The following is a 56735-nucleotide window of genomic DNA, read 5'->3' on the forward strand; positions in this document are numbered from 1 at the left end:
ATTGGCAACGGTAGCGCACACTGTATGCAGTACTCATTCAGCCACGGCAGTTCTTCCTCGCACGCCACGCAGATGGGGTGGCGCTGCTGGGCAGAAGCGCCGCACAGCAAACAGTGGTGATCAATATTCGTACACTTGTAAACCAGTGCTTTTAACCAAGGTTGACAGTTCATAGGCCTTCCATGACTATGCGAGCTATCCGTGATGCGCTGGCGGGCATTCCTGTCCCGGCGCCAGCTACAGCCTAAACAAGGAAACGCCGATGAGCGCCAGCACAACTGCAACAACACGTCACGACTGGTCCCTGGCCGAGGTGAAGGCCCTGTTCCAGCAACCGTTCAACGACCTGCTGTTCCAGGCGCAAACCGTGCACCGGGCGCATTTCGACCCCAACCGCGTGCAGGTTTCGACGCTGCTGTCGATCAAGACCGGCGCCTGCCCGGAAGATTGCAAATACTGTCCACAGTCGGGCCACTACAACACCGGGCTGGAAAAACAGAAGCTGATGGAGGTGCAGAAGGTGCTCGAAGAAGCGGCACGGGCCAAGGCCATCGGCTCTACCCGCTTCTGCATGGGCGCCGCCTGGAAGCACCCCTCGGCCAAGGACATGCCCTACGTGCTGGAAATGGTCAAAGGGGTCAAGGCCATGGGGCTGGAAACCTGCATGACCCTCGGCAAGCTCGATCAGGACCAGACCCAGGCGCTGGCCCAGGCAGGCCTGGATTACTACAACCACAACCTCGATACCTCGCCGGAGTTCTACGGCAGCATCATCACCACCCGCACTTACAGCGAGCGTCTGCAGACCTTGGCCTACGTACGCGATGCCGGGATGAAGATCTGCTCCGGTGGCATCCTCGGCATGGGCGAGTCGCTCGACGATCGTGCAGGCCTGCTGATCCAGTTGGCCAACCTGCCCGAGCATCCCGAGTCGGTGCCGATCAACATGCTGGTCAAAGTGGCCGGTACCCCGTTGGCCGAGGAAGAAGATGTCGATCCGTTCGACTTCATTCGTATGCTGGCGGTGGCGCGGTTGCTGATGCCCAAGTCGCATGTGCGCCTGTCCGCCGGCCGCGAACAGATGAACGAGCAGATGCAGGCCCTGGCCTTCATGGCCGGCGCCAATTCGATCTTCTACGGCGAGAAGCTGCTGACCACCGCCAACCCGCAGGCCGACAAGGACATGCAGCTGTTCGCCCGCCTGGGTATCAAGCCTGAAGCGCGTGAAGAGCATGCCGACGAAGTGCACCAGGCCGCCATCGAGCAGGCGCTGGTCGAGCAACGCAGCAGCGAGCTGTTCTATAACGCCGCGTCTGCCTGAGATGGCCTTCGATCTTGCCGCGCGTCTTGCCGAACGGCGCGCTGCAGACCTGTATCGGCAGCGGCCGCTGTTACAAAGCCCGCAAGGGCCGAACGTCGTGGTCGACGGCCAGCCGTTGCTGGCTTTCTGCAGCAATGACTACCTGGGCCTGGCCAACCACCCTGAGGTGATTGCCGCTTGGCAGGCGGGCGCCGAGCGTTGGGGCGTCGGTGGCGGGGCCTCGCACCTGGTTGTCGGCCACAGCACGCCGCACCATCAGGTCGAAGAGGCGCTGGCCGAATTGACCGGTCGCCCGCGTGCCTTGCTGTTTTCCACAGGCTACATGGCCAACCTCGGGGCCATCACCGCGCTGGTGGGGCAGGGCGATACAGTGCTGCAGGACCGCCTGAATCATGCCTCGCTGCTCGATGGCGGCTTGCTCAGTGGTGCCCGCTTCAACCGTTACCTGCACAACGATGCCGTCAGCCTGGCCAACCGCCTGGGCAAGGCCTGCGGCAATACCCTGGTGGTCACCGACGGTGTGTTCAGCATGGATGGTGACCTGGCCGACCTGCCTGCGCTGGCTGAGGTGGCGCGTGCGCGCGGGGCCTGGTTGATGGTCGACGACGCTCATGGCCTGGGTACCTTGGGTGCCCAGGGCGGCGGTATCGTCGAACACTTCGGCCTGGGCATCGACGACGTGCCGGTGCTGATCGGTACGCTGGGCAAGGCGTGTGGTACCGCGGGCGCTTTCGTTGCGGGCAGCGATGATTTGATCGAGGCACTGGTGCAGTTCGCACGGCCTTACATCTACACCACCAGCCAGCCGCCGGCACTCGCGTGCGCCACGCTCAAGAGCCTGGAGCTGGTGCGCCGCGAGACCTGGCGCCGTGAGCACCTGGCCGGGTTGATCCGTCAGTTCCGCGAGGGCGCGGCGCAGATCGGGCTGCAGCTGATGGACAGCCCGACCCCGATCCAGCCGCTGCTGATCGGCGACAGCGCACAGGCACTGCGCCTGTCACAGATGCTGCGCGAGCGTGGCCTGCTGGTCACCGCCATCCGCCCGCCTACTGTTCCTGCTGGCAGTGCACGGCTGCGGGTAACCTTGAGCGCTGCGCACAGTGAGGCGCAGGTACAGCTATTGTTGAATGCATTGGCCGATTGTTATCCACAGCTGGAGGCCGCCGATGCGTAACCGACTGATCCTTCTACCCGGCTGGGGCCTGGGGACTGCGGCTCTTGAGCCGCTGGCCGCCAGCCTGCGTGCGCAGGACGCGCGCCTGCAGGTTGAGCTGGCGCCCCTGCCGGAGCTGGCCGACCCCGATGTACAGGCGTGGGTCGATTACCTTGACCGCAAACTGCCCAGTGATGCCTGGCTGGGCGGCTGGTCGCTGGGCGGCATGCTTGCCAGTGAGCTGGCGCGCAAGCGTGGCGATCACTGTTGCGGGCTGCTGACCCTGGCCAGTAACCCCTGCTTCGTGGAACAGGCGGATTGGCCGCATGGTATGGCCCATGACACCTTCGAGACCTTCCGCGACGGTTGCCGCAGCCACACCGGCGTAACCCTCAAACGTTTCAAGAGCCTGTGCAGTGAAGGTGCCATGCAGCCGCGCACATTGCTGCGTCAGCTGGGCGTGGGCGTGCCAGAGACGGACCCGCTGTACCTGAGCACCGGGCTTGAAGTGCTGGCAAAGCTGGATACCCGCGAAGCGCTGCAGGCATACGCCGGCCCGCAACTGCACCTGTTCGCCGGCAGTGACGCGTTGGTCCCCCCCGAGGCGGCCAAAGCGCTGAGCGAGTTGTTGCCCGACGTTGAAGTCGGCCTGGTTGAAGAGAGTTCCCACGCTTTCCTGTTGGAGTATCCGCAGGAATTGGCGGCGGGTATCAAGAGTTTCCTGCATGAGAGTGGCGATGACTGACCTTTCCCGTCCAACCCTGCCCGGCGCGCTGCCGGACAAGCGCCAGGTAGCGGCCTCGTTCTCCCGTGCGGCAGCCAGCTACGACAGCGTGGCGGCCTTGCAGCGCGCGGTGGGCGTGGCCCTGCTGGAGCAGCTGCCGAGCACAGTGACGCCATCGCGCTGGCTCGACCTGGGCAGCGGCACGGGGCATTTCAGCCGGGTGCTGGCCGAGCGGTTCACGCTGGCGACGGGCGTGGCCGTGGATATCGCCGAAGGCATGCTGCGCCATGCCCGAGGCGAGCAGGGCGGGGCTCGCTACCATGTGGCAGGCGACGCCGAGCGCTTGCCGCTGCGTGATCACAGCGTCGATCTGGTTTTCTCCAGCCTGGCAGTGCAGTGGTGCGCGCAGTTCTCCAGTGTGCTGGAAGAAGCCCGGCGGGTATTGCGCCCGGGCGGTGTGCTGGCCTTCAGCAGCCTTTGTGTCGGCACCCTCGATGAATTGCGCGCCAGTTGGCAGGCTGTGGATGGCATGGTGCATGTCAACCGCTTCCGCCGGTTCGAGGACTATCAGCGACTGTGTGCGGCAAGTGGCCTTGAGCCGCTTGGCCTGCATCAGCAGGCGCATGTGCTGCACTACCCGCATGTGCGCGGGCTGACCCATGAGCTCAAGGCACTTGGCGCCCACAACATCAATCCCGGGCGGCCGTCGGGCTTGACTGGCCGTGCCCGCATGCAGGGGCTGCTGCAGGCCTACGAAGCATTCCGCCAGCCGCAAGGGCTGCCCGCCACCTATCAAGTGGTCTATGGTGTGTTGCGCAAGCCAACGGCGTGAGAGGAGCGAAATGAGCCAGGCCTATTTCATCGCGGGTACCGATACCGACGTCGGCAAGACCACCATCGCCGCCGGGCTGTTGCATGCCGCTCGGCTGCAGGGCTTGAGCACGCTGGGTGCAAAGCCGGTAGCGTCCGGCTGCACAGCTACCGCGAAGGGGCTGCGCAACGCTGACGCTCAGGCATTGATCGACGAGAGCACGCTGAAACTGCCTTATGAGGCGATCAACCCTTTTGCCTTTGAACCTGCCATCGCGCCGCACGTGGCGGCGCGTGAAGCGGGTGTGACGCTGGAGGTGCCGGCCCTGCTCAAGGCCATGCGCCACGTGCTGGATCAGGGCGCAGATTTCACCCTGGTCGAAGGTGCGGGTGGCTGGCGCGTGCCGTTGTCTGGTCATGCCAACCTGTCCGACCTGGCGATTGCCCTCAAGTTGCCGGTGATTCTGGTGGTCGGGGTGCGTCTTGGCTGCATCAACCACGCCTTGCTCAGCGCCGAGGCGATCGCCAGGGACGGGCTGCAACTGGCCGGCTGGGTCGCCAATATCATCGAGCCACGCACATCGCGCCTTGAGGAGAACCTCGCCAGCCTGGCCGAGCGCTTGCCGGCGCCTTGCCTGGGGCGGGTGCCCAAGCTCAAGCAAGCGGCTGCCGATGCGGTCGCGGAGCATCTGCAACTGGACTTGCTGGACTGAAGCACCATGCCTCACGTCTATCAGATAGCACGGGGCCATTAGCGATTTAAACGGGCCTTTATGGCCAAGGCCTGCTTTAATCAGGCCTGTTCACATCCAGCGTCATTGGAGTTTTGACATGGAAATCACCGGTAGCTCCGCCTATTACGCGGGCCTCAGCGCCATCCAGAGCGGGCAGAGCCGCGTCGATCAGGCGGCCAGCCAGATCGCCAGCAACTCTGTCGAACGCGCCGCCACCAGCCAGTCCAGCGATTTTCAGGCCGAGCGCCTGCGTGCGGTCGACCGCAGCCAGCAGATGGACCTTGCCACCAGCACAGTGCAGCTGGCCCTGGGCAAGACCGAGGTGGAGCTGGGCGTGAAAGTCGCCAAGGCTTCCGACGAAATGCTCGGTCGGTTCATCGATACCTACGCCTGAGGGCGACACATTCACAAACCTGCACAGTGCTTTGTGAAAGCGGGCCTGCCCGCGGATGCGTTTTATCAGGCTGCATTTTTTGCCTGAGCCGACGCCTTCGCGGCCAGGCCCGCTGCCTTTGTCATGGGTGTTTTTCAAGGTGATGGCATAAAAGCCATCTTTCGCGGCGTAAATGGCACCATAGTCCCTCCTTGACATCGGTCAGTCCTAAACGTAAGTTTCAAACAACTGTTTGACCGAAAGCCGGCAAGAGCTGGTCGGTATCAGCGGTCTCCCCACCGGACTCATCACAGAGGTTCATCGCAATGCCTGATTACAAAGCCCCCTTGCGTGATATTCGCTTCGTGCGCGACGAGCTGCTTGGCTATGAGGCGCACTATCAGAGCCTGCCGGGTTGCCAGGACGCAACGCCCGACATGGTCGACGCGATCCTCGAAGAAGGCGCGAAATTCTGTGAGCAGGTACTGGCCCCGCTGAACCGCGTCGGTGACCTGGAAGGCTGCACCTGGAGCGAGTCCGGCGTGAAGACCCCGACCGGTTTCAAGCAAGCCTACGAGCAGTTCGTCGAAGGCGGCTGGCCGAGCCTGGCCCATGACGTCGCTCATGGCGGTCAGGGCCTGCCTGAGTCGCTGGGCCTGGCGTTGAGCGAGATGGTGGGCGAGTCGAACTGGTCGTGGGGCATGTACCCCGGCCTGTCCCATGGTGCGATGAACACCATTTCTGCCCACGGTACTGAAGAGCAGCAGGAAACCTACCTGACCAAACTGGTATCGGGCGAATGGACGGGCACCATGTGCTTGACCGAACCGCACTGCGGCACCGACCTGGGCATGCTGCGCACCAAGGCCGAGCCGCAAGCTGATGGCTCGTACCGCATTTCCGGCACCAAGATCTTCATTTCTGCCGGCGAACACGACATGGCCGACAACATCGTCCACATCGTGCTGGCCCGCCTGCCGGATGCCCCGGCCGGCACCAAAGGTATCTCGCTGTTCATCGTGCCGAAGTTCCTGCCCGACGCGCAGGGCGGGGTAGGTGAGCGCAACGGCGTGAGCTGCGGCTCGATCGAGCACAAGATGGGCATCCACGGCAACGCTACCTGCGTGATGAACTTCGACAGCGCCACCGGCTACTTGATCGGCCCAGCCAACAAGGGCCTGAACTGCATGTTCACGTTCATGAACACTGCCCGCCTGGGCACCGCGCTGCAAGGCCTGGCCCATGCCGAGGTGGCCTTCCAGGGTGGCCTGAAGTACGCCCGTGACCGCCTGCAGATGCGTTCGCTGACCGGCCCCAAAGCGCCTGACAAGGCTGCTGACCCGATCATCGTGCACCCGGACGTTCGCCGCATGCTGCTGACCATGAAGGCCTTCGCCGAAGGCAACCGCGCCATGGTCTACTTCACCGCCAAGCAGGTGGACATCGTCAAATACAGCCAGGACGAGGAAGAGCGCAAGAAGGCCGACGCCCTGCTGGCGTTCCTGACCCCGATCGCCAAGGCGTTCATGACCGAAGTCGGCTTCGAGGCGGCCAACCACGGCGTGCAGATCTACGGCGGCCACGGCTTCATCGCCGAGTGGGGCATGGAGCAGAATGTGCGCGACAGCCGTATTTCCATGCTGTACGAAGGCACCACCGGCATCCAGGCCCTCGACCTGCTGGGCCGCAAAGTGCTGATGACCCAGGGCGAAGCACTCAAAGGCTTCACCAAGATCGTGCACAAGTTCTGCCAGGCGCAGGAAGGCAATGAGGCGGTCAAGGAGTTCGTCGAGCCGCTGGCTGCGATCAACAAGGAATGGGGTGAGCTGACCATGAAAGTGGGCATGGCTGCCATGAAGGACCGCGAAGAAGTAGGCGCTGCCTCGGTTGATTACCTGATGTACTCCGGTTATGCGTGCCTGGCGTACTTCTGGGCCGACATGGCACGCCTGGCTGCCGAGAAGCTGGCTGCCGGCACTTCGGAAGAGGCCTTCTACACCGCCAAGCTGCAGACGGCGCGCTTCTACTTCCAGCGTATCCTGCCGCGTACTCGCACCCATGTGGCGACCATGCTGTCCGGTGCCAACAACCTGATGGCGATGGACGAAGAGCACTTCGGCCTGTCCTACTAAGCCGCAAGGCTTCACAAAAACCCGCTTGCCTTGACCGGCAGGCGGGTTTTTTTATTTCCGGGGGCCGCTGCGCGCCCCAAGATCCGGTTACAAGAAAAGCTCAAGCCCTCCGCCCCTGCTGCCGTTAACCCCCGTGCATTCATCTATTCATGTGCGCTGCCGATGAAGTAAGGGCACAATGCCATTATTGATCTGCCGGGTCGGAGATTACCCTTGTTTCGTTTAAACGCTGTACGCGCAAGCCACTTCCTGCCTTCACTGATCCTCTTGCTGGCAGGGCTTGCGGCGGCTTACGTAAGAGACCTCAGCGTCTTCTTCACATCACTGTTCAACGTCCTGCCTACCTTGGTGCTGCTGCTGGGCGGCGCTTACTGTGCGGTTTACCGTCGCCAGCGCGAGCTGTTCTTGATGGTCACGGTCTACATCGCCTATTTCCTGCTCGATACCCAGACCGACTACTACCGTGACAACGGCCGTGTGCGCGAGGACGCAGCGGTGATCTTCCATCTGGTCTGCCTGCTTCTGCCTGCATTGTTCGGGCTGTTTGGCGCCTGGCAGGAGCGCACCCACCTGGCCCAGGACCTGCTTGCCCGGTTCGCGGTGCTGTTCGCTGTAGGTAGCGTGGCCGTGGCGCTGGAGCAAAGCTTTCCCCAGGCTTTGCTGGCCTGGTTGGCGGAAATACGCTGGCCGTCACTGCATGGGCAGTGGATGAGCCTGATTCAGATGGTCTACCCGTTGTTCATGGGTGTTTTCATCCTGCTGGTGGTGCAATACCTGCGTGAGCCAAGGCCCCTGCATGCAGCTCAGATCATCGGGCTGATCGGTATCTTCTGGATGCTGCCCAAGACGTTCATCCTGCCGTTCACCCTGAACATCATGTGCAGCCAGGTGATGTTGATGATCGCTGCGGCGGTTTCTCACGAGGCCTACCAGATGGCCTTCCGTGACGAGCTGACCGGCCTGCCCGGGCGGCGTGCATTGAACGAACGCATGCAGCGCCTGGGGCGCAATTACGTGATTGCCATGACCGACGTCGATCACTTCAAGAAATTCAACGACACCCACGGCCACGATGTCGGTGACCAGGTATTGCGCCTGGTCGCGAGCCGGCTGTCGAAGGTCACCGGTGGCGGGCGCGCCTACCGCTACGGCGGCGAGGAGTTTGCCCTGGTGTTCGCCGGCAAGACCGCCGAGGAGTGCGTGCCGCATGTGGAAGCTGTGCGGGAAATGATCGCCAACTACACGATGCAGCTTCGTGACCAGAACAACCGGCCGCAGGATGATTCCGCCGGGCGACAACGCCGCAGCGGCAGTGGTGCAGGCACGGTATCGGTGACCATCAGTATCGGCGTCGCTGAACGCCTGATGGAGCATCGCAACCCCGAAGAGGTACTGAAGTCCGCCGACCAGGCGCTTTACAGCGCCAAAGGTGCCGGCCGCAACTGTGTCATGGTTTATGGCCAGCAATCACGACGCGGGGCCGTTCGTACTGCGTGACTGTAATTGACTATATGGTCGCGTGATGACCCTATGTCTCGCAAAAGTTGTTCGGTTACACTGGATTCAATCCCGTGCTGCGGTCCTTCGAGACCGCCCCGACCCTACCCGCGAGAGGTTGTCATGGCTGAATATAAAGCGCCGCTGCGCGACATGCGCTTCGTTCTGAATGAAGTCTTCAATGTGGCAGAGCTGTGGGCGCAACTGCCTGAGCTGGCCGAAACGGTCGATGCGCAAACCGCACTCGCCGTTCTGGAAGAAGCAGGCAAGGTCACCAGCAAGTCCATCGCGCCGCTCAGCCGCGCGGCTGACGAAGAAGGCTGTCACTGGGAAAACGGTGCGGTAAGTACCCCAGCTGGCTTCATCGAGGCCTACAACACTTACGCCGAGGGCGGCTGGGTAGGTGTGGGCGGCGATCCCCAGTACGGTGGCATGGGCATGCCCAAGGCGATTTCCGCCCAGGTTGAGGAAATGGTCAACGCTTCGAGCCTGGCGTTTGGCCTGTACCCCATGCTGACCGCTGGTGCCTGCCTGTCGATCAACGCCCACGCCAGCGAAGCGCTCAAGGAAAAGTACTTGCCGAACATGTATTCCGGCGTGTGGGCAGGCTCCATGTGCCTCACCGAGCCCCATGCCGGTACCGACCTCGGCATCATCCGTACCAAGGCCGAGCCCCAGGCCGATGGCAGCTACAAGGTCAGCGGCACGAAGATCTTCATCACCGGCGGCGAACACGACCTGACCGAAAACATCATCCACCTCGTGCTGGCCAAGCTGCCGGACGCACCGGCGGGGCCTAAAGGTATCTCGCTGTTCCTGGTGCCCAAGTTCCTGGTCAACGATGACGGCAGCCTCGGGGCGCGCAACCCGGCTACCTGTGGCTCGATCGAGCACAAGATGGGTATCCAGGCCTCGGCCACGTGCGTGATGAACTTCGATGAAGCCGTAGGTTACCTCGTCGGTGAGCCGAACAAAGGCCTGGCGGCGATGTTCACCATGATGAACTACGAGCGCCTGGGCGTGGGCATTCAGGGCTTGGCCACGGCGGAACGTTCCTACCAGAATGCCGTCGAGTATGCCCGCGACCGTTTGCAGAGCCGCGCCCCTACCGGCCCGCAGGCCAAGGACAAGGCGGCCGACCCGATTATCGTCCACCCGGACGTGCGCCGCATGCTGCTGACCATGAAAGCGCTGATCGAAGGTGGCCGCGCCTTCTCGACGTACGTGGCAATGCAGTTGGACAGCGCCAAGTACAGCGAAGAGCCGGGTACGCGCAAACGCAGTGAAGAGCTGGTGGCACTGTTGACCCCGGTCGCCAAGGCGTTCCTCACCGATCTGGGCCTGGAGTGCGCGGTGCATGGCCAGCAGGTGTTCGGTGGGCATGGCTACATTCGTGAGTGGGGCCAGGAGCAACTGGTTCGCGATGTACGCATTACCCAGATCTACGAAGGCACCAACGGCATTCAGGCCCTGGACCTGATGGGGCGCAAGGTGGTGGCCAGTGGTGGTGCTTACTACAAGCTGTTCTCTGAGGAAATTCGCCAGTTCATCGCCAGTGCGGGGGCTGACCAGGATGAGTTCGCCAAGCCGCTGGGTGCCTACCTCGATCAACTCGACGGGCTGACCGAGTGGGTACTGGAGCGGGCCAAAGGCAACCCGAATGAAATCGGTGCCGCATCGGTCGAGTACCTGCATGCCTTTGGCTATGTCGCCTATGCCTACATGTGGGCGTTGATGGCGCGTGCGGCCAAGGCGGGCGAGGGCGATGAGGCGTTCTACTCGGCCAAGCTGGGCACAGCGCGGTTCTACTTCGCCAGGCTTCTGCCGCGGGTGGATTCGTTGGTGGCTTCGGTAAAGGCGGGGAGCGAGTCGTTGTACTTGCTGGATGCCGAACAGTTCTGAGCAGTGGCATGTAGGCACCGCGTTTATTGATGGACGTTGCTTGTAAGCATTTTCCTACATAACGCGGTGACTTTTCGCCACTGGTGTCAGATTGGATCCACGGCTAATCTTTCCCCATGGACGTTGCGCAGGAAGCGCAAAGGACAGAACAGGGACAAACGAAGGATTTCCTGCCAGGACGGTAGGGCGATAAGGATGTCACAGGGAAAAAGTCTGGGAAAACCCCGCTTCGGCGGGGTTTTCTTTGCGCGCGTGTATTTCAGCCAAGCACATCCAGCGCTGAAGCCCCCAATTGCCGTGCGTCGGCCTCCTCCTCCAGCAGCGTACGCAGCAACTCAACCGATGCTTGCTGGCGCTGCGCATCACGAAATACCAGGCCAACCTTCAACGGCACCCGCGGTTCGCTCAAGGGTTTCCACAGCAGCCCTTGGTCATCTTCGGCAGCATCCTTGGCGCGGCCAGGCAGGATAGTGGCCAGTGCGGTATGGGCCAGGCTGTCGAGAATGCCGCCCATGTTGTTCATCTCTGCCTGAACCTGCGGCCTGCGCCCTAGGCTGGCCAGTTGTTGCTTCCAGATCTGGCGGACCTGGAACTCCTCGCCAAGCATCAGCATCGGCAGTTCAGCCGCTTGCCGGATAGAGACCTTCTTGAAGTCCTTCAACGGATGGGTATCAGGGATGACCAATTGCAGTTCATCTTCGTACAGCAGCAAGCCGTGCAGGCCAGGCTGGCGTGGCGGCAGGTAGCTGATACCGATATCAAGGTTGCCGTTGAGCAGGCGTCGTTCGATTTCCAGCCCGGACAGTTCGTAGATCTGTACCACCAGATGCGGCTGGGCCTTGCGCAAGCGCTCTAGCAACTGCGGCACCAGGCTCGGGCGCACTGTTTGTAGCACGCCGATGGCCAGCGTGCGCAAGGATTGGCCCTTGAAGTTACGCATCGCTTCGTGGGCGCGCTGCAGCCCGTCGAGCAGGGGCAGGGCGTGGTTGTAAAGGGTGTGAGCCGCCAGGGTCGGCAGCAGGCGCTTGTTGCTGCGCTCGAAAAGGCTCAGGTCAAGGCTGTGCTCAAGCTGGCGGATCTGCTGGGAGAGGGCCGGCTGAGACAGTGACAGCCGTTCAGCGGCGCGGCCGACATGGCCTTCTTCATACACCGCGACGAAATAACGCAGTTGGCGAAAATCCATAAGTATTACTTATCGAAAAAGCTGAAAAAACGAAATGGCCGCTAGCGCCGCCTGAGCCTAGTCTATCGCTGTATTTCAGCGGCTTACAGCGATCAATTCGCGCATTGTTACCCCGTTCGAAAAACACTTTTGATAGGAAAGGCAAAATTATCAAGCGCCGGCGCCGAGACCGGACGCTGCCCCCTGCGGTGACTGGCTGGAGCCCCCCCATGAACCTGTTCAACCTACGCCGATCGGCCCCCGCCACGGCTGTCGAGCCAAAGCGCGCGCCGGTCATCGTGCCAGACGCATCGGCGTTGTCTCGTGAGCGCCTGATGCCCGGCACCGAGCGGGCGCCTCAAGTGTTCGTGCGCGGCCAAGGCTCCTGGTTGTGGGACCACGAAGGGCATGCCTACCTGGATTTTACCCAGGGCGGCGGGGTGAACAGCCTGGGCCACAGCCCTGGCGTGGTGGCCAAGGCGCTGGGCAACCAGGCCCAGGCGTTGATCAACCCGGGGGCGGGTTTCCACAGCCGTGGCTTGCTGGCGCTGGTCAACCGCTTGTGCCAGCGCACCGGTAGCGATCAGGGCTATCTGCTCAACAGCGGCGCCGAGGCCTGCGAGGGGGCGATCAAGTTGGCGCGCAAGTGGGGCCAACTGCACCGCAATGGCGCTTATCACATCATCACTGCCAGTCAGGGCTGCCATGGCCGTAGCCTGGGGGCCCTGTCGGCGTCCGATCCGCTGCCGTGCAACCGCTGCGAGCCCGGCCTGCCGGGCTTCAGCAAAGTGCCATTCAATGACCTTGCTGCCCTGCACGCCGCAGTGGATTCGCGCACCGTGGCAATCATGCTCGAGCCTGTCCAGGGCGAGGCGGGTGTCATCCCTGCCACGCAGGAGTACCTCAAGGGCGTGGAAACACTGTGCCGTGAGCTGGGCATCCTGCTGATCCTCGATGAGGTGCAGACCGGTATGGGTCGTTGTGGTGCGCTGCTGGCCGAGGAGCTTTATGGGGTGCGCGCGGACATCATCACCCTAGGCAAGGGGCTGGGCGGCGGTGTGCCATTGGCTGCCTTGCTTGCCCGGGGCACAGCATGCTGCGCTGCGCCTGGCGAACTGGAAGGCAGCCACCACGGCAATGCCCTGATGTGCGCCGCCGGCCTGGCTGTTTTGGACGCTGTGCTGGAGCCTGGCTTTCTCGCCCAGGTGCAGGATAACGGCCGCCACCTGCGCGAAGGCCTGAGCCGCCTGGCCGGGCGCTATGGCTTGGGTGAAGTACGCGGGCAAGGCCTGCTGTGGGCCCTGCAACTGAAAGAACACCTGGCCCGCGAACTGGTGGCAGCGGCCCTGCACGAAGGCCTGCTGCTGAATGCGCCGCAAGCGGATGTGGTGCGTTTTTCGCCAGCGCTTACCGTGAGCAAAGGCAACATCGATGAAATGCTGTTGCGCCTGGCCCGGGCGTTCGCCCGCCTGCACGCGCAGCAGCAGGCCCGTCGCGAGGTACCGGCGTAGCTGTATAGCAAGACCGAGAATTTTACGAACCGTCTGGCGTTCCTGCGCATCGCCCCTGGCCTGTTTCATTCGGCCCGGGGCGTTTTTTTTTGCCGGTGGAACCTCTGTGGCGGGCGGCTAGTCTTTGATGTAACCCTTCAGGAGAAACTCGCATGGACCTTATTCGCATCATCATTGCTATTCTTTTGCCACCTCTGGGCGTGTTTCTGCAGGTGGGTTTTGGCGGGGCGTTCTGGTTGAATATTCTGCTGACCCTGCTGGGATACATTCCAGGGATCGTGCACGCGGTGTACATCATCGCCAAGCGCTGAGGCCCCGGGGGTTGAAGACATGCCTGTCTCCCAACCCCCGCAACTGTCATCAGTTTCTAAGCTCGCTATGCAATGCGTTTTACCATGAGCTTGTCGACGTAGTGTTTCAGCGCGTTCAGTGGGAATCCGGTGTTGTAAGCGCCCCATTTCAAGTAATGCCTGGCAGGGGAGAATGTCTGGCATACGAGGGTGTAAGGATCCTCTTCACCGGGTTGCCTGGGTTTCCCTTCCCGGTCGGCCGTGAATTTCTGGGGGGCATTATCCAGAAATAGCTGAACCGTACCGATATCTTGGTCACTGGAGAGCAGAACCCGAATCCGGATGTCGTACCACGTGTCCGCTTCAATGTGCGTCCACCACACCACCTTGTGTTTTTCACCATCAAGCCGGGTGTTGTAGTGCGTCATTTCAAAACGGCCGGCCTGCACCTTCATGAAAAAAGGGTATACGTTGCTGCCCTCGGACTTCCACTGAAAGATCACATAGTCGCCATAGGGGGCGTTGTCGACTTCCGGAAACTTGCTGCTCCAACAGAAGTCGTAAATCTGGTTATCCTTCCAGCCTTCATAAACTTCGTAGGGTGCCACATTGACTTTGATGGAGTTGGACTCGCACCGATAGTTTGTCGAGTGGGCCGGTTTGTCAAACAGCCAGACTTTACCTCGCTCCGTGTCGTGTACCACCTTGAGGCTGGCACCTGTGTCGGAACCACCTGTCTCTACCATTCTGAAGAGGTCATTGGGCGCTTTCTGCTCATCTTCCTGGGTGCGATCGAGGGGGGTGGTTGACCCGACCCACATCAGAAAGTTATCAGGGGCGCTGTGTGTGCAGCTTTCCTCTTTAACCTCCGGCTGGTGCTTTTCAAGGGTTGCACCCTGGTTTTTGTCCGGCGATGACCATTGCCGTAATAGCGCCCATGCCCGCATGGCAAAGTGCGGTCGGTCATATTTTTGATCTTTGATAGGTGCTTCGTGTTCGTCGTTTTCCATCATGGCGGCCCGGTGTCCATTTACAGTAACCGCCGCCCTGAAAGCGCATTCATACAGGTCAAGGACGGCGCGATTACTGCGAAGTTAGGACCAGAACCAAAACACGTCTACTGACAAAATTGCCAGGTAATTGAGGTGTTGCCGAGTGCAATGTGCTCTCAACTTTTATCCTGTTGATGGTTGATCACGTTGCTAAAGAACAGCCACTCCTGTTCCAGCGCATGCGCCAGGTTATCCGCCTGCCGGAAGCCGTGCCGTTCGAGGGCATAGAAATGCCCCTCTGCCTGAATACCCTTGGCCTTGAGCGCTGCGAGCATTTCTCGGGTCTGCTCCGGCACCACCACAGCATCCAGTTCACCCTGAAAGAAAATCACCGGCACGTTGATCTGCTCGGCATGCAGCAGTGGGGTGCGTTGGCGATAGCGCTCGGCATCCTGCTGCGGGTCGCCGATCAGCCAGTCCAGGTAATCCCCTTCGAACTTGTGCGTGGCACGGCCCAGGGCTAGCGGGTCGCTGACCCCATAGAGGCTGGCGCCGGCGCGGAACACGTCATGGAACGCCAAGGCGCACAGCGTGGTGTAGCCCCCCGCGCTGCCGCCGCGGATGAACGCCTTGTGCTTGTCGACCAAGCCCTGAGCGGCCAGGTATTCGACCGCCGCGCAAGCATCGGCCACATCGCTCTCACCCCAACGCAGGTGCAGTGCCTGGCGGTATTCCCGGCCATAGCCGGTGCTGCCCCGGTAGTTCAGGTCGGCCACGGCAAAGCCGCGTTGGGTCCAGTACTGGATGCGTGGGTCCAGCACGGGATAGCAGGCTGAGGTCGGCCCGCCATGGATGAACACCACCAGCGGTGCGGCGCCCTGCGACTGCGATGGCGGGTAGAAGAAACCATGGGCCTGTTCGCCGTCACTGCCATAGTGGAAAGGCTGCGGCAGGCTGACCTGTTCTGCCGGCAGGATTTCGGCACCACCGGCCAGTACGCGCACCTCGTGGTGGCGGCGGTCAATGGCAATCACAGCCGGCGAGCTGATGGGCGAGGCGGCAATGGCATACAGGTGCTCGCTGTCCATGGCCAGGCTGCGAAAGCGTGTGTAGGCACTGGCGTAACGCGCCATGTGGCCATCCTCAGCCCGCAGCCCCAATTGCCCGAAGCCGTCTTTGAACCAGCTGGCCAGATAGCTTTGCGGCCCCAGCGCCAGCCAGGTACAGGTGCCAAGCTGCCAAGGCGCGGCAGCGTGGTCCGCAAGCGCGGCAGGCAACGCCTGCCAGTGGCCCTCGACCTCACCCCAGGGCTGCCAGAAGCCGTTGCGGTCGGACAGGCAGTACAAACGGCCTTCGGCATCGAAGCGCGGCTGTTGCAGCGATTCGTCAGCAGCGGCTACACACTGCACCGGGCCCCAGTGGCCGCTGGCATCCCGGGTGCGACACATCAGCCGGGTGACGGTCCAAGGCTGTGCCGGGCGGTCCCATTCGACCCATGCCAGGCGTTGGCCATCGGCACTCACCGTGGGTGAGGCATAGAAATCGGCGCCTTCGGCCAGCACCTCGCGGCTGCATTCATCCAGCGCCACCAGGCGATGCTCTACCTGATCGGCATGCCGCTCCTCGACGGCCAGCACCTGGCCAGCGTGCCACTGCACATCGCCGTAGCGGCAGCTGGCATCCTGAGTCAGCGCGCGCGGTGGCAGGTCGTCCAGCGGCTGGGTGTAGACCTGTTGGTCCTTTTCGTTGACGAACACCAGCCCGTCGCCACCCAGGCAGAAGCTGCCACCGCCATACTCGTATACCCGGCTGCGCACGCTGAAGCCATCCGGGGTCAGGCAGCGTGCCTGGTGGTAAAGCCAGTGCCAGATGCGGCAAGCACCATCGGCCGGGCGGAATTCGATCCAGAACAACCCGTCGGCAGTGACTTTGAGTTCCGTGAAGTCGGTGCCGGCGGCAACCGCCTGGGCCGCACTGAATTCAGCCGCGGGCGATGACACGGGAGTTTCGATCATTGCGGAAGGTCATCTGTTCAATGGCAAGGTCGGCTGTTTCTGCCTCCTCGCGGGCTTTGAGGATGATGCCGTGGTCGGCCGACTTGGCGCACACCGGGTCGGCGTTGCTGGCGTCGCCGGTGAGCATGAAGGCCTGGCAGCGGCAGCCGCCGAAGTCCTTTTCTTTCTCGTCGCACGAACGGCAGGGTTCGGGCATCCAGTCATAACCACGGAAACGGTTGAAGCCGAACGAGTCGTACCAGATGTGCCTGAGGTCGTGATCACGAACATTTGGGAACTGCACCGGTAGCTGACGGGCGCCATGACAGGGCAGGGCAGTGCCGTCCGGCGTGATGGTCAGAAACAGGCTGCCCCAGCCATTCATGCAGGCCTTGGGGCGTTCCTCGTAGTAGTCCGGCGTGACGAAGATCAGCTTGCACGGGTTGCCCTCGGCCTTGAGCTTCGCACGGTACTCGTTGGTGATCCGTTCAGCGCGTTCAAGTTGCTCACGGGTCGGCAACAGGCCCAAGCGGTTGAGGTGCGCCCAGCCATAGAACTGGCAGGTGGCAAGCTCGACGAAATCGGCCTCCAGCGCCACGCACAGCTCGATGATGCGGTCGATCTTGTCGATGTTGTGCCGGTGGGTGACGAAGTTGAGCACCATCGGATAGCCATGGGCTTTCACCGCACGGGCCATCTCCAGCTTTTGGGCGAAGGCCTTTTTCGACCCTGCCAGCAGATTGTTCACCTGTTCGTCGCTGGCCTGGAAACTGATCTGGATGTGGTCCAGACCGGCTTCCTTGAAGTTGGCGATACGGGCCTCGGTCAGGCCGATGCCGGAGGTGATCAGGTTGGTGTAGTAACCCAACTGGCGCGCTTCGCCGATCAGTTCGGCGAGGTCCTGGCGCACCAGCGGTTCGCCACCGGAAAAACCGATCTGCGCAGCGCCCATTTCACGGGCTTCGGCCATTACCTTGAACCACTGTGCGGTCGTCAGCTCCTTACCCTGTTCGGCGAAGTCGAGCGGGTTCGAGCAGTACGGGCACTGCAGCGGGCAGCGATAGGTCAGTTCGGCCAGCAGCCACAGCGGCAGGCCGACCGGTACCTCAGGCGAGGGTGATCCAGTGTTCGCCACGGGCCACCTCCATGAATTGCTCGATGTCATCAGCGACTTCGGGCACACCAGGAAATTGCTGTTCGAGCTCGGTGATGATCGCGTTCACGTCACGTTTGCCGTCGATCAGGCCACCAATGAGGGAGGCGCTGTCATTGAGCTTGATCATGCCCTCAGGGTAGAGCAGCACATGGCCTTTCTGCGCCGGTTCGTACTGGAAACGATAACCGGGGCGCCAGTTCGGCACTTGTTTGCGGTCGAAACTCATAGGGCAATCCCCTTGTGCCATACCCGTTGCTGGGTGACGGTGTGATACGGCGGGCGGTGCAGCTCATAGGCCATGCTCATGGCATCGAGCATGCTCCAGAGAATATCCAGCTTGAACTGCAGGATTTCCAGCATACGCTCCTGGGCCGCCCGGGTGGTGTAGTGCTGCAAGGTGATCGTCAGGCCGTGTTCGACATCGCGCCGGGCCTGGCCCAGGCGGGTGCGGAAGTACTCGTAGCCGGCAGGATCGATCCACGGGTAGTGTTGCGGCCAGCTGTCCAGGCGCGACTGATGGATCTGCGGGGCGAACAGTTCGGTCAGCGAGCTGCTGGCCGCTTCCTGCCAGCTGGCACGGCGGGCGAAGTTCACGTACGCGTCGACGGCGAAGCGCACACCTGGCAGCACCAGCGCTTGGGAGCGCAGCTGGTCCGGGTCGAGCCCCACAGCCTGACCCAGGCGCAGCCAGGCTTCGATACCACCGTCTTCGCCCGGGGCGCCGTCGTGGTCGAGCAAGCGCTGGATCCACTCACGGCGCACTTCACGGTCCGGGCAGTTGGCCAGGATCGCGGCATCCTTCATCGGGATGTTCACCTGGTAGTAGAAGCGGTTGGCCACCCAGCCCTGAATCTGTTCGCGGGTAGCGCGCCCTTCGTACATCGCCACGTGGTAGGGGTGATGAATATGGTAGTAGGCGCCCTTGGCGCGCAGAGCCTGCTCGAATTCGGCAGGCGACAGTGGCAGTGCTTCGCTCATCGGGCCTCCTTACAACTCGATGCTCATGCCGTCGAAGGCGACTTCTACCCCTCGGCGCTGGACCTCGGCGCGTTCGGGGGAGTCTTCGTCCAGAATCGGGTTGGTGTTGTTGATGTGGATAAGTACCTTGCGCTGGCTTGGGAAGCCGTCCAGCACCTCGAGCATGCCGCCGGGACCATTCTGCGCCAGGTGGCCCATTTCGCGGCCAGTACGGGTACCGACCCCGCGGCGCTGCATTTCATCATCCTCCCACAGCGTGCCGTCGACCAGCAGGCAGTCAGCGTCACGCATCATCGCCAGCAGTTTGTCGTCGACCTGGCCCAGGCCGGGCGCGTAGAACAGCTTGCCGCCGGTGCGGGTGTCTTCCACCAGCAGCCCCAGGTTGTCGCCCGGGTGGGGGTCGAAGCGGTGCGGGGAGTAAGGCGGTGCGGCGCTGCGCAGCGGGAAAGGGGTGAACTTGAGACGAGGGCAGGCCGGGATGACGAAGCTGCCCTCGAGCTCGATACGGTTCCACTGCAGGCCACCGTTCCAGTGGCTGAGCATGTTGAACAGCGGGAAGCCGGTGGTGAGGTCCTGATGGACCATGTCGGTGCACCAGACCTGATGCGGGCAGCCTTCGCGCAGACTGAGCAGGCCGGTGGTGTGGTCGATCTGGCTGTCGAGCAGGACGATGGCGTTGATGCCGGTGTCGCGCAGGGCACGGGCCGGCTGCATTGGCGCGAACGCCTGCAGCTGAGCACGGATGTCGGGTGAGGCGTTGCACAGGATCCAGTGAACACCGTCGTCGGACAGGGCTATCGACGACTGGGTACGTGCCGAGGCGCGCAGGCTGCCATCGCGATAGCCCTTGCAGTTGACGCAGTTGCAGTTCCACTGCGGAAAACCGCCGCCGGCGGCGGAACCGAGAATCTGGATGTACATGGTTGCTCTCTATCCGAACTGTGCGAAGAACCGTAGCCTGAAAAACGACAACGCCCCGGCTGGCCGAGGCGTTGAGACGCAGGCAATGCTTAGCGGCTGGCGAAGTACATGGTCACTTCGAAGCCGATACGCAGGTCAGTGTATGCAGGTTTGGTCCACATGGTTTTTGCTCCTTCCGGGTCAGGGTAGAGGGTTCAGCTATTTGTTTGGCGTCGCCTCGCGCCGAAGGTTCCGGCGGCTGAGATAGCGTTATCTTACAAGAAAATCATGTACCGAAAGGTTAATTCTTCGAAAAGCGCCCTTGCGGTATACGTAACAATGGATTCCGGGTCAGAGCCAGGCCCCCTCTGGTGCAGGCCCATTGGCCAGGCAGATCAAGGGTGAATCGGCTGCGAGCAGGCCACCCAGCAAATCGTCCAGATGTGCTTGTTGCGTCTTCAGGATAGCCGCGCTTAATGCGGGGAGATCGCCGGGTAGTGTAGCCAAGTGTGTCTGCCATGCCCAATCGGCGAGGTCCGCGTTGGCCATGGCTGGCTCGTCGAACTGTTCCGCCAACCTCTGGCGTGCAGCAGCGTCCAGGCGTACCCCCTGGCGCAGAAGGGTGAGCAGGTGACCGAGGATCTCAGCGTGGGTGGCGTGGGGTGATTGCACGCCGAACAGCAGCCCGCCGATGCCCTCCACCTGACGAAAGGTACTGAATACGGCGTAACCCAGCTGCAATTCCACACGTAACTTTTGGTACACAGGCCCTTGCAGCAACTGGGCGAGAAGCCGGCCGCAGGCCTGCTGGTGCGCAGGCACGGGGCAGAACAACAGCAGTGCGGGCTCGCTGCCCGGCACCTTGGCGTGGTGCCAGCGCCGGCCGTGCCAGGCGGGCGGCGGTACGGGCATGCCGAACTGACCGGGGCAGCCTTGCAAGGCTGCGCTCAGGGCTTGCAGGGCAGTTGTATCGAACCCCACCGCCAGGCCATGCCACCGGCTGTGCTGCCATGCATCATCGAGTGCCTGTTGATTGATCGCCCTGGTTGGCTCGGGCGTTGGTACTGCGCCTGTGAGTGCCTCTGGCAGTTGGTTGAGCAGGGCCCTGATCGGGATCAGCAAGGGGGGCTGTTGTGTAGGCGGATCCCAGTCAGCAGCGGGCGAACGCAAACACGCGATGGCGAGTTCGACGGCTTTTATGACCGCTGCGGGCAGGCCAGTGCAACGCAGCTGCCAATATTCGCCTGCGGCACTGAACTGCAGTTGCACAGCGGCACGCTCGCAGCGTGCCTGTAGCGGCTGCAGGGCGCGTTCCAGCACAGCATAGAGGCGCTGGCGCAGGGCTGAAGGCACTTGCCAGCGCAGATGAACTGCCCCGTATTGGCGCGCCGCTGGCAGTTGCTGATTGACCGTCAGCGCTGCAGGCAATTGCGGCATTTGCGTGGGGGGCAAGCCGGGAAGCAGCAAGGGTTCGGCGGCTGGCAACTGCCATTGGCCATGCTTGCGCGATGGCAGGCCTTCGAGCAGTGCCTGAAATGCGCAGAGTGCCTGTGCATCAAGTGCCGCCAATGGCTGGCCTGCGCTGTCGCGGCGGGCCAGATCGAGGGGGCTGGCGTTGCGTTCGCGGCTCTGTTGCAAAAGGCCGAATTCGGCGTTCAGGTGCGCCGGATCGCACTGCCGGATGAAGCCGAACCATCCGTGCAGCAGGGCGTGAGCTTCTTCTGCACAGGCGTCTTTGCTGAGTTCGAGCTCGATGTGCCAGAGCATCTGCCCGGCGAAGGCATAGAGCATTTCAGCCTTGAGCGCTTGCAGCCAGCCGCGCTGGTGTAGTGCAGCCAGCCAGGTGCCCGGCCTGCTGTCGCTCAAGCCGGCAATCAGCAGCTCCAATGCCCGTTCGGCACCAGGGGGCAGGTTTTCATGGGTGAAGACCAGGCCAGTGCTGGTGCTCGACAGGGCCGGTGGCGGTGTTTGTGGCCTGCGTTCGCCACACGCAAACGCACCGGCGTAGTGCCTGCCAAGCTGTTCGAGCTCATCCAGCGGTTGCGGCCCACACAGGCTCAAGGTGATCTGGCCGCCTTGGTAATAGCGTTGATGGAAATCTGTGAGCGCTCGCTGAAAGGCGGGGTCCTGCAACGCCAAGGTATACCGGTTGCCTGCATGAAAACCGCCTAGCGGATGGCCAGCCGACACTGACTGCAGCAGGGCCAAGCGCTGCTGTGCCTGCGGGTTGCGCGACCACGCGATGAATTCGGCATGGATCACTTCACGCTCGCGGCGCTGGCGCTCGCGACCCAGGTCTGGTTCGGCGAGCATCTGGCAAAGGCGGTGCAGCCCGCCGGCCAAGGCTGCGGGCGGCACTTCAAAGAAGAAATCCGTGGTGCGTTCGCGGGTGCTGGCATTGACCTGCCCGCCGAGGGTCTGGACGTAGCGCATCAGGCCGTCATCCAGCGCAAAGCGGGGGGTGCCAAGGAAGAACAGATGTTCGAGAAAGTGTGCGAGCCCTGGCCATTTTGCCGGGGCATCGTGGCTGCCCGCGTGGACCTTCAGCGCCGCAGCCGAGCGCTTGAGCCGCGGGGCATGGCGCAGGGTGAGCTGCAGGCCGTTGGCTAAGGTGAGGTGGCGAGTGGCATCAGGCATGGGGGCTCCGGGTCAGGCACACATGCTAACAAATTTGTTGGCCCTCTCAGCCTCGCCGCAGATGCAACTCCTGGCGCAGATCGGCGAGGTAAGGAAACGCTTTGCGTCCCTGCACCACCTGCTCTTGCGCCAAGTCCGCCAGCAACTGGCACTCCTCCCGACCGGCCATGGCCAGCACGCTGCCATCCGGCCCGATGATGCTGCTCTGGCCGCAGTACTGGATTTCGCCCTCGGCCCCGCAATAGTTGGCATACACCAGGTAGCACTGGTTTTCCTGGGCCCGGGAGCGCACGGTTACCTGACAGACAAAATCATACGGTGCCATGTTCGCGGTCGGCACCAGGATCAGCTCAGCGCCGTCCAGCGCCAGGCGCCGGGCATTTTCCGGGAACTCGATGTCGTAGCAGATCAGCAGCCCGACCTTCCAGCCTTCCAGCTCGACCACCGGAAAGTGGTCGGCGCCCGCACTGAACATGCCGCGGTCCAGCTCACCGAACAGGTGCGTCTTGCGGTAGTTGCACAGGCTACGGCCATGAGCGTCGATCAGTTGCACGCTGTTGTAGATCGCGCCATCGTCAGTGCGCTCCGGGTAGCCATAGACGATGGCGATGCGATGCGCCTGGGCGATCTCCACCACCTCCATGGCCGCTGGGCCATCATTGGCCTGTGCCAGGCGCTCTACCTGTGCCAACCCGATGTTGTAGCCGCTCAGGAACATCTCCGGACACACCAGCAACTGTGCGCCACGCTCGGCCGCCAAGTGCGCCTGGTGGCGCAGCCGTTGCAGGTTGCCGGGCACATCCAGCGGGTTGGGTGCACCCTGGAACAGAGCGATGCGCATGCTGCCTCCTTGTCTCAGTCTGCCAGGGCGATTGGCCCGATTTCGTCGAACACATCGCCCGGGCCTGGATTGTCCGGATGGGTCTGGCCACCGAAGTGGTTCATGATACCCCACACCGCATTGAGCGACGTCTGCACCGCCCCTTCGACCCAGGCCGGGGTCCACGATACGTCGTCGCCGGCGATGAACATCCCGCGTTGCTCGATGGGCATGTCCTGCTGCATGAAGTGCGCGTACATCCGTTGGTTGTAGCGGTAGTGGCCGGGCAGTGCGCCCTTGAAGGCACCGAGGAAGTGCGGGTCGGCCTCCCAGGAAATGGTGATCGGGTCGCCGATGATATGCCCGGCGATATCGGTCTTGGGGTAGATCTTCTTCAGTGCATCCAAGGCCAGCTGCACGCGTTTTTCCACGGGGTGCGGGAGCATCTTCAGGGCGTCGCTCATCCAGGCGTAGGACAGGCAGATCACGCCCGGCTTGTCGTCGCCGTTATCGAACAGGTAGGTGCCGCGGGTGAGCCGATCAGTGAGGGTCATGCTCATCAGGTCGCGGCCGGTTTGCGGGTCTTTGTCCTTCCAGAACGGCCGATCGACCATGACGAAGGTCTTCGACGACTGCATGTAACGGGTGCGGTCCAGGGCCATCCACATCTTTTGCGAGAACAGCGATTCTTCACAATCGATCTGGGTGGTCAGCAACCAGCTCTGGCAGGTGGCGAGCACGGCGCCGTAATGGCGAGTGTCGCCCCAGTTGTCGGTGACGGCGAGGCGCCCGTCGGCTGCGCGGGCAATGCGTTTCACCCCAGTGCGCGGTGCGCCGCCATGCAGCGCGCTCAGGCTGGTGCCCTCGGGCCAGTGGGCGCAGCGCTGCGGTACATGGCGCCAGATGCCCTGTGGTACCTGCTCCACACCACCGACGATCAGGTGCTGGTGGTCGTCGCAGTTGGTCATCACTACCCGGAAGATTTCCAGCATCGAGTTGGGGAAGTCCGAGTCCCATCCACCTGTGCCGAAGCCGACCTGGCCGAACACCTCGCGGTGCTGGAAGCTCAGTTGGGCGAACGAGCGCGAGGTTGCGACGAAGTCGTAGAAGGTGCGGTCGTCCCACAGCGGTACCAGCTTGTTCCACAACGCTTTGAGGCGCGGAACATCGCGATCGCGGATCGCCTGCTGGATATCGGCGAACTGCGCGCCGCTTTCCAGCGCGTCGGCCCAGGCATCGGCCACTTCATGGAACAGTTTGGGCAGATCGCTGACTGTTTCGGCGTAGTAGGTCTGGCCTTCCAGGTCGATCACCGTGCTGCCGGATGCCGGTGTCAGTGGGTTGGGGAAGGGCTTGGTTTCCAGGCCCAGCTTGTCGACATAGTGGTAGAAGGCGGTGGAGGACACCGGAAAGCGCATGCCCCCGAGCTCGGCGATGATTCCGTCGGTGCCGTTGAAGGCCTGCGAGCGCAGTCGGCCACCCATCTTCGAGGCCTCATACACCACAGGCTTGAGCCCCAGCTTCATCAGCTCGTAGGCCGCCACCAGGCCTGCGATACCGGCACCGACGATAGCGACTTCCTCCCCGTGGCGATCAGCCGGAATGCTGCCCAGCCCAGCCGGGTGTTCCAGCCAGTCGTCGAAGCCGAACGGGAAGTCCGGGCCGAAGATGGTGATGGGTTTCTTGCCGTCGGCCGGGTGGCGGTTTTTCTTGTTCATTGCAGTGACCTTGCCAGAGCGGCTGCGCAGGGGCGGAGCCTGAGTATAGGAGATGCCTGGTGGTCATTTTAGGGCGACGGGTGTTCGTAATTAAGATGCAAAGCGTCGTCGTATTGGCGTTTTATTTGTCATAACGACATTTGTATCAATACTTTTGACGATTGATGCTTAGCGCCTGCACTGCTACCAACTAGACGGGCTGGCCGCGGTCCACTTTGCTGCTGAGGATGATCGAGGTGGTGGTCTTCTCCACGCCTTCTACGCTGCCAATCTGGTCCAGCAACTGGTCCAGTTGTTCTGGCGAGTCGCTGCGCAGCCAGGCTACGTAATCGAACTCGCCGCTGACCGCGCACAATTGCTGCACTTGCCCCATGGCAGCCAGGCGGCGCACGACCTCCTTGCCGGAACGCGGTTGCACCTTGATTCCGACATAGGCTTGCAAGCCACCATCGGCCAGGCGCTGGCCCAGGCGTACGCCATATCCGGTGATGACTTTGCCCTTCTCCAGGCGCGCCAGGCGCGAATTGACGGTAGTGCGAGCGATACCCAGGTGGCGGGCAAGGGTGGCAACGCTTTCGCGGGCATTGATCTGCAGCAGGGCGATCAGTTGGCGATCGATGTCATCGAGGGCGATTTGGCGGGGATTCGACATGGCGAGTCTCTACAGTGGGCTTGCAAGCCTAGCCAGGCTGCAGTGACCAGGGCAAGACAAAGTGCTGATGCGTGGCTGGCTTGATTGCGGCATCATGGGTGGCTGATTCAAGTGGGCCCACGTCGTGAATTTCGAAACCTTGCTGGAATGCTGGCGACATGAGGTCTCCAACAAGAAAAAGCCCGGACGCCGTATCAGTCTGTTGTGCAACGTGCTGCGTCGAGCGCGCAAGGACAACAAGCTGCGCTTTCTTTTCGCCTATCGCCTGGCGCAGTACCTCGATGGTCGCGGCGGCCTGAGCAGGCGATATGCCCGCGGCATGCAGCAGCGGCTCAACCTCAAGTACGCCGTGGATATCGACATCGGTGCGCAAATAGGCCCTGGCCTTCGTATCGCCCATCTGCCAGGTGTGGTGATCACTGGCCAAGTAAGCATCGGGCGTAATTTTTTGATACGGCAGAATTGCTCGGTCGGCATCAAGACCCTTGGCCTGGACCATTACTCGCTGTGCATAGGCGAAAACGTCAGCCTCGGTGCCAATAGCTGCATCATTGCTGACCAGATCAGCATCGGCGACAACGTAATCATCGGGGCCATGTCTCTGGTGACTCAAGACATTCCTTCCGATAGCACCTTCTACAACCCGCGCCAGCGGCACATGCCGCGACGGCGGGATGCCTGAGCGCGTGATGCCATCTTCGCGCAGCACGTCGCACAGGCTCCAGCGTTTCTGGATGATGTCGGTGTAGGTCCTGGTTTACTCGGTGTCGATGCCAGAGAAGCGACTGCCGGGCTGGTTGATCTGATAGCGGGTACTGCGGCCTCCGCCGGGTAGGCGCCGTAGGCAGCCTTTCTCTAATAGGCCGCTCAAATGCCGAGTGGCGGTGGCCTTGGAGACCTGCGCCACGGACTGGTACTGTGCAGCGCTTATACCGGCCTCGAAGCCCTTCTCCCCGCCTTCGAGCAGTCGATTGAGTACTTTGATTTGTTCGGGCAGGAGCGAGTTTGTGCGATGTGCCTGCCAAAAGCGTGCCTTGGCCAGTACCCGGTCTATGCGGGTAAGGGCTTGCTCCAGGCTCTTGAGTAATGTGCCTAGAAACCACTGCAACCATGCTGTGATTTCTAGGCTGCCTTTCTGGCTCGCTTCGAGGATGCGGTAATAGCCGGCGCGGTCGTCGAGGATACTCGCCGACATGGCGTAAAAGCGGATAGCCTGCTGCTCGCCCTGGGCCAGTGCCATATCTGTAATGGCGCGGGTAAGGCGGCCGTTGCCGTCATCGAATGGGTGTAGGGTGACGAACCAGAAATGGGCAATGCCGGCGCGTAATAACGGGTCGAGACCGGCATCGTTGTGGCTGCTCTCGAACCAGGCAAGGAAATCTGCGAGCTGTTCTTCTAACCCCGCGCGCGGAGGGGCTTCAAAATGCACGGTAGGGCGGTCGAGCCGGCCAGAAACAACCTGCATAGGCTCTTCGCCGCGTAGCGTGCCAACCCGTAACCGGGGAGCCAGCAGGTTATCTTCACTAGGGAACAGCCAGCAATGCCAGCGATACAACCTCTGTTGGTCAAGCGGCTGCTGGTGTGCGCTGGTAGCATCGAGCAGCAACTCCGCCAGGCCTTCGGAGCGCATGCTGACTCGGCCTTCATCGCTGATGCCCAACCGCCTTGCCAGGGAGGAGCGTACCGAGCCGACATTCAGCTGCTCACCCTCGATAGCTGATGAGGTGACAATGTTCTGTAGCAGAGCATCCAGGCTGCTCTGCGCCTCGGTATCACTACCAACAGCGCCGAGCATGCCGAGCAAGCGCCCCTGGGCCTGAGTGCAGGCGCGCAGCAGTGGGGCAAGTGGCTCGGTTTGCCAGGTGAAGATTGGCCAGTCGGGCTGCTGCCAGATCCAGAAGGGGTCATTCATGGGCTTGCTCAGTCTGTGAGCCGATTAGCGAGCTTATTCGGCTCATGGTTTGAGCTGATAATGCCGGCTATTCGGCTCAATGTCTAATGCTCAAGCCAGGTTGTTCGGCTTGATCAGCGCACCTGATCAGGGTTGTCGCTCCAGCTCTTGCAGGCGTATCAGTACTTCCTCCTGAGATTGAGGGTAGAAAATCCAGTTCCGGTATTTAGGGTTGTATTCGCCGCCCAGCTCATTTCCCCAGGATGTAACCAGCTGCGTGATCTGTGGATTAATGACCAAGATCGTACGGCAACTGAGCCTGTAGGCAGTAGGCGGGCGGATAACCACATCCCCATGATCGTATAGCGGTGCTCGATACATTTGGCTTGGGTTTAGCTGCAGGGGGCGGGGCTTGAACAGGCACTTACGCTACGTCAATTATTGAGCAGCGGACCGGTTGTCTTTTTAGCCTGGGGTAGTCGGCGTGCTTCTTCTGCAGACAAGCGCCGGTCGCGGCCTTTGCCTGGGCCCGGTTTGCGGATGTTCAATATCGGGTGGAAGCTGAGGCCCAGACCCCATTCGTGAATCGCCACAGTGAACATGTGGCTGAGCAGGGCCAGTTCCAAGTGAACGGTGTTGCTGCTGGTGAAAAAAAGCCGCGCAAGTGCGCGGCTTTGGAGATGGTGGGCCCACACGGACTCGAACCGTGGACCAAAGGATTATGAGTCCTCTGCTCTAACCAACTGAGCTATAGGCCCTCAGTAAGTGCCCGGATTATAACGAGGGTTTCGAAAGCGTGCCATCCGAAAGATCGGTTAGTGCTATGCGAAGAAACGTCGCTGCGAAATCATCGGGTGGCAGCGGCAGGCTGACGATATAGCCTTGGATCTGTTCACAGCCCTCTGTGGCCAGGAATCGTTGCTGCGCCTGGTTCTCCACCCCTTCGGCAATGATGGTCAGTTGCATGCTGCGCCCCAGTGCGATGATGGCGCGCGCGATGGCTGCATCGTGCGGGTCGTCCGGCAAACCGCGGATGAACGACTTGTCGATCTTGAGGATGTCGAGTGGCAGGCGCTTGAGGTAGCTCAGGGATGAATAACCGGTGCCGAAATCATCGATTGCCAGTTGCACGCCCAGCTGCTTTAGCTGGTGGAGCACGGCCAGGGCTTCTTCGGCCTGGCTCATGATGAAGTTCTCGGTAATTTCCAGCTGCAGGTCGCCCGCCTTCAGTTGGTAGGTCTTGAGCAACTGCTCGATGCGCTTGGCCAGGCCATGGTGGCGCAACTGAGCACCTGCGAGGTTGATCGACAGCGGGCCAAAGGCTTGGTAGTGCTTCTTCCACTGGTGCATCTGCCGGCAGGCCTGCTCCAGCACCCAGTCGCCGAGCTGCAGGATGGTGCCGTTCTCTTCGGCGAGGTGGATGAAGTGCTCTGGCGGCACTTCGCCGAAGGTGGGGTGGCTCCAGCGGATCAACGCTTCGGCGCCCACCAAGGTCTGGGTCTTGAGGCTGAACTTGGGCTGGTAGCACAGGCTCATTTCGTTGCGCTCTATGGCCCGGCGCAGCTCGTGCTCCAGGGCAATACGTTCGCTGGCCTGGGCTGTGAGGTCGCGGGTGTAGGCTTCGACACGGTTGCGGCCTTTGGCTTTGGAGCGGTACATGGCGGCGTCGGCGTTGCGGATCAGCGTGGCGACGTCGGTGCCGTCCTGAGGGTAGAGGCTGATGCCGATACTGGCACTGGTGAAAAACTCGTGTTCGCCGGCCTGGAAGGGCGCGCTGAAGCAGGACAGCAGTTTGTTGGCGATGGCGCTGGCATCACTGGGTTTGTGCAGGCCCGGCAGCAGGATGATGAATTCGTCGCCACCCAGGCGCGCCACGGTATCGACGTCGCGCACTTGCTCTTTGAGACGCTGGGCGATGCCCTTGAGCAGCAGGTCGCCGACCGGATGGCCAAGGCTGTCGTTGATGTGCTTGAAGCGATCAAGATCAAGGAACAGCACCGCGCCCTGGCGGTTGGATGCTTGCGCGCAGGTAAGCACGGCCTGCAGGCGGTTCTCGAACAGCGCGCGGTTGGGCAGGCCGGTAAGTGGGTCGTGGTGGGCCTGGTAATCGAGTTTGGCCTGAGCATGCTTGAGGCTGGAGATATCGGCGAACACGGCGACGAAGTGTGTGATATCGCTGTCGCTGTTGCGCACGGCGCTGATGGTCAGCCAGCCCGGGTAAAGCTCGCCATTTTTGCGTTTGTTGTAGATCTCGCCCTGCCAATGGCCTTCTGCTGTGAGCTGATGCCACATGGCCGCGTAAAAGGCGCTGTCGTGCTGGCCGGAGGCGAGCAGGCGCGGGGTCTGGCCCAGGGCTTCAGTCTCGTTGTAGCCGGTGATTTCGCTGAACGCACGGTTTACCGCGCTGATGCGCTGGTCGATATCGGTGATCAGAACGCCTTCGGCGGTATTTTCGAAGACGGTGGCGGCAAGTTGCAGTTTTTCCTGCATCAAATGGCGCTCGGTGATATCGCGGGCAATGGTCAGCATGCAATCGACGCCGGCAATCGGCAGTGGCCGTGCGGACAGTTCGCACAGGCGGATCTGCCCGTCGCTGCGGCGGATATGGCAGCTGAAATCGCGCACGAAACCATCACGGGTGAGTTGAGTGATCAGGCGTTTGCGTTCGTTGAGGTCGACCCAGATGCCCAGGTCGAAGGACGTCTGGTCAAGGGCAGGGTCAAGGTCGTAGCCGGTCAGCCGGCAGAAACCCTCATTTACCTCCATCAGCAGGCCATCGCTCTGGCGCGACAGCAGCAGGCCATCCGGGGAGGCGTGGAAGGCCTTGGCAAATTTCTCTTCGGAGGTTTGCAGTTGCTGCTGGGTTTCCTTCAGCTGGCTGATGTCGCGTACCGCAACGACGAAGGCCAGGGTGCCATCGAGCTCGAAGGTTTCGGCAGAGGTCAGGCCCGTGAACAATTGGCCATTGCTGCGCCGGAAGCTCATTTCCAGGTTGCGGATGCCACCTTGGTGCAGGCGTTCAAGCAGCAGTGGCCCGGCACCTTGCGTACCCCACAAGTTCAGTTCTGTGGCGGTGCGGCCAACCACTTGGCCTGGGGTCAGGCCGATCTGCTCTTCGAAAGCTTCGTTGACCTCCAGCAGGCACCCATCACTGTGGCGTGCAATCAACAGGATGTCGGGGCATTGCTGGAATACCGAAGCGAACTTCTGCTCCGAGAGGCGCAGGGCGTCTTCGGTGCGCTTGGTTTCGCTGATGTCGATCATCAGCCCGCGCATCACAGGCCGGTGGCCATGCTCGATCATGCTGACGATATTGCGCACCCAGAGGGAATGACCATCGGCACGCATCACCCTGTAATCGAGGCTGTGGTCGCGCCCGGCTGCGGTTTCACTTTCGCAGTAGGCCTGGGCCCAGAGTGCATCCTCCGGGTGCAGGATGCTGCGCCAGAAGCCCGGTTTGAGCCATTCGTGCAAGGGGTAGCCAAGCAGGTCTTCGGCATGGGGTGAGACGTAGCTATAGGTGAAGTCATTGGCGTCAGCTTCCCAGGCTATAGCTGAGAGGCTTTCGATCAGCCCACGGTAGTGGTACTCGCTGCTGCGCAGTTCCTGTTCCAGGGCGATGCGCCTGGATATTTCCGAGCTGAGGCGGCGGTTGATGCGGATCACCACGGCCAGAATGGCGATCAGCAAAAGTACGGCGGGCAGGCCGTACATGAGCATGTCGTGCCAGAACGTGCGTTGATCGACCACATTGCCGACCCAGCGTTGCTGAATCTGCCTGATCTCGTCACTCGACATGTCGGCCATGACCTTGTCGAGGATGCCGATCAAGACCTTCTTGTCACGCGGTGCGGCCATGGCCAACTGATAGCGGTAGGGCGTTTCGCCGCTGACATAAAGGCCGTCCAGTTTAAGCTGGCGCAGGCTCCAGATGCTCGAGGCGAGGTCGCCGACCACGGCATCCACCTCATCGGTGGCCAGGGCCTGCAAGGTCGAGCTTACATTGGGCATGGCGACCAGGTTGAGATCGGGATGGTGGGTACGCAGCAGCTCATGTGGAGCGTAATTTTCCACCACGGCGATTTTCAGGCCGTAAAGGTCTTTCAGTGTGCGGGGTTGCTGGCCGCCTTCATGGGCCAGGATGACGATGGGGAAATCCAGATAAGGGCGGGTGAAGGCCAGATAGCCCTGGCGTTCGGGAGTTGACATGACGCCGGGTAAAAGGTCGATGCGGCTTTCGCGCGCCTGTTGAAGCACCTCGGTCCAGGTGCTGGGTTCGACCGGTTTGAATGCCACGCCCAGGCGTTCCTGAAGCATGGCGATGTAATCGGCGGCCAATCCCTGGTACCGGCCTTCCTGGTCACGAAATTCGAACGGTGGCCAGGAGGCGTCGACGCCTAGCTTCAACTGCGGGTGGGCAGTGAGCCAGGTTTTTTCCTCGTCTGTCAGGGTCAGGGCGCCGGCCGTTGTGTTCCACAGGATCAGGAGCAGCAACAGAATGGCCGGCATTGGCGGCATGGCAGCCTCGTATTCAGGTGGTCTGAATTCGAGTGTAGACGGGCATTCACCGTGAAGGGTAGCTACTTGCCACGACCTTTTGTCACATAAGAAAAACCCCGGCCTGGGCCGGGGTTCGTCATCACTCGTCGAGGAAGGATCGCAGGTGCTCGCTGCGCGTAGGGTGGCGCAATTTGCGCAACGCTTTCGCTTCGATCTGACGGATCCGTTCACGGGTCACGTCGAACTGCTTACCCACTTCTTCGAGGGTGTGGTCGGTGTTCATGTCGATACCGAAACGCATGCGCAGCACCTTGGCTTCGCGTGCGGTCAGGCCCGAAAGCACGTCACGGGTCGCTTCCTTGAGGCTTTCGACCGTGGCCACGTCGATCGGGGACTGCATGGTCGAGTCCTCGATGAAGTCGCCCAGGTGCGAATCTTCATCGTCACCGATCGGGGTTTCCATGGAGATCGGCTCTTTGGCGATCTTCAGGACCTTGCGGATCTTGTCCTCAGGCATCTCCATGCGCTCACCGAGCTCTTCCGGGGTCGGTTCGCGACCCATTTCCTGCAGCATCTGCCGGGAAATACGGTTGAGCTTGTTGATCGTCTCGATCATGTGCACCGGGATACGGATGGTGCGTGCCTGGTCGGCGATCGAGCGGGTAATGGCCTGACGAATCCACCAGGTGGCGTAGGTCGAGAACTTGTAACCGCGACGGTATTCGAACTTGTCCACCGCTTTCATCAGGCCGATGTTGCCTTCCTGAATCAGGTCGAGGAACTGCAGGCCGCGGTTGGTGTACTTCTTGGCGATGGAGATCACCAGACGCAGGTTCGCCTCGACCATTTCTTTCTTGGCGCGGCGGGCCTTGGCCTCACCGATGGACATGCGGCGGTTGATGTCCTTGATCTCGGCAACGGTCAGGCCGGTCTCGGTCTCAAGGTCGATCAACTTTTGCTGGCAGGCAACGATGGCGGCGTCCTTTTCACCCAGGGCAGCAGCCCATTTGGTGTTGCGCTTGGCCAGGTCACCGCTCCAGGTCTGGTCGGTCTCGTTGCTCGGGAACAGGCGCAGGAAGTCGGCACGCGGCATGCGCGCATCACGTACGCACAGTTGCATGATGGCACGCTCTTGCTGACGCAGACGGGCCAGGGCATCACGAACGCGCTCGACCAGTACGTCGAACTGCTTGGGCACCAGCTTGATCGGCATGAACAGATCGGCCAGGGCCTGCATTGCGCCAATGCTCTCGGCGTGGCTGCGGCCATGCTTTTTCAGCACCTTGAGGGTGATGGCGAGCTGATCCGATACCGCGCCGAAACGCTGGGCGGCAACGACGGGGTCCGGACCGCTTTCGGTCTCTTCCTCATCGTCACTGCTGTCGTCGCTTTCTTCCTCGTCGTCGGCCTCTTCCTTCGCGGCTGCGGCCTTGGCGCCAGGGATCGGCACTTCTTCGGTCGGCGCGGCGATATTGTCGTCAGGGTCGATGTAACCGCTGAGAACGTCGGACAGACGGCCACCTTCGGTGGTCACGCGATCGTATTCACTGAGGATGTAGTCAACAGTGCCCGGGAAGTGGGCGATAGCGCCCATCACTTCACGGATGCCTTCCTCGATACGCTTGGCGATTTCGATTTCGCCTTCGCGGGTCAGGAGCTCGACGGTACCCATTTCGCGCATATACATGCGCACTGGGTCGGTCGTGCGGCCGATATCGGTTTCAACGGCCGCCAACGCAGCAGCGGCTTCTTCGGCCGCGGCTTCGTCGGTGTCGGCTTCCGCCAACAGAAGGGCATCCGCATCCGGAGCACTCTCGAATACGTTGATCCCCATGTCGTTGATCATGCGGATGATGTCTTCCACCTGTTCAGGATCTGAAATATCCTCAGGCAGGTGGTCGTTGACCTCCGCGTAAGTCAGGTAGCCCTGCTCACGACCGCGGGTGATCAACTCTTTGATACGAGACTGCTGTTGCGCTTTTCCGGACATAACACCCTATCCACTGAAGGTCTTGGCGGGCAAAAAACAAGCCGAGGATTATACCCGAGCATGGGCCTCACGCGCCAGATGAGGTCGGCGTTTGTGCGGGAACATTCCGGCTCAGCAGGGCGAGAAGCTGAGATTTTTCCTCGCTGCTCAACTCGCTTTGACGTGCTTTCCTGAGCAGATGTTCCAGGCTGCGCTCGCGTTGGCGGGCGGACAAGCTAGTTATAGTGTCGAAAAACTGTTGTTCAAGGTTGTCGGCTACGATCAGCCATTCCTTTTCCGCCAAGGCTCGCAGCAAGCGGCCCTGTTCGGTGCCGTGCCAGCGTGCGATCAGCTGCATTGAGCTTAGCCCAGGATTTTTTTGCGCGGCCTCGATCAGTGCCACCAGCAGCTGGCTGTAGAGGTGCTCTTCGTCGGCAAAGTGGCTGGCGTCCTCGACTTTGCCGGCCAGCAGCGGGTGGTGCAGCAGTGTGCGCAAGGCCGCAAGGGTCGGGGGCTCCACCGGTGCTGGCGTGCGTGGCGGGGCGTCATCACGCTGCTGCCACGGCTTGCCTCCTTTGCGGTTCTTGTCCCAGGGTTTGTCACTCCACGGCTTCTTGCCGCCCCCCTTGTTTGGCTTCCACTGCTGCTCCTGCTGCGCCGGGGCGTAGTCGTGCTGCGGCATGTCGCCATAGTCGGGGGTGTAGCTGGCCATGGCATCGTAGTCGTAGCCCGGGTCGTAGTCCGGCACGCTGTTGCTGGCAGGCGCCTGCTGGGCCAACTGCTCGACCTGTTGAGGGTCGAGGCCGGTGATTTCCTTCAGGCGGTTGCGCATCAACTGACGCAGGTTGGCGCCGGGGATTTTTTCGATCAACGGTGCAGCGAGGGTGGCCATGTGCGCCTTGCCCTCAAGCGAGCGCGGATCGGCCTCGACGCTCAGTTGCTCGAAGAAATAGTCGGCCAGCGGTTGGGCGTGCTGGTTGATGCGTGCCATGAAGGCATCGGTGCCTTCTGCGCGCACCAGGCTGTCCGGGTCTTCGCCTTCGGGCAGGAACAGGAAGCGCGCGCGGCGCCCGTCCTGCAGTGCCGAGAGGGTCGACTCCAGGGCACGCCAGGCGGCCTTGCGCCCGGCCTGGTCGCCGTCGAAGCAGAACAGCACGCTGGGCACCACGCGAAACAGGCGCTTGAGGTGTTCTTCACTGGTGGCGGTGCCGAGTGTGGCTACGGCGTTGCGCAGGCCTTGCTGGGCAAGGGCGATGACATCCATGTAGCCCTCGACGACGATGATCTCGTCCAGGTTGCGGTTGTGCTTGCGCGCCTCATACAGCCCGTAAAGTTCCTGGCCCTTATGGAATACCGGGGTCTCCGGGGAGTTGAGATACTTGGGCTTGTCGTCGCCCAGAACCCGGCCGCCAAAGGCGATGATGCGCCCGCGGCTGTCGCGTATCGGGAACATCACCCGGTCGCGGAAGCGGTCGTAGCGTTTGCCGCTTTCGGCGTTTTCGATCAGCAGGCCGGCGTCGATCATCACCTTCTGTTGCAGGGTGTCCGCGCCCAGGTGCTTGAGCAGGTTGTCCCAGCCAGGTGGCGCGAACCCCAGACCGAAGTCGCGGGCGATTTCGCCCGACAGGCCGCGACCCTTGAGGTAATCCACTGCTGCCTTGCGGGTGGGGTGGCTGCGCAGGGCCTGGCGGTAGAATTCCGAGGCGGCATCCAGCAGCGGGTAGAGCGGGGAGTCTGTTGGCTGTCGCGGCTTCTGGCCGCGCCGGCCTTCCTCGCGGGGTACCTCCATGCCTGCGGCACGGGCCAGCTCCTCGACCGCCTGGGGGAAGTCCAGGTTGTCGTGGTCCATGACGAACCCCAGGGCGTTGCCACCTGCGCCGCAACCGAAGCAGTAATAGAACTGCTTGTCCGGGCTCACCGTGAAGGAGGGGGTTTTCTCTTTGTGGAACGGGCAGCAGGCGGAGTAGTTCTTGCCGGTCTTTTTCAGCTGGACACGCGAACTTACCACGTCGACGATGTCGAGGCGGTTGATCAGGTCGTCTATGAAGCTTTGGGGAATCAGCCCGGCCATGGCAGTCTCGTCATCTGGCAACTGGCAAGTCTAATCGCTAGCGCGCCGTTAGGGGCAAGAGCTGCTAGGGGATGTGCGAGGGAATGTGTGCTCGTCGGTAGCCTCCAGGTTAACCAGGGGCTCGTCAGTGAGGACGTGCACGACTGGTCGGAACCAGCTCTGACGTTGTGATGCACTTTGCCCATTGCAAGTTGCGATGGACGCCTTGAGCTAGCTGCTCAAGGTTGAAACAAACCGCTGCCATCGGCCCGGCGGTGAGCCGGGCAGGGCAGAAGCTTTGCGTAGAACGGCTGTACTGTATTAGTACAGACGAACGGCGCGGCGCTGTTCGCGCTGAACTTTCTTGGCGTGACGCTTAACAGCAGCAGCTGCTTTACGCTTACGCTCGGCGGTCGGCTTCTCGTAAAACTCGCGGCTACGAACTTCAGCCAGTACACCGGCTTTTTCGCAGGAGCGCTTGAAACGACGCAGAGCTACGTCGAAGGGTTCGTTCTCTTTAACTTTGACGGCTGGCATCCAGGGCTACCTTAATTCATTACCGGGGTAGACGTGCTCCTGGCAAAACAAAGGTGTGCTGGAGAACGTCGGTTTTCAAGGGTTGCGGATGTTAACCCTTAGCAAGCCGGAATGCAAAGCCTCTGATCGAAAACCGCTGGTCGGCACCCGGCACGGGGACTATCATGCGCGGCTTCGAAATCAGCCCCCACAAGGGACGAGCCCATGCTAGTACTGGGATTGGAAACATCCTGCGACGAAACCGGCGTCGCATTATACGACAGCGAGCGCGGTTTGTTGGCCGATGCGCTGTTCAGCCAGATCGACCTGCACCGCGTGTTTGGTGGGGTGGTACCCGAGCTTGCCTCGCGGGACCACGTCAAGCGCATGCTGCCCCTGATCCGCCAGGTGCTGGACGAGGCGGGCTGCGTGGCTACCGAGATCGACGCCATCGCCTACACCGCAGGCCCTGGCCTGGTCGGAGCGCTGCTGGTGGGGGCCTCCTGTGCCCAGGCGCTGGCGTTCGCATGGGATATCCCGGCGATCGGCGTGCACCATATGGAAGGCCATCTGTTGGCGCCCATGCTTGAGGAGAACCCTCCGCAGTTTCCGTTCGTCGCTTTGTTGGTGTCCGGGGGGCATACCCAGCTGGTTCGGGTCGATGGCATCGGCCAATACGAGTTGCTGGGCGAGAGCCTGGATGACGCTGCTGGCGAAGCGTTCGACAAGACTGCCAAGCTGATCGGCCTCAATTACCCAGGCGGCCCGGAAATCGCTCGCCTGGCCGAGCGCGGCGTGGCGGGGCGTTTTGTGTTCCCGCGGCCGATGACTGACCGTCCGGGCCTGGCCTTCAGTTTCAGTGGCCTCAAGACGTTCGCCCTGAACACCTGGCAGCAGTGCCGCGATGCTGGCGACGACAACGAGCAAACCCGTTGCGACGTGTCCCTGGCGTTCCAGCAGGCGGTGGTGGAGACTCTGACCATCAAGTGCAAGCGCGCACTGAAGCAGACCGGCCTCAAGCGCCTGGTGATCGCCGGTGGCGTGAGCGCCAACAAGGCATTGCGTGCGTCCCTGGAGGACATGCTCGGCAGTATCAAAGGCAACGTGTACTACGCCCGTCCCCAGTTCTGTACCGACAACGGCGCAATGATCGCCTACGCCGGTTGCCAGCGGTTGCTGGCCGGGCAGCAGCAGGACCTGGCGATCAGCGTGCAGGCGCGCTGGCCGATGGAGCAGTTGCCACCGTTGTAAACCGCTTGCGCGTGCGTCAGAAGTGGCGTTCGCGCCCGGCTAACAGGTCGCGCAGGTTATTGCGGTGGCGCCAGACGATCATCACGGTCAGTACGCTGATCGGCAGCAGGGCCGCTGGCTCGCGCCAGGCCAGCAGTGGCAGGGTCAGTGGTGTGGCGATCAGCGCGGCCAGCGAGCTGGTGCGGGTGAGGTAGAACGTCAGCAGCCAGGCGGCGATGGCCAGTAGTGCGGCGGGGAAATACAGGCCCATGAGCATGCCGGCCGCCGTGGCCACACCCTTGCCACCCTGGAAGCGGAAGTACACTGGGAACAGGTGGCCGAGCACCGCGCAGACGCCTACCCAGGCCTGCTCTTGCAGGTCGAGCCCGGCCAGGCGTGCCAGCATGACGGGCAGCAAGCCCTTGCACAGGTCGCCAAGCAGGGTCAGGATCGCCATTTTGCGGCCCGCCAGGCGTAGCATGTTGGTGGCGCCGGCATTGCCAGAGCCGCAGGAGCGCGGGTCCGGGCTGCCCGAGAGGCGGCTTAGGACGATGGCGAAGGACAGCGAGCCGAGCAGGTAGGCGAGCAGCGCCAGTAACCAAAACATGCTAACTATTCCGGGCGAGGACGCCCTGATTCTAACGGCGCCAGTCGCCCTTGTCGTGCTGTGGAGAGAAGTGCTTGGACAGAGTGTTCATCGAAGGCCTGGAAGTCGATACCGTCATCGGTGCCTATGACTGGGAACGGGATATTCGCCAGTGCCTGCGCCTGGACCTGAGTTTCGCCTGGGACAATCGCCCGGCAGCGGCTGGCGATGATCTGAACCTGGCGCTGGACTATGCCAGTGTTTCGGCGCGTATCCAGGCGTTTGCCGAGCAGGCGCGTTTCGAGCTGGTTGAGACGTTCGCCGAGCGGCTGGTCGCGGTCCTGATGGCAGAGTTCCACATCCCTTGGGTGCGGCTCAAGCTGACCAAGCCGGGCGCGGTGCCTGCGGCCCGTGGCGGTGTTGGTGTGGAGATCGAGCGCGGATGTCTCTGAGCACGGTTTACCTGGGCCTGGGCAGCAACATAGACCGCCATGCGCACCTGTGCGCCGGGCTCGATGCATTGGCGGCGATCCTCTGCGACCTGCGTTGTTCTCCGGCGTTTGAAAGCCAGCCTGTGGGGATCAAGAGCGGTCCATTCATCAACTTCGTGGTGACGGGCAAGACAGACCTAGGGTTGATGGAGCTGGACCGCCGGCTCAAGTTCATCGAGGCTGACAATGGCCGCTACGCGCCCGACCGCAAGGGCCTGCCGCTGGATATCGACGTGCTGATGTATGACGATTTACATGGCACCTTCGATGGGCTGGTATTGCCCAGGGCCGAGATTCTGAAGAACGCTTTCGTGCTATGGCCATTGGCGCTGCTGGCGCCCGAGCTGATACACCCGGGGGAGGGTAAAAGCATGGCCCGCTTGTGGCAGGACGCGAATATCGACCAGGTGCTGGCGCCGGTTGCCTTTGAATGGCGCGGGTTGCAGCTGACCAGCGCCTGAGCCCGGGTGCTTCGCGGCTCGTACTGACCCTACGCGGGTAAGTACGAGCCAGTGAGCGATCAGTTTACAGCTGTGGTCTTGTAGGCTTTCAGTGCCTCCAGGCGCTTGTGCCTCAGCGCCTCTCCCAATGCCTGCCCGGTCAGCCCTGCTTCTACCAGCGGCTTCGCTTCTACCGCCCTGGCTGCCGCTGCCGCGGCGCGCAGGTAATCCGCCTGTGGATAAGCCTCTGCCTTTGCGTGTGCAACCATCTGGCACACGGCAATGAAATCCTCGAAGCGCTGTGGCCGCCGATACACGTCGAACCTCTGAAGTAGCGCCAACATCGCTTCAGGGTCGAGCTCCAAGGCCTTGTGGCCGAGACCGGCGCATTCGCTCACCAGCATGGCCATCTCCTGGCATTCACGCGGCGCCTTGAAGCGTTGGTTCAGTGCCTTGATTGCAGTTGGGCTCAGGTCATGCAGCAGGCAGGCCCAGCGAATATGCAGTGGCTGATGGTGTTTGGCTGCTTGCGTCAAGGCAGCCAGCGAAGCCGCATCTGCCTCAAGCTCAGGCATCAGTTGTTCAAGGGCTGTGCAGTCGCGCAGCACGTTGATGAACACCTGTGGCTCGTCTTCCATCAGTGCGCGCTCGATCTCTTTCCAGCTGCGTTCAGCCGTCAGCGCCTGCAGTTCGCCAGAACTCGCGATCTGCTTCATCAGCTGCAGTGTTTCATCGGCGACCCTGAACCCCAACGGGGCATAGCGTGCGGCGAAGCGGGCAACACGCAGCACTCGCAAGGGGTCTTCGGCGAATGCCGGAGAGACGTGGCGTAAAATGCGCTGCTCAAGGTCGGCTTGGCCGTTAAAGGGGTCCAGCACCTGTCCCTGATCATCCTCGGCCATGGCGTTGATGGTGAGGTCACGCCGGATCAGGTCTTCCTCAAGGGTCACCTCGGGGCTGGCATGGAAGGTGAAACCGCCATAGCCGCGCCCGCTCTTGCGCTCGGTGCGCGCCAAGGCATATTCCTCGCCCGTCTTGGGGTGCAGGAAAACCGGGAAGTCAGCGCCTACTGGGCGAAAGCCCTTGGCGTGCATTTCTTCGACGCTGGTACCCACGACCAGCCAATCGATGTCACTGACGGGGAGCCCGAGCAGGCGGTCGCGCACGGCGCCGCCGACTTTGTAGATTTGCATGTGCAGCCTCCATTACTGCCCACAGGATAACCTGTCGGCAGCAAGGGTGGGGTGCAGGCTAGAGGTGGTGGATGACAGCCAGGTCCATTCGGCCATAGTCGCCGGCTTCGCCGTGCTCGCCACGCGGTGGCATGTGGTGGGTCTTGACCACCTGATCGCCTTGCACGGTTTCCAGGTGGATATCGAAGCCCCAGAGACGGTGCAGGTGCTTGAGCACCTCATCGGTGGAATCACCCAGCGGTTTGCGGTTGTGTTGCTGGTGGCGCAAGGTCAGGGACCGGTCGCCACGACGGTCGATGCTCCAGATCTGTACGTTGGGTTCGCGGTTGCCCAGGTTGTACTGGGCTGCGAGTTGCTCGCGTATGGCCCGGTAGCCGGCTTCGTCATGGATCGCCGGCACCAGCAGGTCGTCGCGCTGGTCGTCATCCAGGATGCTGAACAGCTTGAGGTCGCGGATCACCTTGGGAGACAGGTATTGCAGGATGAAACTCTCGTCCTTGAAGCTGCTCATGGCGAACTTGATGGTCGACAACCAGTCACTGCCGGCAATGTCGGGGAACCAGCGGCGATCTTCCTCGGTAGGGTTTTCGCACATGCGGCGGATGTCGGTGTACATGGCGAAGCCCAGGGCATAAGGGTTTATGCCGCTGTAGTAGGGGCTGTCGAAGCCGGGCTGGAACACCACGCTGGTGTGCGACTGAAGAAATTCCATGATGAAACCGTCGGTCACCAGGCCTTCGTCGTACAGGTCGTTCATCAGGGTGTAGTGCCAGAAGGTCGCCCAGCCTTCGTTCATGACCTGGGTCTGGCGTTGCGGGTAGAAGTACTGCGCGATCTTGCGCACGATACGCACCACTTCGCGCTGCCAGGGCTCGAGCAAGGGTGCGTGTTTTTCGATGAAATAAAGGATGTTTTCCTGGGGTTCGGCGGGGAAGCGTGCATCATCACGCTCGCCGCCTTTTTCCGCACCTTTGGGAATGGTGCGCCACAGGTCGTTGATCTGGCGTTGCAGATGCTCCTCGCGCTCCTTCTGGCGGCGCCGCTCCTCTTCGGCGGAGATCGGGTAGGGGCGTTTGTAGCGGTCCACGCCGTAGTTCATCAAGGCGTGGCAGGAGTCGATCAGGTCCTCGACAGCATCGATGCCGTGGCGCTCTTCGCATTGGGCGATGTACTGCTTGGCGAACACCAGGTAGTCGATGATCGAACTGGCATCGGTCCATGTGCGGAACAGGTAGTTGCCTTTGAAGAAGCTGTTATGGCCATAGCAGGCGTGGGCGATCACCAGTGCCTGCATGCACATGGTGTTTTCTTCCATCAGGTAGGCGATGCACGGGTCGGAGTTGATCACGATTTCGTATGCCAGGCCCATCTGGCCACGGCTGTAGGACTTCTCGGTGCTGAGAAACTGTTTACCGTAGGACCAGTGGTGATAGCCCAGCGGCATGCCGACGGATGCATACGCGTCCATCATCTGCTCGGCCGTGATCACTTCGATCTGATTGGGGTAGGTGTCCAGGGCATAACGTTCGGCCAGACGGCTGATTTCCCGATCGTAGGTCTGGATCAGCTCGAACGTCCACTCGGACCCGGTGGAAATGGGTTGGCGTCTCTGTGCTCTGGCGGTCATGTGGCTAACCTGCGCTGGAAGAGTTCACGGAAGACCGGGTAAATGTCACCGGCCGAAACCAACTGCTGCTGGGCGAACGTATCGGGGAACGCTTCGCCGATACGCTCGTATTCATACCACAGCGCCTGATGCTCGCGGGGGGTGATCTCCACGTAAGTGTAGTACTGCACATGCGGCATGATCTGTTTGGAGAGGATCTCACGGCAGATGGGCGAGTCGTCGTTCCAGTTGTCGCCGTCGGACGCCTGGGCGGCATAGATGTTCCAGTCGCTGGCCGGGTAACGTTCGGCCATGATCTCCTGCATCATCTTCAGTGCACTGGAAACGATGGTGCCGCCGGTCTCGCGGGAATAGAAGAACTCTTCTTCGTCCACTTCGCGGGCACTGGTGTGGTGGCGGATGAACACCACCTCGATGCGGTCATAGTTGCGCTTGAGGAACAGGTACAACAGGATGAAGAACCGCTTGGCGATGTCCTTGGTGGCCTGGGTCATCGAGCCGGACACGTCCATCAGGCAGAACATCACGGCCTTGGAGCTGGGGTTGGGCTGCTTGACCAGCAGGTTGTACTTGAGGTCGAAGGTGTCGAGGAACGGCAGGCGGTTGATGCGGGCTTTGAGCCGCTCGATCTCTTGCTCGACCTCCTGGATATCGGTGAAGTTGTCCGGCTCCTCGACCTTCAAACGGGCCAGTTCCTTCTGCGCCTCGCGAAGCAGTGCACGGCTGCTGCCGGTCAAGGCGATACGCCGTGCATGGGCCGAGCGCAGGGTGCGCACGATGTTGATGCGCGACGGGTTGCCCTCGTTGGCGATACCGGCGCGCACAGTCTTGAAGGTGTCGGCACCTGTCAGGTGACGTTTGACCAGGTTGGGCAGTTCGAGGTCTTCGAACATAAATTCGAGGAACTCTTCCTGGGTGATCTGGAATACGAAGTCATCCATGCCCTCGCCGGAGTTGCCTGCCTTGCCGCGGCCACCACCACCGCCCCCGCCCTGAGGCCGGGCGATATGTTCGCCAGCGGTGAATTCCTTGTTGCCCGGATGCACGATGGTCTGCTTGCCGCCGCGGCCATGGTGCAGCACCGGTTCGTCGATGTCGCGTCCCGGGATGCTGATCTGCTCGCCGTGTTCCATGTCCATGATGGAGCGACGGCTTACGGCCTCTTCGACGGCTTTCTTGATGTGTTCACGGTAACGCCGCAAGAAACGCTGGCGATTGACCGTGCTTTTGTTCTTGCCGTTCAGGCGTCGGTCGATAACGTAGCTCATGGTCCCTCCGGTGACTGGATGCAGCTGCAACTGCAAGCCACAAGCTTCAAGCCACAAGCTTCAAGAAAGAGCAGCCAGCGTGGCTGCAAGCTGTGGCGTCGGGGTTCAACCGAGCACCGGACAGCTTGCAGCGTGCCGCTGGCGGCTTGGAGCTTGCTGCAGGGGCAGCTTGCCGCTTTATTGCGATTTCCTGACCCGCAGGTACCATTCCGACAGCAGGCGCACCTGTTTGTCGGTGTAGCCACGCTCCACCATCCGCGTGACGAAGTCGTTGTGTTTCTGTTGATCTTCTTTGCTGGCCTTGGCGTTGAAACTGATGACCGGCAGCAGGTCTTCGGTGTTGGAGAACATTTTCTTCTCGATCACCACCCGCAGCTTCTCGTAGCTGAGCCAGCTAGGATTCTTGCCGTTGTTATTGGCACGGGCACGCAGTACGAAGTTGACGATTTCGTTGCGGAAATCCTTCGGATTGCTGATGCCGGCCGGTTTTTCGATCTTTTCCAGCTCTTCGTTCAGGGCAATGCGGTTGAGGATCTCGCCAGTTTCCGGGTCGCGGTATTCCTGATCCTGGATCCAGAAATCGGCGTACAGCACGTAGCGGTCGAAGATGTTCTGACCGTATTCGCTGTAGGACTCCAGGTAGGCGGTCTGGATTTCTTTGCCGATGAACTCGATGTAGCGGGGCGCCAGGTATTCCTTCAGGTAGCGCAGGTAGCGTTCGCGCACTTCAGCTGGGAACTGCTCCTGTTCGATCTGCTGTTCCAGCACATAGAGCAGGTGCACCGGGTTGGCCGCCACTTCGTGCGGGTCGAAGTTGAACACCTTGGAGAGGATCTTGAAGGCGAAACGGGTGGACAGGCCGTTCATGCCTTCATCGACACCCGCAGAATCGCGGTACTCCTGGATCGACTTGGCCTTGGGGTCGGTATCCTTGAGGTTTTCGCCATCGTAGACCCGCATCTTGGAGTAGATGTTGGAGTTCTCCGGCTCTTTGAGGCGTGAGAGTACGGTGAACTGAGCGAGCATCTTGAGCGTATCGGGTGCGCAATGGGCCTTGGCCAGCGAACTGTTGACCAGCAGCTTGTCGTAGATCTTGATTTCGTCGCTCACGCGCAGGCAGTACGGCACCTTGACGATGTAGATCCGGTCGATGAACGCTTCATTGTTCTTGTTGTTGCGGAAGGTATGCCACTCCGATTCGTTGGAGTGGGCCAGCAGGATCCCTGAATAAGGGATCGCGCCCAGGCCTTCGGTACTGTTGTAGTTGCCTTCCTGGGTGGCGGTCAGCAGCGGGTGCAGGACTTTGATGGGCGCCTTGAACATCTCGACGAATTCCATCAGGCCCTGGTTGGCCCGGCACAACGCACCCGAGTAGCTGTAGGCGTCGGCATCGTTCTGCGGGAATTCCTCGAGCTTGCGGATATCCACCTTGCCGACCAGCGCCGAGATGTCCTGGTTGTTTTCGTCGCCGGGTTCGGTCTTGGCGATCGCGATCTGGTTGAGTATCGAGGGGTAGAGCTTGACCACCCGGAACTTGCTGATATCGCCACCGAACTCCTGCAGGCGCTTGGTGGCCCATGGCGACATGATGGTGTTCAGGTAGCGCCGCGAGATGCCGTATTCTTCTTCGAGAATGGCGCCATCTTCAGTGGCGTTGAACAAGCCCAGCGGCGACTCGAAAACGGGCGAGTCCTTGATCGCGTAGAAAGGGACTTTTTCCATCAGCTGCTTGAGTTTTTCGGCCAGCGACGATTTACCGCCACCTACCGGGCCCAGCAGATAGAGGATCTGTTTCTTCTCTTCCAGGCCTTGAGCGGCGTGGCGGAAGTAGGAAACGATCTGGTCGATGCACTCTTCCATGCCGTGGAAGTCGGCAAAGGCCGGATACCGGCGAATCACCTTGTTGGAGAAGATTCGCGACAGTCTGGAGTTGCTTGAGGTGTCGATCAGTTCCGGCTCGCCGATGGCCAGCAACAGCCGTTCAGCCGCCGATGCGTAGGCACTGCGATCCTCTTTGCACAGCTCGAGGTACTCCTGCAGCGAGAGTTCTTCCTGGCGCGTAGACTCGAAACGTTGTTGGAAGTGGCTAAAAATACTCATGACGTCACCTCGCTCGATACGTGGAGACGACGCCGGATCAGTCAGCCGATGCTGGCATGCAACCGGGCTTGCCGATTGCTGTATACCCCCCAGAACACCCTGTAACGCTACCGATGACCCGCACGCCGGTGTACCGGCTCTCCCCTTTTTTGGATGGCCTGCGCTTAAGAATAGTTGGTTATCCGCAAGGTCAAGGGCAAGCGGCGCAGAAGTTGTCGGCGACCGTTCGTCAGGTGAGGCGCAAGCCCGCGTGGGGCGCGGGCTGGAGTGAAATTAAAAAATTATTCAGGGGTGCCTTGTGCGGTGTGGTCGGGGTAGGTGGCGCGCCACAGCTCGAAGCCGCCATCGATGCTGTAGACGTCGGAAAAACCTTGCCCGACCAGGTACGCGGCCGCGCTCTGGCTGGAGTTGCCGTGGTAGCAGACCACCAGGGTCGGGGCATCCAGGTCGGCATTGCGGATGAAGTCGGCAACCGAATGGTTGTCCAGGTGCCGGGCCCCGGCGATGTGGCCGGCGGCATAGGCCTGCGGGTCGCGAATGTCGACGACGACCGCACCTTGTGCGCGCAAGGCCAGGGCCTGCTCGGGAGGGATGCGTTTGAATTCGCTCATGGGTAAGGCTTTCCTTCAGGGCTGGTCGTTAAGTTTAGTCGGTTGTGCCGGCTGGCGCAGGTTGCCGTCGTCGGCGCAGTCGCAGCGCAGGTATTCACCGCTGTCGACATTGTAGAGGGTCATGGTGCCACCCCATACGCAGCCGGTATCGAGGGCAATGATGCCGGGCTCGTCGACACGCCCTTCGAGCGCGGCCCAGTGGCCAAAGATGATCTTCACATGCCGTGAGCGGCGGTCCTTGTGCGCGAACCAAGGCTTGTAACCCTTCGGTGCTGCGCCTAGCCCTTCCTTGCTCTTGAGGTCGAGTTTGCCTGTGGCCGTACAGAAGCGCATGCGCGTCAGGTAGTTGGTGATCACCCGAAGGCGCTCTACGCCGCTGAGGTTCTTGCTCCACTTGTTCGGTTCGTTGCCGTACATGCCATCGAGGTACAGCTTCATGCGCTCGTCGTCGCGCAGCACCTCTTCGACTTCGCCCGCCAGTTCCAGGGCTTTGCCCAGTGTCCATTGGGGGGGGATGCCGGCGTGCACCAAGGCAATGCCGCGCGGCTCGTCGTAGTGGAGCAGCTTCTGTTGGCGCAGCCAGTCGAGCAGTTGGTCGGCGTCGGGTGCTTCGATGATTTCGCGCAGGGTATCGCTTTTCTTCAGGCGTTCGACATTTTGCCATGCTGCCAGCAGGTGCAGGTCATGGTTGCCCAGCACGCAGGTCAGCGATTGGCGGATCGAGTAGAGGTAGCGCAGGGTCTGTAGCGATTCAGGCCCGCGGTTGACCAGGTCACCGACCAGCCACAGGCGATCGATGGCCGGGTCGAACTTGACGCGCTCCAGCAGGCACTTGAGGGGTTGAAGGCAGCCTTGCAGGTCACCGACGGCATAGGTAGCCATCAGTGCAGGGCCCCAGGTACCGCGAGGCGGAAGGGGGCGATATCGGCCTCGAAGCGTTTACCGTCCTCGGCGAACATCTGGTAGCTGCCCTGCATGGTGCCCACGCGGGTGCTGATCACTGCGCCGCTGCTGTAGGTGTGGCTCTGGCCGGGTTCGATGGTCGGTTGTTGGCCGATCACACCTGCGCCGCGGACTTCCTCCACTTCGCCATCACCGTTGGTGATGAGCCAGTGTCGAGACATGAGCTTGGCTTTGATCGAGCCATTGTTCTGCACGGTAATGGTGTAGGCGAACGCAAAGCGATCGCTTTCGGGGGCGGATTGGTCTTTCAGGTAGCGGGTCACGACGCTGACGTCGATCTGGTAACGGGGATCGGACATGCATGGGCCTTGAGCAAACAAGCGAATACGGCGATACATGCAGTCTAGGCCATTGGCAGGGGGGAGGGCCAGTGGTGTCGGGGAGGGAGAGGGCTTCAAAATCTTGCGGTGGGGCAGCGTCTTCGCAAGTTGACCGCGAAGACGCCGTGCTGCGTTGTCAGGCTTGCTGGTCTGCCAACTGGTCTGCCAGGCGCACGAATGCAGCCAGGTCCAACTGTTCAGGGCGCAGGCTGCCATCCACGCCAGCGGCCTCGATGGCCTGGCTGTCGAGCAGGCCTTTGAGGGTATTGCGCAGCGTCTTGCGGCGCTGGTTGAACGCTTCGCGCACGACGCGTTCCAGCAGCAGGTGGTCCTTGGCCGGGTGCGGGAGCACCTCGTGCGGTACCAGGCGGACGATGGCCGAGTCCACTTTAGGCGGCGGGTTGAACGCACCTGGGCCTACGTTGAACAGGTGCTCGACCCGGCAGTGGTACTGCACCATGATCGATAGCCGACCCCAGTCCCCGCCACCCGGGCCTGCGGCCATGCGCTCTACCACTTCCTTCTGCAGCATGAAGTGCATGTCGCGAATCAGCCCGGCATGGCTGAGCAGGTGGAAAATCAACGGGGTGGAGATGTTGTAGGGCAGGTTACCTACGACTTTGAGGCTGCGCTGCGGTACGCCCAGCTGGTTGAAATCGAACTTCAGGGCATCGCCCTGGTGCAGGCGGAAGTTGTCGCGCCCGGCAAACTTGTGCTGCAGAATCGGCACCAGGTCTTTGTCCAGCTCCACGACGTCCAGCTGTGCGCCGCTGCCCAGCAGGCCCTCGGTCAGGGCGCCCTGGCCCGGGCCGATCTCCAGCAGGTGTTCGCCGGCTTTGGCATTGATGGCGCGCAGGATGCGGTCGATGATGCCGGCGTCATGCAGGAAGTTCTGACCGAAGCGCTTGCGCGCCCGGTGTTGGTAATGCTCGTTCATGGTCGGTTCTCGGCCATCTGGTAGGCGGTTTCCAGGGCGACGCGCAGGCTGCCGGTGTCGACGTTGCCGGTACCGGCAAGGTCCAGGGCGGTGCCGTGATCGACCGACGTGCGGATGATCGGCAGGCCCAGGGTCACGTTGACTGCAGCGCCGAAACCTTTGTACTTGAGTACAGGCAGACCTTGGTCGTGGTACATCGCCAGCACCGCGTCGCAGTGCTCCAGATATTTGGGGGTAAACAGGGTATCGGCCGGCAGCGGGCCGCGCAGGTCCATGCCTTCGGCGCGCAGGCGGGCCAGTGCCGGTTCGATGATGTCGATTTCTTCGCGGCCCAGGTGGCCGCCTTCGCCGGCATGCGGGTTGAGCCCGCAGACCAGGATGCGTGGGTTGGCAATGCCGAACTTGTCGCGCATGTCGGCGTGCAGGATGCGGGTAACCCGCTCCAGGCGCTCAGGGGTGATGGCGTCCGCGATGTCGCGCAGTGGCAGGTGCGTGGTGACCAGCGCCACGCGCAGGCCACGGGTCGCCAGCATCATCACGACCTGGGCGGTGTGGGTCAGCTCTGCCAGGAATTCGGTATGGCCGGAAAAGGCGATGCCGCTTTCGTTGATCACGCCCTTGTGTACAGGGGCCGTGATCATTCCGGCGAAATGCCCTTCAAGGCAGCCTTGCCCGGCTCGTGTCAGAGTCTGCAGGACAAACGCCGCGTTGGCCTTGTCCAGCATGCCCGGTACCACGGGGGCGGCCAGGGGGGTGTCCCAGACGTAGAGGCTGCCCGCCGGGGCCGGCTGGTCAGGCCACTGGCCCGGCCCTACCGTCAGCAGGTTGACGGCCAGCCCCAGCCGCGTGGCCCGCTCGGCGAGCAGGTCACGGCTGGTGATGGCGATCAGGGGGTGAGGCTGGGGCTCGGCGGCGAGCAGCAGGCACAGGTCTGGGCCTATGCCGGCCGGTTCGCCGGGAGTGACGGCGAAGCGCAGGGGCTTCACTGTGCGGCCTGGTCAGCGCCAGGCAGCTTGATTTCAACGTAGGCTTCGTCGCGGATCTGGCGCAGCCAGGTCTGCAGCTCTTCATCGTACTTGCGGTTACGCAGTACGTTCATTGCCTGCTGCTCGCGTGCCTGTTCGGTGCTGTCGGTGGCACGACGGCCCAGCACTTCCAGGACATGCCAGCCGTACTGAGTCTTGAACGGTTTGGTCACGACACCCTGCTGGGCGTTGGCCATCTGCTCGCGGAACTCCGGTACCAGGCTGTTCGGGTCGACCCAGTTGAGGTCGCCGCCGTTGAGCGCTGAACCCGGGTCTTCCGAGAAGCTTTTCGCCAGCTCTGCGAAGTCTTCGCCGTTCTTGATGCGCTCGTACAGGCGCTCAGCCAGCTGCTCGGTGGCGGCTTCGCTGCGGATTTCGCTCGGTTTGATCAGGATGTGGCGTACATGCACTTCGTCACGCAGTACGTTTTCGCTGCCGCCGCGCTTCTCTTCGAGCTTGATGATGAGAAAGCCGCTAGGGATGCGCAGTGGCTGGGTGATGTCGCCAGTGGCCATGCCGCTGAGCAGCTTGGCAAATTCAGGTGGCAACTGGCCGGCTTTACGCCAGCCCATCTCGCCACCTTCAAGGGCGTTCTCGCTGCCTGAGTTGGCAATCGCCATCTGGCCGAAGTCCGCACCCTGGCGCAGCTGCTGGTACACGTCGCCGACCTTGCGCGCAGCCTTCTGGATGTCGTCCGAGTTGGCGCCTTCCGGGGTTGGTATGAGGATGTTGGCCAGGCGGTACTCTTCCGACATCTGCATCTTGCCCAGGTCCGAGGCGAGGAAGTTCTTCACTTCCTGTTCGGATACCTGGATGCGCTCGGCCACACGGCGTTGGCGCACGCGGCTGATGATCATCTCGCGTTTGACCTGCTCACGGGCGTCGTCGAACGACAGGCCGTCGCGGGCCAGCGCGGCGCGGAACTGGTCCAGCGACATGCCATTGCGCTGGGCAATGGTGCCGATGGCCTGGTTCAGTTCCTCGTCGGTGATGCGGATGCCCGAGCGTTCACCGATCTGCAACTGCAGGTTCTCAACGATCAGGCGCTCCAGTACCTGCTGTTGCAGGGCGCTGGTCGGCGGCACGCCGCCGCCGCGCTTGGCGATGGTTTGCTGAACCTCCTGGACGCGCTGGTCCAGCTGGCTTTGCATGACCACGTCGTTGTCGACGATGGCCACCACGCGATCCAGGGGTTGCACCGCGGCATGCACCGCGCCACTCAGCAATACAGCGCCCAGCAACACTGGGCGCAGACGATCAATAAGCTTGGTCTTCACGTGTACGGTAACCTTGAATGCCTTCGTCGAGGAACGATTCGACCTTGTTGCCTACCACACCACCGAGGCCTTTGAGCACGATCTGAAGGAAGATGCCGTGGTCGCCTTTCTCGTTCTGTGGGGTAGCCTGGCTGAAGTCGTCGTAGTCGATCCAGTAGCGGTTGATCAGACGCAGTTTCCAGCAGCAGTTGTCATACTCGAAACCGCCCATGGCTTCCAGGGTGCGGTTGCGGTTGTAGTCGTGCTGCCAGCGGGCGATCACGCTCCATTGCGGCACGATCGGCCAGATGACCGAGAAGTCGTGCTGCTGGATCTTGTAGTAATCCTTGATGTAGTTCTCGCTGCCCGGCGTGCCATAGTCGCCGCCGCCCACTTTCCAGGTACCGGTAGTGGAGTCGTAGGCGATGGTGTCGTTGCGGTAGCGATAGCCCAGGTTGACGACCTTGTTCGGGTTGTCTTCCGGCTGGTAGTGGAACATTGCGGCACCCGAGCGTGGGCTGCTGGTTTCCGGGTCCCAGTTGTAGTTGGCGTTGAAGCGCCAGTCGCGGTTGAAACGGTAGCCGTACAGCAAGGCGTAAGGCGACACGTCAGCCTGCGAGTCGGTGCGGGTGCGATAGTCGATGCCTGGCAGCTGGACCTTGCGATCCTTGAAGTAGTAAGCCTGGCCAACGCTGAGGAACTGGCGTTCGAAGCCGTTTTCCTCGATCCACCGCGTGGTCACGCCCAGCGACAGCTTGTTCTCGTCACCGATGCGATCGGTGCCGCTGAAGCGGTTTTCACGGAACAGGGAGTCGTAGCTGAACAGCGTTTCACCCGTGTCGAACAGCGGGATGTCCATCTGGTCCTTGTAAGGCACATAGAGATAGAACAGGCGCGGCTCGAGGGTCTGGCGATAGTTGGTACCGAACAGCGAGGTGTTGCGGTCGAAGTACAGGCCGCTGTCGACGCTGAAGATCGGGATGTCACGGTTCTGGCTGCTCGAGAAGTCCCCACGCAGGTCGCGCGTGGCTTGCGAGGCCCTGGCGAGGTCACCTTTACCTTCGCTGTCCAGGTCGAGGTCGTACTGGGTGTACATGTAAGTCAGCTTCGGCTTCACGTAGCCGTAGCTGGCTTCCATCGGCAGGCTGATGGCCGGCGCGAGGTTCAGGCGGTTACCGTTGGCCCGTGCAAGGCCGAAGATGTTCTCGTCAAGACGCTGGCCGTTGGCACCGGCCGTCGTGTCCAGTTGGCCATCTTCGTTGAACACAGGGCCGGTCTTCAGGTCGCGATCAAAGCGCACAGCTTCGGTCTTGTAGCTGAAGTCGAAGCCGCCCGGGTGATACGGCAGCATGCCGTTCAGGGTGATTTGAGGCAGCTTGTTGTACGGGGTGATCTTCGAGATGGTGGCCATCTCGTAGGCCTGCAGGTTCAGGCGAGCCTGGTAGCTGTCGCCACGATAGGTCAGTGCGCCTTGCTGGTTCAGCGCATCTTTGCTCTCGACGCCGATCTGGTCGGATTCCAGGTCCTGGAAGTAGAACGGGTCGCTGATGTCGGTGTAGTCCACCTCGGCCATCAGGCGCTCGTCCAGGCCACCTTTGTGCTGCCAGTTGACCATCCAGCGCTGATCTTCGTAATCAGTCTGCTCTTTGCGGTCGTCGTTCTTGTCGTTCAGGTACGCGCCGCCGACCTGGCCTTCGCTGGACTTGGTCAGGTAGCGGAATTCGCCTTCCATCAGCAAGCCACGCTTGGTCATGTAGCGCGGGTACAACGTGGCGTCGTAGTTGGGCGCCAGGTTGAAGTAGTACGGCGTGACCAGCATGAAGCCGGTGTCGCTGGTGCTGCTGAACGACGGTGGCAGGAAGCCGGATTGGCGACGGTCGTCGATCGGGAAGTAGATGTACGGTGTGTAGAACACCGGGAAATCTTTGACCCGCAGGGTGACGTTGGTCGCGGTACCGAAGCCGGTGGCCGGGTTCAGGGTGATGTTGTTGCCCTTGAGCTGCCAGGCGTTGCTGCCTGGTTCACACGTGGTGTAGGTACCATCCTTGAGGCGGATGATCGCGTTCTCGCTACGCTTGGCGTACAGGGCGTTGCCGCGGATGTGCGACTTGTGCATCACGTATTCGGCGTTGTCGACCTGGGCTTCGCCCGTGTCGAGCTGGATCTGTGCCTCGTCGCCCACGACCAGCGAGCCGTTGTCGCGAATCCTGACGTTGCCCTTGAGCTCGCCACGGTTCTCGGCCTGGTAGAGGTTGGCCTCATCGGCTTCGGCCTGCATGCTGCCTTGGCGCATGACCACGTCACCGGCAAGGGTAGCGATCTGCTGCTCCTGCTGGTACTTGGAGACCTTGGCGTTGATGTAGGTCGGCGATTCGTCCTTGGGCGTGGTGTCGGCCATGCCAGGGCGAGTCGGCTCGATGTACGCGCCACCGCAGTACGGACCGGTTTCGGCCAGCTGGGCAGCGGTGAGCTTTTCGCGCGGGACCCAATCGAGATGGCTGTAATCCTCGCTGCGCGACTTCAGGCCACGGCCTTTGCTCTCGGTGACCAGCACCGGCTTGTCAGCACTTTCGGCCTCGGCCGATGGGGCCTCGGTGCCGGAAGTGAGCGCAGCGCCGTCATGCACCGGGCGCGGTGGCAAGTTGTTGACTGGGCTCTTGGGCTTGCAGTCCCAACCACCGGAGGCGGACACTTGGCAGTCGAACTGCTCGGCTGCGACCACGTACGAGGTGGCAAAAGGTTGCAGGGCCAGCAGACCGCCGGTGACCAGCAACGGAAACTTTCTACGAAACGCGGGGGATTTCAATGCCATCTTATTAGTCCGGGCTTCCTGCGTGCCATCTGCCCGCGTGTGGGGCCGCACGCCTCTCGATGGTCTGAAAAAGATGCTGGATAATAAAGCATGACCCGCTTGACGGCTAGGGCCGTCGGAGACCCTTGTAATGCCTGAACACGATGTACGCCTGCAACAGCTGACTGTCTGGCTCGCCGAGCAGCTCAATGTGCTTTTCCGCAACAACGCTTGGGGCGAGGTGCCCGAGGGCAGCCTGACCCCCGCCAGCAGCGATGCGAGCTTCCGCCGTTACTTCCGCTGGCAGGGCGCCGGCCACAGTTTTGTGGTCATGGATGCGCCGCCACCCCAGGAAAACTGTAGGCCGTTCGTTGCCATCGACCACTTGCTGGCGAGCGCGGGCGTGCACGTACCGGTGATTCATGCCGAAGATCTGGACCGTGGTTTCCTGTTGTTGGGGGATCTGGGCCATCAGACATACCTCGACATCATTGAACCGGATAACGCCGATGCGTTGTTTGCCGACGCCATCGACGCCCTGCTGGCGTTCCAGCGCCTGCCGATGGACGCGCCGTTGCCCAGCTATGACGACGCCTTGCTGCGCCGCGAGGTCGAGTTGTTCCCCGAGTGGTATGTCGGGCGTGAGCTCGGCCTGACCTTCAACGAGGCGCAGCAGGCCAGTTGGCAGCGCATCAGCCAGTTGCTGATCGACAGCGCCCTTGCTCAGCCGAAGGTGTTGGTGCACCGCGATTACATGCCACGCAACCTGATGCAGAGCGAGCCTAACCCCGGCGTGCTCGACTTCCAGGACGCGGTGTACGGCCCGGTGACCTATGACATAACCTGCCTGTTCAAGGACGCCTTCCTCAGTTGGCCCCAAGCGCGAGTCGAAGGCTGGTTGCGCAACTACTGGGACAAAGCGCAGGCCGCCGCAATCCCGGTTCAGCCGTCGTTCGAAGATTTCCAGCGCGCCAGCGACCTGATGGGTGTACAGCGCCATCTGAAGGTGATCGGCATCTTCGCGCGTATTTGCCACCGTGACGGCAAGCCGCGCTACCTGACTGATGTGCCGCGGTTCTTCGCCTATATAGACGAAGTGATCGGCCGGCGCCCTGAACTGGCCGAACTCGGCCAGCTGATCGCCGAACTCAAGGCCGGAGTGCGCGCATGAAAGCGATGATCCTCGCCGCTGGCAAGGGTGAGCGCATGCGCCCGCTGACCCTGCACACGCCAAAGCCGTTGCTGCCCGTGGCCGGCCAGCCGTTGATCGAGTACCACCTGCGTGCGCTGGCGACAGCCGGGTTCACCGAAGTGGTGATCAACCATGCCTGGCTTGGCCAGCAGATAGAGGATCACCTTGGCGATGGCAGCCGCTTCGGCCTGAGCATTCGCTATTCCCCTGAAGGCGAGCCGCTGGAGACGGGCGGCGGGATATTCCAGGCATTGCCTTTGCTGGGCAACGAGCCGTTCCTGTTGGTCAACGGTGATGTCTGGACCGATTACCCGTTCGCGCACTTGCGGGCACCGCTGCAGGGCCTGGCGCACCTGGTGCTGGTCGATAACCCTGGCCATCACGGGCGGGGTGACTTCCGTCTGCAAGGTGGGCAGGTGGTGGACGGTGACGATGCCCCTGGCACCCTGACCTTCAGCGGCCTCTCAGTGCTGCATCCAGCCTTGTTCGCAGGTTGCCAGGCGGGAGCCTTCAAGCTGGCCCCGCTGCTGCGCCAGGCCATGGCGGCAGGCAAGGTGACCGGTGAGCACTACCGTGGCGACTGGGTCGATGTCGGCACCCAGGAGCGCCTGGCCGAGGCCGAGCGCCTTATACGCGAGCGTGCCTGAGATGTGGTGGCCAGGCACGGTGATCGGGCTAGGCGCGGGTTTCGCTGTCGCCAGCATCCCAGGCGCGCTGCTGGGGGCATTGCTTGGCCAGGCCATGGATCGGCGCTTGCGCGTGCAAGGCTGGGACGACATGCGCGAACGCTTGGGAGGCCGCCCGGCCCTGCGCGATGAGGAGTTGTTGTTCGTCCTGTTGGGGCGGCTGGCCAAAAGCGATGGGCGAGTGGCCGAACAGCATATTCAGCAGGCGCGCCAGGAGATGGTCCGGCTGAACCTGGCCGAGGCCGCGAGGATGCGGGCCATTGCCGCCTTCAACCGCGGTAAGGCGGGCAAGGACCGCTTGGCTCACCCTCTACGCCGCATTCGCCTGCAGCCACACGCGGCCGAGGGCACGTTGCGGGCGTGCTGGCGTATGGCCTGGGCTGACGGCAAGGCCGGGGCCCATGAGCGGGAACTGCTGCTGGACTGGGGGCAGAAACTGGGGCTTAGCCGGCGGCAGGTGCAGGCCATGTCGCTGGAATATGAGCCACGCAAAGTGAGCACGGCCAGTGGCACCATGACCTATGCGGCTGCGCTGCGCGTGCTGGGGGTAGATGCCGACACGGAAGGTGACCGGGTCAAGCACGCCTATCGCCGGCTGGTCAGCCGGCACCATCCGGACAAGCTGGCCGGGAGCGGGGCCAGTGAAGCGCAGGTCAGGGAGGCGACCGAACGCACGCGTGAGCTGCACCAGGCTTATGCGCTGATCCGCAAACGGCGCGGGCTCTAAGGCTTCTGTCACCGGCAGGCCGCTCTATCCTGGTGCCAGGCAGCCTGCCGGTGCAACGGCCAAAGCCGGCCCGTCACTTCATTCCTGCGGGCTCATCCAGCCCCTGGCCCGGCGGAACAACTGCTCCTGTTCCGCGCCCTTGTTCCCTGGCATCGCAATCAGTGACAGCTGTTTGTACTGGCTGTCCTTCTGACGCTTGCTGGCCTGCAGGCGTTGCATGGCGGCATTGCGGTCGCCGGTGCGGGTTGCATAGTAGATATCGGCAGTCGGCACTTTGAGCGTCGGTGCCAGGCTTTCCAGGTCGTGCTCTACCCGTGCCGGGGTCTGTGCGGCGATCATCACCAGCTTCTGAACCTGCGGTGGTTGTTTCTCGCTCAGGTAGCGTGCTGCCCAGTAGGCGCCGCTGCCATGGCCGATCAGCACGATGCTGCGGGAGTTATGTTGTTGAGCATACGCCACCGCGGCATCCAGCCGCGCGAAGATGCGTTCGGCGTCAGCTTGATCGTTCTGTTCGCTGGCCTGTTCGGCATCGGTGCTTTCTGCCGTGTCGGCATCCGCCGCGGTAGCCTGGGCTACATTGGCGTTGGCATCGGCGGGGGTTTGCTTGGCCGGTGCGCTCTCGCCCTGGTCTGGCTGCGGTGCGGCAGCTGGCGTGGTCTCCACCCGTGCTTGTGGGCTATCGGCGAGCAGGTCGGGCAGGCTCACGCTCAGGCTGTTCCAGCCGGCGTCAGGGAACTTGCGCCGCAACGGGCCGACCGCATTGGGCCAGTCGGCGGTTTCCCCGGCACCAGGGACGATGATCACCGTGCCTTGCGGATCGCTGTCGTTGGCTGGTTTCCACAAGGCCAGAAAGTGGTCGGAGCCGGCTTCCAGGGTTTGCTGCTCGTCTTTGGGCAACAGGCGTTCAAGG

The 56735-nt window shown here is 61.9% G+C and carries 49 protein-coding genes, 1 tRNA gene and 1 pseudogene (2 of these 51 cut by a window edge); 18 read left to right on the forward strand and 33 right to left on the reverse strand.

Translation table 11 applies throughout. From position 1 onward, the window contains the following. Positions 1–173: the 5' end (the start) of a double zinc ribbon domain-containing protein gene (locus ACIPZC_RS18775; RefSeq protein ID WP_400628729.1), read on the reverse strand. 565 nt of this gene lie to the left of the window's left edge; 173 of the gene's 738 nt are visible here — the first part of the coding sequence; the start codon lies at positions 171–173; its stop codon lies beyond the left edge, outside the window. 89 nt (positions 174–262) lie between these two features. On the opposite strand from ACIPZC_RS18775, the gene bioB reads away from it, so the two are divergent. The 9 genes from bioB (at position 263) to ACIPZC_RS18820 (ending at position 10646) form a co-directional block, all read left to right on the forward strand. Then, a complete protein-coding gene (gene bioB, locus ACIPZC_RS18780) occupies positions 263–1321 on the forward strand; it encodes a biotin synthase BioB (RefSeq protein WP_039602863.1) in 1059 nt (352 codons plus the stop codon). Position 1322: 1 nt separating this feature from the next. Next, positions 1323–2495: an 8-amino-7-oxononanoate synthase gene (gene bioF / locus ACIPZC_RS18785; protein ID WP_400628731.1), complete on the forward strand. Its 1173-nt coding sequence runs from the start codon at positions 1323–1325 to the stop codon at positions 2493–2495. Continuing rightward, positions 2488–3219 carry an alpha/beta fold hydrolase gene (locus tag ACIPZC_RS18790; RefSeq protein WP_400628733.1) on the forward strand — a complete coding sequence of 244 codons (732 nt, stop codon included), beginning with the start codon at positions 2488–2490 and terminating at the stop codon, positions 3217–3219. The genes bioF and ACIPZC_RS18790 overlap by 8 nt, the downstream gene beginning before the upstream one ends. Continuing rightward, positions 3212–4030, forward strand: a complete 819-nt coding sequence (gene bioC, locus ACIPZC_RS18795; protein WP_400628735.1) for a malonyl-ACP O-methyltransferase BioC — start codon at positions 3212–3214, stop codon at positions 4028–4030. The genes ACIPZC_RS18790 and bioC overlap by 8 nt, the downstream gene beginning before the upstream one ends. A gap of 10 nt (positions 4031–4040) precedes the next feature. Next, the gene (gene bioD, locus ACIPZC_RS18800; RefSeq protein ID WP_241805678.1) at positions 4041–4721 is read left to right on the forward strand and encodes a dethiobiotin synthase; all 681 of its coding nucleotides are present in this window, start codon (positions 4041–4043) and stop codon (positions 4719–4721) included. 118 nt (positions 4722–4839) lie between these two features. Then, positions 4840–5136: a pyrroloquinoline quinone biosynthesis protein PqqE gene (locus tag ACIPZC_RS18805; RefSeq protein ID WP_400628737.1), complete on the forward strand. Its 297-nt coding sequence runs from the start codon at positions 4840–4842 to the stop codon at positions 5134–5136. Between the two features lie 305 nt (positions 5137–5441). After that, a complete protein-coding gene (locus ACIPZC_RS18810) occupies positions 5442–7247 on the forward strand; it encodes a phenylacyl-CoA dehydrogenase (RefSeq protein WP_241805680.1) in 1806 nt (601 codons plus the stop codon). Positions 7248–7460: 213 nt separating this feature from the next. Further along, positions 7461–8744 (forward strand): GGDEF domain-containing protein, encoded by a 1284-nt coding sequence (locus ACIPZC_RS18815; RefSeq protein ID WP_267819259.1) that lies wholly within the window; start codon positions 7461–7463, stop codon positions 8742–8744. Positions 8745–8867: 123 nt separating this feature from the next. Continuing rightward, positions 8868–10646 carry an acyl-CoA dehydrogenase C-terminal domain-containing protein gene (locus tag ACIPZC_RS18820; RefSeq protein ID WP_400628740.1) on the forward strand — a complete coding sequence of 593 codons (1779 nt, stop codon included), beginning with the start codon at positions 8868–8870 and terminating at the stop codon, positions 10644–10646. 259 nt (positions 10647–10905) lie between these two features. Here ACIPZC_RS18820 and ACIPZC_RS18825 read toward each other — a convergent pair whose 3' ends face one another. Beyond that, positions 10906–11829 carry a LysR family transcriptional regulator gene (locus ACIPZC_RS18825; RefSeq protein WP_241805683.1) on the reverse strand — a complete coding sequence of 308 codons (924 nt, stop codon included), beginning with the start codon at positions 11827–11829 and terminating at the stop codon, positions 10906–10908. A 209-nt stretch (positions 11830–12038) separates the two neighbouring features. On the opposite strand from ACIPZC_RS18825, the gene ACIPZC_RS18830 reads away from it, so the two are divergent. Then, on the forward strand, positions 12039–13319 hold the full coding sequence (locus ACIPZC_RS18830; RefSeq protein ID WP_400628742.1) for an aspartate aminotransferase family protein: 1281 nt from the start codon (positions 12039–12041) through the stop codon (positions 13317–13319). 152 nt (positions 13320–13471) lie between these two features. Next, complete coding sequence (locus ACIPZC_RS18835; RefSeq protein WP_041022294.1) at positions 13472–13630, forward strand: YqaE/Pmp3 family membrane protein; 159 nt, start codon at positions 13472–13474, stop codon at positions 13628–13630. A gap of 65 nt (positions 13631–13695) precedes the next feature. Here ACIPZC_RS18835 and ACIPZC_RS18840 read toward each other — a convergent pair whose 3' ends face one another. The 11 genes from ACIPZC_RS18840 to ACIPZC_RS18890 form a co-directional block, all read right to left on the reverse strand. Next, entirely contained in the window at positions 13696–14622 is a 927-nt protein-coding gene (locus ACIPZC_RS18840) for a heparin lyase I family protein (protein ID WP_400628744.1), read from the reverse strand. Positions 14623–14777: 155 nt separating this feature from the next. Further along, positions 14778–16616 (reverse strand): prolyl oligopeptidase family serine peptidase, encoded by a 1839-nt coding sequence (locus ACIPZC_RS18845; protein WP_400628746.1) that lies wholly within the window; start codon positions 16614–16616, stop codon positions 14778–14780. Continuing rightward, positions 16582–17730 (reverse strand): pyrroloquinoline quinone biosynthesis protein PqqE, encoded by a 1149-nt coding sequence (pqqE, locus tag ACIPZC_RS18850; protein WP_400628748.1) that lies wholly within the window; start codon positions 17728–17730, stop codon positions 16582–16584. The genes ACIPZC_RS18845 and pqqE overlap by 35 nt, the downstream gene beginning before the upstream one ends. After that, complete coding sequence (pqqD, locus tag ACIPZC_RS18855) at positions 17702–17977, reverse strand: pyrroloquinoline quinone biosynthesis peptide chaperone PqqD (RefSeq protein WP_012316584.1); 276 nt, start codon at positions 17975–17977, stop codon at positions 17702–17704. Before pqqD ends, pqqE begins: the two co-directional genes overlap by 29 nt. Further along, complete coding sequence (pqqC, locus tag ACIPZC_RS18860; protein WP_241805687.1) at positions 17974–18729, reverse strand: pyrroloquinoline-quinone synthase PqqC; 756 nt, start codon at positions 18727–18729, stop codon at positions 17974–17976. The genes pqqD and pqqC overlap by 4 nt, the downstream gene beginning before the upstream one ends. Positions 18730–18738: 9 nt before the next feature. Further along, complete coding sequence (gene pqqB / locus ACIPZC_RS18865) at positions 18739–19650, reverse strand: pyrroloquinoline quinone biosynthesis protein PqqB (protein ID WP_400628751.1); 912 nt, start codon at positions 19648–19650, stop codon at positions 18739–18741. An 89-nt stretch (positions 19651–19739) separates the two neighbouring features. Continuing rightward, positions 19740–19811: a pyrroloquinoline quinone precursor peptide PqqA gene (pqqA, locus tag ACIPZC_RS18870; RefSeq protein ID WP_008365141.1), complete on the reverse strand. Its 72-nt coding sequence runs from the start codon at positions 19809–19811 to the stop codon at positions 19740–19742. 169 nt (positions 19812–19980) lie between these two features. Further along, entirely contained in the window at positions 19981–22266 is a 2286-nt protein-coding gene (pqqF, locus tag ACIPZC_RS18875; protein WP_400628753.1) for a pyrroloquinoline quinone biosynthesis protein PqqF, read from the reverse strand. 46 nt (positions 22267–22312) lie between these two features. Next, positions 22313–23107 (reverse strand): carbon-nitrogen hydrolase family protein, encoded by a 795-nt coding sequence (locus ACIPZC_RS18880; RefSeq protein ID WP_400628755.1) that lies wholly within the window; start codon positions 23105–23107, stop codon positions 22313–22315. A 14-nt stretch (positions 23108–23121) separates the two neighbouring features. Continuing rightward, complete coding sequence (locus ACIPZC_RS18885; protein WP_400628757.1) at positions 23122–24804, reverse strand: flavin monoamine oxidase family protein; 1683 nt, start codon at positions 24802–24804, stop codon at positions 23122–23124. Between the two features lie 190 nt (positions 24805–24994). Next, positions 24995–25456, reverse strand: a complete 462-nt coding sequence (locus ACIPZC_RS18890; protein ID WP_241805692.1) for an Lrp/AsnC family transcriptional regulator — start codon at positions 25454–25456, stop codon at positions 24995–24997. Between the two features lie 124 nt (positions 25457–25580). On the opposite strand from ACIPZC_RS18890, the gene ACIPZC_RS18895 reads away from it, so the two are divergent. Further along, entirely contained in the window at positions 25581–26138 is a 558-nt protein-coding gene (locus tag ACIPZC_RS18895) for a serine acetyltransferase (protein WP_400628759.1), read from the forward strand. 75 nt (positions 26139–26213) lie between these two features. Here ACIPZC_RS18895 and ACIPZC_RS18900 read toward each other — a convergent pair whose 3' ends face one another. The 7 genes and pseudogenes from ACIPZC_RS18900 to rpsU all read right to left on the reverse strand — a co-directional run bounded on the left by ACIPZC_RS18900 (position 26214) and on the right by rpsU (position 36403). Further along, positions 26214–27368, reverse strand: a complete 1155-nt coding sequence (locus ACIPZC_RS18900) for a Fic family protein (protein WP_400628761.1) — start codon at positions 27366–27368, stop codon at positions 26214–26216. A 455-nt stretch (positions 27369–27823) separates the two neighbouring features. After that, a pseudogene (locus tag ACIPZC_RS18905) lies at positions 27824–27994 on the reverse strand (site-specific integrase); the annotation flags it as partial. A gap of 34 nt (positions 27995–28028) precedes the next feature. After that, positions 28029–28105, reverse strand: a tRNA-Ile gene (locus ACIPZC_RS18910). A gap of 16 nt (positions 28106–28121) precedes the next feature. Next, positions 28122–31865: an EAL domain-containing protein gene (locus ACIPZC_RS18915; protein WP_400628763.1), complete on the reverse strand. Its 3744-nt coding sequence runs from the start codon at positions 31863–31865 to the stop codon at positions 28122–28124. A 121-nt stretch (positions 31866–31986) separates the two neighbouring features. Then, on the reverse strand, positions 31987–33837 hold the full coding sequence (gene rpoD, locus ACIPZC_RS18920) for an RNA polymerase sigma factor RpoD (RefSeq protein WP_241807057.1): 1851 nt from the start codon (positions 33835–33837) through the stop codon (positions 31987–31989). Positions 33838–33904: 67 nt separating this feature from the next. Then, positions 33905–35887, reverse strand: a complete 1983-nt coding sequence (dnaG, locus tag ACIPZC_RS18925; RefSeq protein WP_349976501.1) for a DNA primase — start codon at positions 35885–35887, stop codon at positions 33905–33907. 300 nt (positions 35888–36187) lie between these two features. Next, positions 36188–36403, reverse strand: coding sequence for a 30S ribosomal protein S21 (gene rpsU, locus ACIPZC_RS18930; protein ID WP_003255575.1), 216 nt, complete (start codon positions 36401–36403; stop codon positions 36188–36190). Positions 36404–36607: 204 nt separating this feature from the next. On the opposite strand from rpsU, the gene tsaD reads away from it, so the two are divergent. Further along, positions 36608–37633 (forward strand): tRNA (adenosine(37)-N6)-threonylcarbamoyltransferase complex transferase subunit TsaD, encoded by a 1026-nt coding sequence (gene tsaD, locus ACIPZC_RS18935; RefSeq protein ID WP_241807059.1) that lies wholly within the window; start codon positions 36608–36610, stop codon positions 37631–37633. 16 nt (positions 37634–37649) lie between these two features. Here the strand turns inward: tsaD and plsY are convergent, their stop codons facing one another. Next, positions 37650–38219: a glycerol-3-phosphate 1-O-acyltransferase PlsY gene (plsY, locus tag ACIPZC_RS18940; RefSeq protein ID WP_267819226.1), complete on the reverse strand. Its 570-nt coding sequence runs from the start codon at positions 38217–38219 to the stop codon at positions 37650–37652. A gap of 74 nt (positions 38220–38293) precedes the next feature. On the opposite strand from plsY, the gene folB reads away from it, so the two are divergent. Together folB and folK are read left to right on the forward strand one after the other, a co-directional pair. After that, the gene (folB, locus tag ACIPZC_RS18945) at positions 38294–38650 is read left to right on the forward strand and encodes a dihydroneopterin aldolase (protein ID WP_241807061.1); all 357 of its coding nucleotides are present in this window, start codon (positions 38294–38296) and stop codon (positions 38648–38650) included. Next, a complete protein-coding gene (gene folK, locus ACIPZC_RS18950) occupies positions 38641–39150 on the forward strand; it encodes a 2-amino-4-hydroxy-6-hydroxymethyldihydropteridine diphosphokinase (RefSeq protein WP_400628767.1) in 510 nt (169 codons plus the stop codon). Before folB ends, folK begins: the two co-directional genes overlap by 10 nt. 59 nt (positions 39151–39209) lie before the next feature. On the opposite strand, the gene ACIPZC_RS18955 is transcribed toward folK, so the two are convergent. The 11 genes from ACIPZC_RS18955 to ACIPZC_RS19005 all read right to left on the reverse strand — a co-directional run bounded on the left by ACIPZC_RS18955 (position 39210) and on the right by ACIPZC_RS19005 (position 53241). Then, positions 39210–40322, reverse strand: a complete 1113-nt coding sequence (locus ACIPZC_RS18955; protein WP_400628769.1) for a multifunctional CCA addition/repair protein — start codon at positions 40320–40322, stop codon at positions 39210–39212. Positions 40323–40380: 58 nt separating this feature from the next. Next, the gene (locus ACIPZC_RS18960) at positions 40381–41949 is read right to left on the reverse strand and encodes a SpoVR family protein (protein WP_241807064.1); all 1569 of its coding nucleotides are present in this window, start codon (positions 41947–41949) and stop codon (positions 40381–40383) included. Continuing rightward, positions 41946–43217, reverse strand: coding sequence for a YeaH/YhbH family protein (locus tag ACIPZC_RS18965; RefSeq protein WP_012316567.1), 1272 nt, complete (start codon positions 43215–43217; stop codon positions 41946–41948). The genes ACIPZC_RS18960 and ACIPZC_RS18965 overlap by 4 nt, the downstream gene beginning before the upstream one ends. Positions 43218–43394: 177 nt before the next feature. Further along, positions 43395–45317, reverse strand: coding sequence for a PrkA family serine protein kinase (locus tag ACIPZC_RS18970; RefSeq protein ID WP_012316566.1), 1923 nt, complete (start codon positions 45315–45317; stop codon positions 43395–43397). Positions 45318–45598: 281 nt separating this feature from the next. After that, positions 45599–45928, reverse strand: coding sequence for a thiosulfate sulfurtransferase GlpE (glpE, locus tag ACIPZC_RS18975; RefSeq protein WP_241807065.1), 330 nt, complete (start codon positions 45926–45928; stop codon positions 45599–45601). Between the two features lie 15 nt (positions 45929–45943). Continuing rightward, positions 45944–46810 (reverse strand): symmetrical bis(5'-nucleosyl)-tetraphosphatase, encoded by an 867-nt coding sequence (locus ACIPZC_RS18980; RefSeq protein ID WP_400628772.1) that lies wholly within the window; start codon positions 46808–46810, stop codon positions 45944–45946. After that, the gene (gene apaG, locus ACIPZC_RS18985) at positions 46810–47190 is read right to left on the reverse strand and encodes a Co2+/Mg2+ efflux protein ApaG (RefSeq protein WP_400628774.1); all 381 of its coding nucleotides are present in this window, start codon (positions 47188–47190) and stop codon (positions 46810–46812) included. Before apaG ends, ACIPZC_RS18980 begins: the two co-directional genes overlap by 1 nt. A gap of 157 nt (positions 47191–47347) precedes the next feature. Then, a complete protein-coding gene (gene rsmA, locus ACIPZC_RS18990; RefSeq protein WP_241807067.1) occupies positions 47348–48148 on the reverse strand; it encodes a 16S rRNA (adenine(1518)-N(6)/adenine(1519)-N(6))-dimethyltransferase RsmA in 801 nt (266 codons plus the stop codon). Beyond that, positions 48145–49134, reverse strand: a complete 990-nt coding sequence (gene pdxA, locus ACIPZC_RS18995) for a 4-hydroxythreonine-4-phosphate dehydrogenase PdxA (RefSeq protein WP_400628776.1) — start codon at positions 49132–49134, stop codon at positions 48145–48147. The genes rsmA and pdxA overlap by 4 nt, the downstream gene beginning before the upstream one ends. Further along, positions 49131–50450 carry a peptidylprolyl isomerase SurA gene (surA, locus tag ACIPZC_RS19000; RefSeq protein ID WP_400628778.1) on the reverse strand — a complete coding sequence of 440 codons (1320 nt, stop codon included), beginning with the start codon at positions 50448–50450 and terminating at the stop codon, positions 49131–49133. The genes pdxA and surA overlap by 4 nt, the downstream gene beginning before the upstream one ends. After that, entirely contained in the window at positions 50431–53241 is a 2811-nt protein-coding gene (locus tag ACIPZC_RS19005) for an LPS-assembly protein LptD (RefSeq protein WP_400628780.1), read from the reverse strand. Before ACIPZC_RS19005 ends, surA begins: the two co-directional genes overlap by 20 nt. A gap of 130 nt (positions 53242–53371) precedes the next feature. Here ACIPZC_RS19005 and ACIPZC_RS19010 point away from each other — a divergent pair, with 130 nt between their 5' ends. Genes ACIPZC_RS19010 through ACIPZC_RS19020 form a run of 3 tightly spaced genes read left to right on the forward strand, consistent with a single transcriptional unit; the run spans position 53372 to position 55825 of the window. Continuing rightward, on the forward strand, positions 53372–54391 hold the full coding sequence (locus ACIPZC_RS19010) for an aminoglycoside phosphotransferase family protein (RefSeq protein ID WP_400628782.1): 1020 nt from the start codon (positions 53372–53374) through the stop codon (positions 54389–54391). After that, positions 54388–55059, forward strand: a complete 672-nt coding sequence (murU, locus tag ACIPZC_RS19015) for an N-acetylmuramate alpha-1-phosphate uridylyltransferase MurU (RefSeq protein WP_400628784.1) — start codon at positions 54388–54390, stop codon at positions 55057–55059. The genes ACIPZC_RS19010 and murU overlap by 4 nt, the downstream gene beginning before the upstream one ends. Position 55060: 1 nt before the next feature. Next, positions 55061–55825: a TerB family tellurite resistance protein gene (locus ACIPZC_RS19020; RefSeq protein ID WP_400628786.1), complete on the forward strand. Its 765-nt coding sequence runs from the start codon at positions 55061–55063 to the stop codon at positions 55823–55825. Between the two features lie 78 nt (positions 55826–55903). On the opposite strand, the gene ACIPZC_RS19025 is transcribed toward ACIPZC_RS19020, so the two are convergent. Next, a protein-coding gene (locus ACIPZC_RS19025) for an alpha/beta hydrolase family protein (RefSeq protein ID WP_400628788.1) crosses the window boundary here: on the reverse strand, positions 55904–56735 show its 3' portion. 164 nt of this gene lie beyond the right edge of the window; the window shows 832 of its 996 coding nt (coding positions 165–996); its start codon lies beyond the right edge, outside the window; it ends in the stop codon at positions 55904–55906.

Origin of the sequence: Pseudomonas sp. NPDC089743, assembly GCF_044748785.1 — a bacterium.
GTDB classification, from domain to species: Bacteria; Pseudomonadota; Gammaproteobacteria; order Pseudomonadales; family Pseudomonadaceae; genus Aquipseudomonas; species Aquipseudomonas putida_X.

What these genes read in the sequence shown, in the direction of transcription:
- bioB (WP_039602863.1), top strand. Translation starts at nt 263, where the DNA reads ATGAGCGCCAGCACAACTGCAACAACACGTCACGACTGGTCCCTGGCC.
- bioF (WP_400628731.1), top strand. Translation starts at nt 1,323, where the DNA reads ATGGCCTTCGATCTTGCCGCGCGTCTTGCCGAACGGCGCGCTGCAGAC.
- ACIPZC_RS18790 (WP_400628733.1), top strand. Translation starts at nt 2,488, where the DNA reads ATGCGTAACCGACTGATCCTTCTACCCGGCTGGGGCCTGGGGACTGCG.
- bioC (WP_400628735.1), top strand. Translation starts at nt 3,212, where the DNA reads ATGACTGACCTTTCCCGTCCAACCCTGCCCGGCGCGCTGCCGGACAAG.
- bioD (WP_241805678.1), top strand. Translation starts at nt 4,041, where the DNA reads ATGAGCCAGGCCTATTTCATCGCGGGTACCGATACCGACGTCGGCAAG.
- ACIPZC_RS18805 (WP_400628737.1), top strand. Translation starts at nt 4,840, where the DNA reads ATGGAAATCACCGGTAGCTCCGCCTATTACGCGGGCCTCAGCGCCATC.
- ACIPZC_RS18810 (WP_241805680.1), top strand. Translation starts at nt 5,442, where the DNA reads ATGCCTGATTACAAAGCCCCCTTGCGTGATATTCGCTTCGTGCGCGAC.
- ACIPZC_RS18820 (WP_400628740.1), top strand. Translation starts at nt 8,868, where the DNA reads ATGGCTGAATATAAAGCGCCGCTGCGCGACATGCGCTTCGTTCTGAAT.
- ACIPZC_RS18825 (WP_241805683.1), bottom strand. Translation starts at nt 11,829, where the DNA reads ATGGATTTTCGCCAACTGCGTTATTTCGTCGCGGTGTATGAAGAAGGC.
- ACIPZC_RS18830 (WP_400628742.1), top strand. Translation starts at nt 12,039, where the DNA reads ATGAACCTGTTCAACCTACGCCGATCGGCCCCCGCCACGGCTGTCGAG.
- ACIPZC_RS18835 (WP_041022294.1), top strand. Translation starts at nt 13,472, where the DNA reads ATGGACCTTATTCGCATCATCATTGCTATTCTTTTGCCACCTCTGGGC.
- ACIPZC_RS18840 (WP_400628744.1), bottom strand. Translation starts at nt 14,622, where the DNA reads ATGATGGAAAACGACGAACACGAAGCACCTATCAAAGATCAAAAATAT.
- ACIPZC_RS18845 (WP_400628746.1), bottom strand. Translation starts at nt 16,616, where the DNA reads ATGATCGAAACTCCCGTGTCATCGCCCGCGGCTGAATTCAGTGCGGCC.
- pqqD (WP_012316584.1), bottom strand. Translation starts at nt 17,977, where the DNA reads ATGAGTTTCGACCGCAAACAAGTGCCGAACTGGCGCCCCGGTTATCGT.
- pqqC (WP_241805687.1), bottom strand. Translation starts at nt 18,729, where the DNA reads ATGAGCGAAGCACTGCCACTGTCGCCTGCCGAATTCGAGCAGGCTCTG.
- pqqB (WP_400628751.1), bottom strand. Translation starts at nt 19,650, where the DNA reads ATGTACATCCAGATTCTCGGTTCCGCCGCCGGCGGCGGTTTTCCGCAG.
- pqqF (WP_400628753.1), bottom strand. Translation starts at nt 22,266, where the DNA reads ATGCCTGATGCCACTCGCCACCTCACCTTAGCCAACGGCCTGCAGCTC.
- ACIPZC_RS18880 (WP_400628755.1), bottom strand. Translation starts at nt 23,107, where the DNA reads ATGCGCATCGCTCTGTTCCAGGGTGCACCCAACCCGCTGGATGTGCCC.
- ACIPZC_RS18885 (WP_400628757.1), bottom strand. Translation starts at nt 24,804, where the DNA reads ATGAACAAGAAAAACCGCCACCCGGCCGACGGCAAGAAACCCATCACC.
- ACIPZC_RS18890 (WP_241805692.1), bottom strand. Translation starts at nt 25,456, where the DNA reads ATGTCGAATCCCCGCCAAATCGCCCTCGATGACATCGATCGCCAACTG.
- ACIPZC_RS18900 (WP_400628761.1), bottom strand. Translation starts at nt 27,368, where the DNA reads ATGAATGACCCCTTCTGGATCTGGCAGCAGCCCGACTGGCCAATCTTC.
- ACIPZC_RS18915 (WP_400628763.1), bottom strand. Translation starts at nt 31,865, where the DNA reads ATGCCGCCAATGCCGGCCATTCTGTTGCTGCTCCTGATCCTGTGGAAC.
- rpoD (WP_241807057.1), bottom strand. Translation starts at nt 33,837, where the DNA reads ATGTCCGGAAAAGCGCAACAGCAGTCTCGTATCAAAGAGTTGATCACC.
- dnaG (WP_349976501.1), bottom strand. Translation starts at nt 35,887, where the DNA reads ATGGCCGGGCTGATTCCCCAAAGCTTCATAGACGACCTGATCAACCGC.
- rpsU (WP_003255575.1), bottom strand. Translation starts at nt 36,403, where the DNA reads ATGCCAGCCGTCAAAGTTAAAGAGAACGAACCCTTCGACGTAGCTCTG.
- tsaD (WP_241807059.1), top strand. Translation starts at nt 36,608, where the DNA reads ATGCTAGTACTGGGATTGGAAACATCCTGCGACGAAACCGGCGTCGCA.
- plsY (WP_267819226.1), bottom strand. Translation starts at nt 38,219, where the DNA reads ATGTTTTGGTTACTGGCGCTGCTCGCCTACCTGCTCGGCTCGCTGTCC.
- folK (WP_400628767.1), top strand. Translation starts at nt 38,641, where the DNA reads ATGTCTCTGAGCACGGTTTACCTGGGCCTGGGCAGCAACATAGACCGC.
- ACIPZC_RS18955 (WP_400628769.1), bottom strand. Translation starts at nt 40,322, where the DNA reads ATGCAAATCTACAAAGTCGGCGGCGCCGTGCGCGACCGCCTGCTCGGG.
- ACIPZC_RS18960 (WP_241807064.1), bottom strand. Translation starts at nt 41,949, where the DNA reads ATGACCGCCAGAGCACAGAGACGCCAACCCATTTCCACCGGGTCCGAG.
- ACIPZC_RS18965 (WP_012316567.1), bottom strand. Translation starts at nt 43,217, where the DNA reads ATGAGCTACGTTATCGACCGACGCCTGAACGGCAAGAACAAAAGCACG.
- ACIPZC_RS18970 (WP_012316566.1), bottom strand. Translation starts at nt 45,317, where the DNA reads ATGAGTATTTTTAGCCACTTCCAACAACGTTTCGAGTCTACGCGCCAG.
- glpE (WP_241807065.1), bottom strand. Translation starts at nt 45,928, where the DNA reads ATGAGCGAATTCAAACGCATCCCTCCCGAGCAGGCCCTGGCCTTGCGC.
- ACIPZC_RS18980 (WP_400628772.1), bottom strand. Translation starts at nt 46,810, where the DNA reads ATGGCTACCTATGCCGTCGGTGACCTGCAAGGCTGCCTTCAACCCCTC.
- apaG (WP_400628774.1), bottom strand. Translation starts at nt 47,190, where the DNA reads ATGTCCGATCCCCGTTACCAGATCGACGTCAGCGTCGTGACCCGCTAC.
- rsmA (WP_241807067.1), bottom strand. Translation starts at nt 48,148, where the DNA reads ATGAACGAGCATTACCAACACCGGGCGCGCAAGCGCTTCGGTCAGAAC.
- ACIPZC_RS19005 (WP_400628780.1), bottom strand. Translation starts at nt 53,241, where the DNA reads ATGGCATTGAAATCCCCCGCGTTTCGTAGAAAGTTTCCGTTGCTGGTC.
- ACIPZC_RS19010 (WP_400628782.1), top strand. Translation starts at nt 53,372, where the DNA reads ATGCCTGAACACGATGTACGCCTGCAACAGCTGACTGTCTGGCTCGCC.
- murU (WP_400628784.1), top strand. Translation starts at nt 54,388, where the DNA reads ATGAAAGCGATGATCCTCGCCGCTGGCAAGGGTGAGCGCATGCGCCCG.
- ACIPZC_RS19020 (WP_400628786.1), top strand. Translation starts at nt 55,061, where the DNA reads ATGTGGTGGCCAGGCACGGTGATCGGGCTAGGCGCGGGTTTCGCTGTC.